General features: G+C 45.8%; 47 protein-coding genes and 1 tRNA gene. 18 read left to right on the plus strand and 30 right to left on the minus strand.

The window, feature by feature from the left end:
• Positions 1-222: 222 nt before the first annotated feature.
• Positions 223-2,424 carry a transglycosylase SLT domain-containing protein gene (locus JGK16_RS08095; RefSeq protein ID WP_293190169.1) on the plus strand — a complete coding sequence of 734 codons (2,202 nt, stop codon included), beginning with the start codon at positions 223-225 and terminating at the stop codon, positions 2,422-2,424.
• A gap of 360 nt (positions 2,425-2,784) precedes the next feature.
• Here JGK16_RS08095 and JGK16_RS08100 read toward each other — a convergent pair whose 3' ends face one another.
• Positions 2,785-3,282, minus strand: coding sequence for a pentapeptide repeat-containing protein (locus tag JGK16_RS08100; RefSeq protein ID WP_293181516.1), 498 nt, complete (start codon positions 3,280-3,282; stop codon positions 2,785-2,787).
• A gap of 107 nt (positions 3,283-3,389) precedes the next feature.
• Between JGK16_RS08100 and JGK16_RS08105 the strand changes: the two genes are divergently transcribed.
• Positions 3,390-3,755: a phage holin family protein gene (locus tag JGK16_RS08105; RefSeq protein WP_293190171.1), complete on the plus strand. Its 366-nt coding sequence runs from the start codon at positions 3,390-3,392 to the stop codon at positions 3,753-3,755.
• 4 nt (positions 3,756-3,759) lie between these two features.
• Here the strand turns inward: JGK16_RS08105 and JGK16_RS08110 are convergent, their stop codons facing one another.
• Positions 3,760-4,593, minus strand: coding sequence for a cobalamin biosynthesis protein (locus JGK16_RS08110; RefSeq protein ID WP_293190173.1), 834 nt, complete (start codon positions 4,591-4,593; stop codon positions 3,760-3,762).
• A gap of 235 nt (positions 4,594-4,828) precedes the next feature.
• Here JGK16_RS08110 and JGK16_RS08115 point away from each other — a divergent pair, with 235 nt between their 5' ends.
• The gene (locus JGK16_RS08115; protein ID WP_293181524.1) at positions 4,829-5,194 is read left to right on the plus strand and encodes a hypothetical protein; all 366 of its coding nucleotides are present in this window, start codon (positions 4,829-4,831) and stop codon (positions 5,192-5,194) included.
• Positions 5,195-5,202: 8 nt separating this feature from the next.
• On the opposite strand, the gene JGK16_RS08120 is transcribed toward JGK16_RS08115, so the two are convergent.
• The gene (locus JGK16_RS08120) at positions 5,203-5,724 is read right to left on the minus strand and encodes a GNAT family N-acetyltransferase (protein WP_293181527.1); all 522 of its coding nucleotides are present in this window, start codon (positions 5,722-5,724) and stop codon (positions 5,203-5,205) included.
• Between the two features lie 296 nt (positions 5,725-6,020).
• Entirely contained in the window at positions 6,021-6,635 is a 615-nt protein-coding gene (locus JGK16_RS08125) for a TetR/AcrR family transcriptional regulator (RefSeq protein WP_293190175.1), read from the minus strand.
• A gap of 487 nt (positions 6,636-7,122) precedes the next feature.
• Between JGK16_RS08125 and JGK16_RS08130 the strand changes: the two genes are divergently transcribed.
• The 3 genes from JGK16_RS08130 to JGK16_RS08140 all read left to right on the plus strand — a co-directional run bounded on the left by JGK16_RS08130 (position 7,123) and on the right by JGK16_RS08140 (position 11,917).
• Entirely contained in the window at positions 7,123-8,718 is a 1,596-nt protein-coding gene (locus JGK16_RS08130; protein WP_293181533.1) for a pitrilysin family protein, read from the plus strand.
• 219 nt (positions 8,719-8,937) lie between these two features.
• Positions 8,938-10,419 (plus strand): pitrilysin family protein, encoded by a 1,482-nt coding sequence (locus tag JGK16_RS08135; protein WP_293190177.1) that lies wholly within the window; start codon positions 8,938-8,940, stop codon positions 10,417-10,419.
• A 247-nt stretch (positions 10,420-10,666) separates the two neighbouring features.
• Positions 10,667-11,917: an SAM-dependent methyltransferase gene (locus JGK16_RS08140; RefSeq protein ID WP_293190179.1), complete on the plus strand. Its 1,251-nt coding sequence runs from the start codon at positions 10,667-10,669 to the stop codon at positions 11,915-11,917.
• 193 nt (positions 11,918-12,110) lie between these two features.
• Here the strand turns inward: JGK16_RS08140 and JGK16_RS08145 are convergent, their stop codons facing one another.
• The 3 genes from JGK16_RS08145 to JGK16_RS08155 form a co-directional block, all read right to left on the minus strand.
• The gene (locus JGK16_RS08145) at positions 12,111-12,854 is read right to left on the minus strand and encodes a Uma2 family endonuclease (protein WP_293190181.1); all 744 of its coding nucleotides are present in this window, start codon (positions 12,852-12,854) and stop codon (positions 12,111-12,113) included.
• A gap of 189 nt (positions 12,855-13,043) precedes the next feature.
• On the minus strand, positions 13,044-14,435 hold the full coding sequence (asnS, locus tag JGK16_RS08150) for an asparagine--tRNA ligase (protein ID WP_293190183.1): 1,392 nt from the start codon (positions 14,433-14,435) through the stop codon (positions 13,044-13,046).
• A gap of 106 nt (positions 14,436-14,541) precedes the next feature.
• Positions 14,542-14,907 carry a DUF2203 domain-containing protein gene (locus tag JGK16_RS08155; protein ID WP_293181554.1) on the minus strand — a complete coding sequence of 122 codons (366 nt, stop codon included), beginning with the start codon at positions 14,905-14,907 and terminating at the stop codon, positions 14,542-14,544.
• A gap of 114 nt (positions 14,908-15,021) precedes the next feature.
• On the opposite strand from JGK16_RS08155, the gene JGK16_RS08160 reads away from it, so the two are divergent.
• Positions 15,022-15,297, plus strand: coding sequence for a DUF6439 family protein (locus JGK16_RS08160; protein ID WP_293181557.1), 276 nt, complete (start codon positions 15,022-15,024; stop codon positions 15,295-15,297).
• A 239-nt stretch (positions 15,298-15,536) separates the two neighbouring features.
• On the opposite strand, the gene JGK16_RS08165 is transcribed toward JGK16_RS08160, so the two are convergent.
• Together JGK16_RS08165 and JGK16_RS08170 are read right to left on the minus strand one after the other, a co-directional pair.
• A complete protein-coding gene (locus JGK16_RS08165; protein WP_293181560.1) occupies positions 15,537-16,028 on the minus strand; it encodes an anti-sigma regulatory factor in 492 nt (163 codons plus the stop codon).
• Between the two features lie 195 nt (positions 16,029-16,223).
• Positions 16,224-16,463: a hypothetical protein gene (locus JGK16_RS08170; RefSeq protein ID WP_293181563.1), complete on the minus strand. Its 240-nt coding sequence runs from the start codon at positions 16,461-16,463 to the stop codon at positions 16,224-16,226.
• A gap of 261 nt (positions 16,464-16,724) precedes the next feature.
• On the opposite strand from JGK16_RS08170, the gene JGK16_RS08175 reads away from it, so the two are divergent.
• Positions 16,725-17,615, plus strand: a complete 891-nt coding sequence (locus tag JGK16_RS08175) for an alpha/beta fold hydrolase (protein WP_293181566.1) — start codon at positions 16,725-16,727, stop codon at positions 17,613-17,615.
• 440 nt (positions 17,616-18,055) lie between these two features.
• Here JGK16_RS08175 and JGK16_RS08180 read toward each other — a convergent pair whose 3' ends face one another.
• The 3 genes from JGK16_RS08180 to JGK16_RS08190 all read right to left on the minus strand — a co-directional run bounded on the left by JGK16_RS08180 (position 18,056) and on the right by JGK16_RS08190 (position 20,512).
• Positions 18,056-18,193: a hypothetical protein gene (locus JGK16_RS08180; protein ID WP_293147539.1), complete on the minus strand. Its 138-nt coding sequence runs from the start codon at positions 18,191-18,193 to the stop codon at positions 18,056-18,058.
• A 436-nt stretch (positions 18,194-18,629) separates the two neighbouring features.
• Positions 18,630-20,315 (minus strand): transglutaminase domain-containing protein, encoded by a 1,686-nt coding sequence (locus tag JGK16_RS08185; RefSeq protein ID WP_293181568.1) that lies wholly within the window; start codon positions 20,313-20,315, stop codon positions 18,630-18,632.
• A 47-nt stretch (positions 20,316-20,362) separates the two neighbouring features.
• Entirely contained in the window at positions 20,363-20,512 is a 150-nt protein-coding gene (locus JGK16_RS08190; protein WP_293181571.1) for a hypothetical protein, read from the minus strand.
• 230 nt (positions 20,513-20,742) lie between these two features.
• Here JGK16_RS08190 and JGK16_RS08195 point away from each other — a divergent pair, with 230 nt between their 5' ends.
• Both JGK16_RS08195 and JGK16_RS08200 read left to right on the plus strand, forming a co-directional pair.
• Positions 20,743-21,606, plus strand: coding sequence for a DUF928 domain-containing protein (locus JGK16_RS08195; RefSeq protein ID WP_293181574.1), 864 nt, complete (start codon positions 20,743-20,745; stop codon positions 21,604-21,606).
• Between the two features lie 471 nt (positions 21,607-22,077).
• Positions 22,078-24,081: a ShlB/FhaC/HecB family hemolysin secretion/activation protein gene (locus JGK16_RS08200; RefSeq protein WP_293190185.1), complete on the plus strand. Its 2,004-nt coding sequence runs from the start codon at positions 22,078-22,080 to the stop codon at positions 24,079-24,081.
• Between the two features lie 162 nt (positions 24,082-24,243).
• Here JGK16_RS08200 and JGK16_RS08205 read toward each other — a convergent pair whose 3' ends face one another.
• The gene (locus JGK16_RS08205; RefSeq protein ID WP_293181580.1) at positions 24,244-24,642 is read right to left on the minus strand and encodes an alr0857 family protein; all 399 of its coding nucleotides are present in this window, start codon (positions 24,640-24,642) and stop codon (positions 24,244-24,246) included.
• Between the two features lies 1 nt (position 24,643).
• On the opposite strand from JGK16_RS08205, the gene JGK16_RS08210 reads away from it, so the two are divergent.
• Entirely contained in the window at positions 24,644-24,790 is a 147-nt protein-coding gene (locus JGK16_RS08210) for a hypothetical protein (RefSeq protein WP_293202945.1), read from the plus strand.
• Positions 24,791-24,880: 90 nt separating this feature from the next.
• On the opposite strand, the gene JGK16_RS08215 is transcribed toward JGK16_RS08210, so the two are convergent.
• Complete coding sequence (locus JGK16_RS08215; protein WP_293190189.1) at positions 24,881-25,396, minus strand: HNH endonuclease; 516 nt, start codon at positions 25,394-25,396, stop codon at positions 24,881-24,883.
• A 571-nt stretch (positions 25,397-25,967) separates the two neighbouring features.
• Between JGK16_RS08215 and JGK16_RS08220 the strand changes: the two genes are divergently transcribed.
• From JGK16_RS08220 to JGK16_RS08230, 3 genes are all read left to right on the plus strand, one after another.
• On the plus strand, positions 25,968-26,312 hold the full coding sequence (locus JGK16_RS08220) for a ribbon-helix-helix domain-containing protein (protein ID WP_293181586.1): 345 nt from the start codon (positions 25,968-25,970) through the stop codon (positions 26,310-26,312).
• A gap of 190 nt (positions 26,313-26,502) precedes the next feature.
• A complete protein-coding gene (locus JGK16_RS08225; RefSeq protein ID WP_366038647.1) occupies positions 26,503-27,858 on the plus strand; it encodes a D-alanyl-D-alanine carboxypeptidase in 1,356 nt (451 codons plus the stop codon).
• A gap of 134 nt (positions 27,859-27,992) precedes the next feature.
• Positions 27,993-28,409, plus strand: a complete 417-nt coding sequence (locus tag JGK16_RS08230; protein ID WP_293181593.1) for a DUF2809 domain-containing protein — start codon at positions 27,993-27,995, stop codon at positions 28,407-28,409.
• Between the two features lie 76 nt (positions 28,410-28,485).
• Here the strand turns inward: JGK16_RS08230 and JGK16_RS08235 are convergent, their stop codons facing one another.
• Both JGK16_RS08235 and JGK16_RS08240 read right to left on the minus strand, forming a co-directional pair.
• Positions 28,486-29,601 carry an N-acetylmuramoyl-L-alanine amidase-like domain-containing protein gene (locus JGK16_RS08235; protein ID WP_293181596.1) on the minus strand — a complete coding sequence of 372 codons (1,116 nt, stop codon included), beginning with the start codon at positions 29,599-29,601 and terminating at the stop codon, positions 28,486-28,488.
• A gap of 218 nt (positions 29,602-29,819) precedes the next feature.
• A complete protein-coding gene (locus JGK16_RS08240) occupies positions 29,820-30,506 on the minus strand; it encodes a hypothetical protein (protein WP_293190191.1) in 687 nt (228 codons plus the stop codon).
• A 1-nt stretch (position 30,507) separates the two neighbouring features.
• Between JGK16_RS08240 and JGK16_RS08245 the strand changes: the two genes are divergently transcribed.
• Positions 30,508-31,515, plus strand: a complete 1,008-nt coding sequence (locus JGK16_RS08245) for a serine hydrolase (protein WP_293190193.1) — start codon at positions 30,508-30,510, stop codon at positions 31,513-31,515.
• Positions 31,516-31,686: 171 nt separating this feature from the next.
• Here JGK16_RS08245 and JGK16_RS08250 read toward each other — a convergent pair.
• Positions 31,687-31,758: transfer RNA gene (locus JGK16_RS08250), tRNA-Gln, on the minus strand.
• Between the two features lie 101 nt (positions 31,759-31,859).
• Entirely contained in the window at positions 31,860-34,643 is a 2,784-nt protein-coding gene (locus JGK16_RS08255; RefSeq protein WP_293190195.1) for a GAF domain-containing protein, read from the minus strand.
• A 66-nt stretch (positions 34,644-34,709) separates the two neighbouring features.
• Between JGK16_RS08255 and JGK16_RS08260 the strand changes: the two genes are divergently transcribed.
• Both JGK16_RS08260 and JGK16_RS08265 read left to right on the plus strand, forming a co-directional pair.
• Positions 34,710-34,892: a hypothetical protein gene (locus JGK16_RS08260; RefSeq protein ID WP_293181608.1), complete on the plus strand. Its 183-nt coding sequence runs from the start codon at positions 34,710-34,712 to the stop codon at positions 34,890-34,892.
• 622 nt (positions 34,893-35,514) lie between these two features.
• Positions 35,515-35,904 carry a response regulator gene (locus JGK16_RS08265; RefSeq protein ID WP_293157809.1) on the plus strand — a complete coding sequence of 130 codons (390 nt, stop codon included), beginning with the start codon at positions 35,515-35,517 and terminating at the stop codon, positions 35,902-35,904.
• A gap of 178 nt (positions 35,905-36,082) precedes the next feature.
• Here JGK16_RS08265 and cheB read toward each other — a convergent pair whose 3' ends face one another.
• The 12 genes from cheB to JGK16_RS08325 form a co-directional block, all read right to left on the minus strand.
• Entirely contained in the window at positions 36,083-37,174 is a 1,092-nt protein-coding gene (gene cheB, locus JGK16_RS08270; protein ID WP_293181668.1) for a chemotaxis-specific protein-glutamate methyltransferase CheB, read from the minus strand.
• A 173-nt stretch (positions 37,175-37,347) separates the two neighbouring features.
• A complete protein-coding gene (locus JGK16_RS08275) occupies positions 37,348-39,840 on the minus strand; it encodes a hybrid sensor histidine kinase/response regulator (protein WP_293181611.1) in 2,493 nt (830 codons plus the stop codon).
• Positions 39,837-40,301, minus strand: coding sequence for a hypothetical protein (locus JGK16_RS08280; RefSeq protein WP_293190197.1), 465 nt, complete (start codon positions 40,299-40,301; stop codon positions 39,837-39,839). The genes JGK16_RS08275 and JGK16_RS08280 overlap by 4 nt, the downstream gene beginning before the upstream one ends.
• A gap of 59 nt (positions 40,302-40,360) precedes the next feature.
• Positions 40,361-42,244, minus strand: coding sequence for a methyl-accepting chemotaxis protein (locus JGK16_RS08285; protein ID WP_293181616.1), 1,884 nt, complete (start codon positions 42,242-42,244; stop codon positions 40,361-40,363).
• Positions 42,245-42,315: 71 nt separating this feature from the next.
• The gene (locus JGK16_RS08290) at positions 42,316-44,106 is read right to left on the minus strand and encodes a methyl-accepting chemotaxis protein (protein ID WP_293202948.1); all 1,791 of its coding nucleotides are present in this window, start codon (positions 44,104-44,106) and stop codon (positions 42,316-42,318) included.
• A 284-nt stretch (positions 44,107-44,390) separates the two neighbouring features.
• A complete protein-coding gene (locus JGK16_RS08295) occupies positions 44,391-45,851 on the minus strand; it encodes a methyl-accepting chemotaxis protein (RefSeq protein ID WP_293181620.1) in 1,461 nt (486 codons plus the stop codon).
• Positions 45,852-46,227: 376 nt separating this feature from the next.
• Complete coding sequence (locus JGK16_RS08300; RefSeq protein ID WP_293181622.1) at positions 46,228-47,346, minus strand: chemotaxis protein CheW; 1,119 nt, start codon at positions 47,344-47,346, stop codon at positions 46,228-46,230.
• Positions 47,347-47,594: 248 nt separating this feature from the next.
• Positions 47,595-49,271 (minus strand): CheR family methyltransferase, encoded by a 1,677-nt coding sequence (locus JGK16_RS08305; RefSeq protein ID WP_293190203.1) that lies wholly within the window; start codon positions 49,269-49,271, stop codon positions 47,595-47,597.
• Between the two features lie 610 nt (positions 49,272-49,881).
• Positions 49,882-51,669: a R3H domain-containing nucleic acid-binding protein gene (locus JGK16_RS08310; protein WP_293181626.1), complete on the minus strand. Its 1,788-nt coding sequence runs from the start codon at positions 51,667-51,669 to the stop codon at positions 49,882-49,884.
• Positions 51,670-52,038: 369 nt separating this feature from the next.
• The gene (gene ldpA, locus JGK16_RS08315) at positions 52,039-53,205 is read right to left on the minus strand and encodes a circadian clock protein LdpA (protein WP_293181628.1); all 1,167 of its coding nucleotides are present in this window, start codon (positions 53,203-53,205) and stop codon (positions 52,039-52,041) included.
• A 510-nt stretch (positions 53,206-53,715) separates the two neighbouring features.
• On the minus strand, positions 53,716-55,047 hold the full coding sequence (locus JGK16_RS08320) for a four-carbon acid sugar kinase family protein (protein ID WP_293181630.1): 1,332 nt from the start codon (positions 55,045-55,047) through the stop codon (positions 53,716-53,718).
• A 607-nt stretch (positions 55,048-55,654) separates the two neighbouring features.
• Positions 55,655-56,302 carry a hypothetical protein gene (locus JGK16_RS08325; protein ID WP_293190205.1) on the minus strand — a complete coding sequence of 216 codons (648 nt, stop codon included), beginning with the start codon at positions 56,300-56,302 and terminating at the stop codon, positions 55,655-55,657.
• Between the two features lie 95 nt (positions 56,303-56,397).
• Between JGK16_RS08325 and JGK16_RS08330 the strand changes: the two genes are divergently transcribed.
• On the plus strand, positions 56,398-57,567 hold the full coding sequence (locus JGK16_RS08330; protein WP_293181636.1) for an IscS subfamily cysteine desulfurase: 1,170 nt from the start codon (positions 56,398-56,400) through the stop codon (positions 57,565-57,567).
• Positions 57,568-57,671: the final 104 nt, after the last annotated feature.

The following is a 57,671-nucleotide window of genomic DNA, read 5'->3' on the forward strand; positions in this document are numbered from 1 at the left end:
GATTTGGTTTTTACCATTGACGGTTAAAGATTTTGAGATCCCGGAGTAGGACGTTCAACCTGTTTCCTCACGTTCTCACGGTCAGCAACCTACGAATACCATAGCAGAAAGCCGTCAAGCGAAGGACGGGGTTTTAAACCCAAATTTCTGATAAATTCTGGTACGATATCAGCCAAGTCCGCTGGCGATCGATTTTCTATTGTTATTTTCTTAAATTTTCCCATGCTAAAGCGACGAAAAACCCGAGTTTCTGTTTTAATTGGCGTTTCAGTTTGCATAATGGCGATCGCCTCTGTGGTTGGTGCGGCGAAATGGATGGGTGTCGGCCCCTTCCAGAAGGCTCAGCGGCCTCGGGATGCAGCGAATTCCGCCTCTGAAGTCAAAATGTTGGTATCGCTGTCACCCAATGAGCGATCGGCAAAATTAGTCGAACTCGCGGGCGATCGATCTGAGAATTCAAACGACAAGCAGCAAATCTCCCCTCAAAGCCGCGCCCGCTACTTACTTGCCAGCGATTTAATCCAGCAAGGAAATGCCACCAAAGCATTAAAATTACTGGAAAATTTAGAGCAAGAATATCCAGTTTTAGCTGCTCAAATTGCCCTCAAACGCGCGCAAGCTTACGAATTGAGCGGCGACAAAGGCAAAGCACAAAAAGCTTGGGAAGAACTGCTTAAAAACTATTCTAGCGATCCAGTATCTGCCGAAGCATTATATGTTATAGGCAAGTCGAAACCAGAATATTGGAAGCAAGCAATTACGGAATTTCCCGCACATCCGCGCAGTGTAGAAATAGCCCGGAAGAAGTTAAAAGAAAATCCCAATCAGCCCGAGTTAATGCTGCTAGTAGCAAAGCACGGTCATTATGTCAAAGATTACGGTACATTATTAGAACAACTGGCGCAGCAAAACAGCGCCACTTTGAAACCCGAAGATTGGGAAGAAATTGCCTTTGGCTATTGGGAAAAACAGGATTACGGCAAAGGAGCGATTGCTTACGGAAAAGCTCCCCGCACCGCCAAAAATGTTTACCGCAAAGCTCGCGGTTTGTGGCTAGACGGTAAAATCCCGGAATCGAGAATTGCCTATCAAGAATTAGTGCGGGATTTCCCCAATGACGAAGATACTGGTATGGGTTTAATCCGGCTGTCACGGCTGAGCGAGCCCAAGGATGCGATCGTGTATCTCGATCGCGCGATCGGCAAATTCCCCGATCGTGCCCCCGAAGCTTTGCTAGATAAATCCAAACTTCTCGACAAAGCAGGTAGCGGTGAATCCGCCTCACAAACCCGCAAGTTGCTATTGACAAAATACAACAATTCTGATACAGCAGCCGAATTGCGTTGGGCGATCGCCCAACAGTATGCCAAAGGCGGAGATTTAAAATCAGCTTGGCAGTGGGCGAGGGAATTAACCACCCACAATCCCGACAGCGAACAAGCACCAGAAGCAGCATTTTGGGTCGGCAAATGGGCAAAGCAACTCGGCCGCGAACAGGATGCCAAGACATCCTTTGAGTACACCATTGTACGCTATCCAGAATCATATTTCGCATGGCGATCGGCAGTATTTCTCGGCTGGCCAGTAGGCGACTTTACCACAGTCCGAGACTTATCTCCCAAGGTAGTGCAACAGCCTCAGCGCCCCGAACCAACCGCCGGATCTCCTGCATTAAAAGAACTGTATCAATTAGGTCAAGATAGAGATGCTTGGACGTTGTGGCAAATAGAATTTACCAACCGCGTCGAACCAACTATAGCCGAACAGTTTACCGACGGTTTAATGCGAATTGGAGTCGGAGACAATTTAGACGGTTTGTGGATGGTGGGGAGTTTGCGCCAGCGGGAAAAACCCGATGATAGAACCCAATACCAAGCACTCAAACAGCAGCCAGCTTATTGGCAAGCCCTTTATCCTTTTCCGTACTTAGAAAACATTACGAAATGGTCGCAAGAACGGAAAATAAATCCTGTTTTAGTGACAGCATTAATCCGGCAAGAATCGCGGTTTATGCCCGGAATTAAATCAGCAGTTGGCGCCACTGGTTTAATGCAGGTAATGCCTGAAACGGCTACTTGGGTAGCAGCAAAAATTAACCTCAAAAAGTATTCACTGGAGAATGTGGACGACAATATTAAACTCGGAACTTGGTATTTGGATCATACTCACGACGAGTACAAGAATAATTCGATGTTAGCTGTGGCGAGTTACAATGCAGGGCCGAATGCGGTAGCAGATTGGTTGAAGAGGTTTAGTTTTAGCGATCCGGATGCTTTTGCGGAAAAGATTCCGTTTCCTGAAACGAAAGGATATGTGAAATCGGTGTTTGAGAATTACTGGAATTATCTGCGGATTTACAATCCAGAAGTTAATCAGTTGATGACTGAACATTATCAGGCTGCTCAGAAAAAAGCCAAGCCTTAATAAATCTGTTTTGAGCTGTCAGGAACAGGCTTTCCTGCCTGTTCCACAATCACATTAATTTTGTCTGTTTATAACTTGTGGGGAGGGCTTCTAGCCCGCCCGGAACAAGCTTTCCCCAGAGTGGTTTTATTATCATAAAAATAGGTACGTAGTTGGGCTTGGGCCCTCTTTAGGCGTATATATTAAACAGGGCTAAAGCCCAACAACGTACCTTCTGTATAAAAATAGGTACGACCTTCTGTATAAAAATAGGTACGTAGTTGGGCTTGGGCCCTCTTTAGGCGTATATATTAAACAGGGCTAAAGCCCAACTACGTACCTTCTGTTCCACAAATTGAAATAATGGGATTATAAAATAAATCAACGACATCCCAAGGAATCGCGAGTGGAAATCCCAGTTTGAGAATTAATTCCGCTGGCTTTACTGCACAATTCTTTAACTTGTGCGCCATCCATAATTGCATCAGTAAAATCAGCACCAGTAATATCAGCTTCATCAAAAGTAGAACGCAACAAAATTGTTTCGACTAAAATGGCATCGCTTAAATCAGCCTTAGTAAATTTAATTTGATCTATCATGGCATTAGTTAAATTTGCGCCGTGTAAATTCGCCTGAGTCATCACCGAAGCGCTCATGATTGCTCCCCGCAAATCGGCATTAGAAAAATTAGTTAAGTCCATATTAGCGTTAGAAAACTCAGCGGCGCGCAGTGTTTGGCCAGAAAAATCGCGTCTGGTCAGTTCGGCATTGCTAAAGGACAGCGGCGGTGGGTAATATTTAGATTGAGCTTGGGCTGCGCGCGGCAGGATGAAGATGGTTAGCGCCAATAGGAATGCTGCTAGTTGCCGGAGTTTCATAAATCTGATGTGGTCGCAAGGTGGGTATTTGGTAGTGTATCCCGAACTTTGGTCGATCGCCTAAACAGCTACAATCTTAATTAATAGTGATGGAGATGAAAAAAGATATGCTAAGTTTTTTCTTAACTTGGATAGTAGCGGCCGTTTCGCTGATCATTACCGCTAACATTGTACCAGGTATTGCGGTGACGAGCTTTCCGGCGGCGATGCTGGCTGCTGTAGTTATCGGATTTGTAAACGCGGTTGTCAGGCCGATTATTACATTGCTGACGCTGCCTTTCAGCATTCTGACTTTAGGTTTGTTTTTGTTTGTGGTGAATGCGATTTCGCTTTCCTTGGCTTCGTGGTTGGCTGGTGCTTTCAGTATCGGTTTTGCGATTAACGGTTTTTGGCCTGCTTTGTTCGGTTCAATTGTGTTGTCGTTGGTTTCTGGGCTGATTGGCCGATTTGTGAATACCGGTGTCGAGCAGTAAGATATTATCCTGGATAGTCGATCGGGCAAACTGCAACGGCTACAGTTACCGCAGAACCCCCCCTAACCCCCCCTTGTAAAGGGAGGGGATTTTTAGTGGAAAATATTTTTTTTGGCACTAAAAGCCTGTTATGGGCGGGCAGGATGCCCACCCCACAAGCAGAATATTCACTCTTTGTGGAACAGGCATCTTGCCTGTTGCTAATAATTGTGGAACAGGCATCTTGCCTGTTGCTGATAATTGTGTAATCTGTTGGTTCGATCGCGCAAAGTGCACTGGCTTCTGCTACGCTGGGCGTTCCCACTGATTTTGCTGCAACATCTGAAGGATTGGGGACTTCAACGGAACTTAAAACATCAGCCGCAAAGGTTTTTAACGGCCAATTTCGCGATCGACAAAGTTCCAGCAAGCCGATTTCGCCTGCTTTAGTGTCTATTGTAGCAATACCTGCGATCGCACTTTCCGCTAAATGATAACTGCGACAGACACTTTGAATCGCAGTTTCGATTAATTCTCGCGAAGTTCGGGCCTTGCAACCTATCCCTACCCACAACACTCTCGGATGCCACTGAACCTTCGGCAAAACAGATTCCGGCGCAAATCTTCTCTGAGTAAAACTAATCCAAATTCGCCCTTTGATAGGTGATATATTTTCCCCATCCCAATACAAACAATGTTTTTCCGGCAGACTGTTTCGCCACAAAGTCGAACCAACTTCTTGAATTACTTCTACAGTTTCCCCTCTCTGCATCGCAGCGGCAACTCCCGTCCAGTCGCCTGTCCCGCGATTCCAACTCCTGGGAATATCTAGCATATCTAACCTAAACTCATCGCTCATTATTCAATTATATATATTCCAATACGGTTCACTTAAGATGGTCATTGCGAGGAACGAAGCAATCGCAATGTATATTTTTCATGAGTTTTCCCTGTTGTCATCTCTTAAGTTAACCGTATTGATATATATTCCGTAGTTTCACTGAGAATCCAATCTTAAAATTTTTTTAACACTCTTTGTTGATTTTTTTTGTATAATCACCTTAGCACAAACTGCAAACAATTAAACATTTAATATGGTAGAACTGAACCAATTACTGTTAGAGTTTGAAAGCAACCTCGCATGGGAAGCAGTGACGCAAGAATGGAAAGAACGTCGCGACAGTTGGGTGAGCGACGTGCAAGCAGCAGTCGATCCGTCACAGTTAGCAAAATTTCTAGTTGAATTGGAATCAGACATCGAGTGGGAAGCGGTGCAAAATCAATGGAAACGGCGCCGGGAAAGTTGGGTAGAAGAATGTCAAGCAGCATCGACTCTTGAAGAAGTATCAAGTTTATTGCTGGAACTAGAAAGCAATACAACTTGGGAAGCATTTATTGATGAATGGCAGGAAAATCGGGATAATTGGGCCAGGCAAATGTACGAGTTTAACGATGAGTAATAATTTACTCAATCAAAATCTATTTTCATAGTCAATGATGTCCCGGCTGTGCGGTTAATTATCTCGCTTCCCTCAATTACTTTAAATCCCGATCGCTCGTACAAATTCAGGGCCCGATTTGAGCTTCTGACACTCAGGGATACCGCTGGATAAGATGCTTTGGCTGCTGGCAACAAATGAGCCAGCAATTGAGTTCCTACACCCTGATTTGTGTATTCTGGAAGAACCGCGATCGCCAATTCCGGGATAGTATCGTCAATCCAGCCAAATCCCTTGTCATCCCCTGGAAATAAACGCAGCCACGCCGCTCCTACTGGCTGGCTGCTGTTCAATTCAATTGCTAGGAAGCCCATATCGCCTGCACGTCCCCAATGCTTGACATATTTCGCAATTAAAGGATGATTCACAACAGCTTCCACCGTTGATTCACCTTCTTCTGCCATGTGCGCCGCTTCGTACAGCATTTGCCACAAAAAAGGCTCGTCTTCCTGCGTTAGCGGCCTAATAGAATAGTCTAAGATTTTTTCCATAAGGTAGAAGAAAGTTAGGCAAAGGATTCGCTCGACGGATTTAACAAATGCGTGGAAGAATAAAGAAGGAAAAAAACCGAACTACTAATGACCAATGATTAATGACGTTCGCGAGCGGGGACGATCGCGCTAATAACGTTCGCGAGCGGGGACGATCGCGCTAATAACGTTCGCGAGCGGGGACGATCGCGCTAATGACAACTGACAACTGACAACTGACAACTGACAACTAACCACTAACCACTAACCACTAACCACTAACCACTAACCACTAACAACTAACCACTGCCAACTGACTAATCCTTAACTAAAACCCCATTCAGAAAAATATCTGCCAATCCTTCCGCCATTTCCTGCATTTCCTGCGGGGAAGCATTCGGCTCCATAATTGTATTCTGACTGAAACCGGCGACGGCAAACATTCCCAAAAATACTTGAGCGACAATTTTTGGATTCATCTTCCGATAAACTCCTTTTTCCATCGCCGTTTCAAAAAAAGCCTCAGCCACAATACTCATTTTTCCGATGACTTCCAACTGAATTTTGTCGCGCAAATCGGGATGAAACTGCGCCTCCAAAAAACATACCCGCATCATATCGCTATTCTCGCGGATATTTAGCATCCGCCTCCGCATCACTTGAGCCACTGCTTTGTAACTACCCATCTCGCTCAATTCCGTCAGCAAATCTGTCAGCAACTCCACCCATCCTTCCGTCGCCACCTCAACCAAAATCGCTTTTTTATTATCAAAATGCCGAAATAGCGTACCCTCCGCCACCCCCGCCGCCGCTGCTAAATCCCGAGTTGTCGTACCGTCGTATCCGCTGCGGGCAAATAACCGCTGAGCTGCTTGTAAAATTCGCTTCTTGGTTTCTGTTTCTGAAGGAGGAGACTGATTAAAAATTCGCATGGCTTTGGAATGGGTAATTGGCGATTTAAGTAGAAGGAAGAAGGAAGAAGGAAGAAGGAAGAAGGAGGAAGACATACACAGCAAGCTTTTAAGCGAGCCGTATTTTACGTTTGATTAGGTTCATGCACTTGGAACTGCGGGTTTGGGGCGGGCGGGCGAAATAATGTTAAGTTTTAAGTAGTGCGCGACTTTAATCTTAAACTGGAAGTGGCGCAACAGATCGCTTATGCCCCCAAAAATCTTTATGCTTAAAAAGCATCTCTTGTTATTCGGCATAAACTTCTTGCCGTTTGACAATCCAAAATCCAAAATCTAAAATCTAAAATCGAATGACCCTTTTTGAGATTTGCTGTATCAGCCTAACATCTGTGGCGCAACAGATCGCTTATGCCTCAAAAAATCTTTATCCTTAAACAAGAATCTCTTGTATTCGGCACAAACCTCAGGTTTGACAATCCAAAATCTAAAATCTAAAATCTAAAATCGAATGATCCCGCAGTTCCAAAAACCACGCGCGGCGAAGCGATCCCTTAGGGAATCGCCCAAACCCAAAACTCGATTCATTGCCTCCCTACTCGCCGCTGTGCTGCTGTGGTGGGGAATTTCCCCCGAAATCGCCCTCGCTCGCGAGAACCCCGCTAGCGGCTCGCAATTAGTGTCTGTGCAACCGTCGCTCGATCGCGTAATCAAGCAAGTCACCGAATTTAAGCTCGACAATGGCATGACATTCGTGGTGCTCGAAAGGCCCAGATCCCCGGTAGCATCGTTTCTGATTCACGCCGACGTGGGAGGCGCCAACGAACCAGAGGGCCAAACCGGAGTCGCTCACTATCTCGAACATTTAGCTTTTAAAGGTACGCCCAAAATCGGCACAACCGACTACAAAGCCGAAAAGCCGCTGCTAGAAAAACAAGATAAACTCTTCGAGCAAATGCAAGCAGCGAAGGCGATCGGCAAAACTGAAGAAATCGCCAAATTCAAAGCAGAATTTGACAAGGTTGAATCCGAAGCTTTGCAATTTGTCAAGCGCAATGAATTCGGTAAAATTGTCGAACAAGCAGGCGGAGTTGGACTAAATGCCGCTACTTCTATCGACTCGACAATGTATTTTTACAGTCTGCCAGCTAACAAGTTAGAACTGTGGATGTCGCTAGAATCCGAGCGTTTTTTAGAGCCTGTTTTTCGGGAATTTTACAAGGAAAAACAGGTAATTTTAGAAGAACGGAGGCTGCGAACTGAGAATTCGGCGATCGGGCAAATGGTCGAAGTTTTTGCTGACAAAGCTTTCTCTGTTCATCCTTACCGTCGCCCGGTGATTGGCTACACTGAAGATATTAAGAACCTCACCCGCAGCCAGGTGCAGAATTTTTTCGATAGTCACTATATCCCCAGCAAGCTGACTGTGGCGGTGGTAGGAGACGTTAAAGCTGCGGAGGTGAAGCGTCTTGCTCAAATTTATTTCGGCCGCTACAAGGCGAAACCAGCACCTCCTGAATTGCAAATTGTGGAGCCTCCGCAAACACAAACGAAGGAAGTGACGCTGAAGTTAAAAACTCAACCTTGGTATTTGGAAGGATACCACAGGCCGGCGATGAATCATCCTGACAATGCGGTTTATGAAATCATTGGTTCTTTACTCAGCAGCGGCCGCACTTCTCGGCTTTATAAGTCTTTGGTTGAACAACAGCAATTGGCGCTAGCTGCTCAAGGTTTTAGCGGTTATCCGGGGGAAAAGTACCCGAATTTGATGCTGTTTTACGCTCAAACTGCTCCGGGTAAGACGGTTGATGAGGTGGCGGTGGCTTTGAGTAAGGAAATCGATCGCCTAAAAACTGATCCGGTGTCTGCTTTGGAGTTGGAACGGGTGAAGACTCAGGCGAGGGCTGGTTTATTGCGATCGCTCAATTCTAATATGGGCATGGCATTTTCGCTGCTGGACTATCAAGTAAAAACTGGTTCGTGGAAAAATCTGTTTAAGCAATTAGATGCGATCGCTGCTGTTGCTCCCGCTGACATTCAGCGAGTAGCTAAGGCAACTTTCCGCCCGGAAAATCGCACGATTGGTAAGCTTTTGTCGCTGTAAGAAGAAGCCTCGATTTGGACTCGGCGGTTGAAACCGCGACTATACAAACTAAGTCTGCCTCCGCAGACTAGGAAATAGACTCGCACTCAGACTCGGCGGTTGAAACCGCGACTATACAAACTAAGTCTGCCTCCGCAGACTAGGAAATAGACTCGCATCTAGGGCAGGTACAGAGCACCGCCCCTACGCTATTTCACGATATCAAACTTAGGAGAAAGCATGAAAAGGAGTAAATTGAGACTGAAAAAAGTAAAGTTATTTCTGCTGTCGCTTTGCTTTTTTACTGTTTCACTTGCCACGTTTAATTTGTTGCCTTCCTTAGCGGCTGGGCCGAAGCACTACGATGAATTAAAATTCCCGCCGGTGCCAGAAATTAAACTGCCTAAATACACTCGCTTCGAGCTAAAAAATGGCATCCGAGTCTATCTGATGGAAGATAGAGAACTCCCGTTAGTTGGGGGAACGGCGCTATTTCGCACGGGCGATCGTTTTGAACCTGCTGATAAAATTGGATTGGGAGGTTTGACGGGAGAAGTGATGCGAACTGGTGGCACGAGTCGCCATACGGCTGATGAATTAAATCAGTTGCTAGAACAGCGGGCAGCTTCTGTAGAAACGGGGATTGATGTTGCTTCTGGGAACGCTAATTTTAGTGCTTTAGCTGAAGATGTGGAACCTGTATTTGACTTGTTTGCTGAAGTGATTCGGGAGCCAATTTTTGCTAAGGAAAAGTTGGATTTAGCTAAGAATCAAGAGCAAGGTGGCATCGCCCGTCGCAACGACGATCCTAACGATATTACGGGCCGCGAGTTTCAAAAGTTGATTTATGGCGATCGCAGTCCCTACGCGCGCACAGCAGAATACAAGACTATTGCCAATATTTCCCGCGACGATTTGGTGGGTTTCTACCAGAAGTATTTCCACCCGAAGAATATGATTTTGGGTATTTCTGGCGATTTTGATACGGCTAAAATGCGATCGCTCGTGGAGCAAAAATTCGGCAACTGGGTACCGACTAAAAGTGCAGAAATGCCTGCGCTACCAGCGGTAACGCCGGCGAATCAAGGCGGCATATTTTTGGTAAATCAACCGCAATTGAGTCAAAGTTACGTGCAGATGGGGCATTTGGGCGGGATGTTGAACAGCCCAGATTACGGTGCTTTGGACGTGATGAATGGGGTTATGAACGGTTTTGGCGGGCGTTTGTTCAATAATGTGCGATCGCGCCAAGGCTTAGCCTACAGTGTTTACGCGGCTTGGAGTCCGAGATTTGACTATCCAGGGACGTTTGTGGCTGGAGGCCAAACGCGATCGGACGCGACAGTACCGTTTATCAAAGCAATCCGCGCTGAGATCGATCGAATCCGCACCGAACCAATTACCGCCGAAGAATTAGCTTTTGCTAAAGATTCCACCCTCAATTCTTTCATCTTCAAATTTGAAAATCCCAGTCAAACATTGTCGCGACTAATGCGCTACGAATACTACGGTTATCCCGAAGATTTCATTTTTCGGTACCGCCGCAGCGTCGAAGCAGCCACAATTGCCGACGTGCAGCGTGTAGCTAAGACTTACTTGAAACCGGAGAATTTGGTAACATTAGTAGTGGGAAATACTGCGGGAATTCAACCGCCGTTATCGAGCTTAGGAACTTCTGTAAAAGTGCAATCTGTTGATATCACCATTCCGTCGGCGACTTAATATACCTCTTGCAAAAGTCAAATTTACCCCCCTTAGTCCCCCCTCCCGCGGGGGGGAAACAAGAATAATCTTGCTCCCTCCCCTTAATAAGGGGAGGGTTGGGGTGGGGTGCGTTGGATTTTTGCAAGAGTTCTAATCGATGATTCGTGTGACGCACCAGACTATTGTGTGGTGCGTCACTGCGAGATTGTGGATCTAATTTGTAAATTTTCGATGGCAACGCACGCTACCGCTACTAAATAATATAATGAATATCAACACGCAAGAGCAATTCGAGTTAATTCTAGGTTCTAGTATAGAAAATCAAGAATTTATCAGATTAACTTTAGGAAAATATCGAGGAAAAGAAGACGGCTTAACTAAAATCATTGTGAGAAGCGTACAATTAAAATCCAGCATAAAACTTTCTTTTACCTATAGCTACAAAACTAAGGAAATAGTAAAAAATTACCTAATTGCAGAGGGAATAAATTTAATCAAAACCCTGACGGGAAGTGAATTTATGAGTATTAGATTATTCTCGCTGACGCAGGATGTCCAACTTGAATATGGCAAAGATAAAAAACCAAAACTTAAATTTATTAAGCCTACTTTCACCAATCCTGTTGATACGGTTCCGCAGGAACACGATCGCAATAAAAAACGGTATATTCAATCAGAAAACAATTTATATCTCACAGCATTAGGTATTACCAACAGTCAAGGTAATATCGTAAAAACAATGGAAGATAAGTTTAGACAGATAAATAAGTTTGTAGAAATTATAAATAGCTTAATTGAATCATCAGGATTGGCAGCGAAAAGTCATATCTCTGTAGTTGACATGGGTTCAGGCAAAGGATACTTAACATTCGCAATCTATGATTTTCTGAACAATATTTTAGACAAAGAAGCATCAGTTATTGGTATAGAAAGCAGAATCCATTTAGTGGATTTTTGTAACTCTGTCGCCCAATCAGTTGAGTTTAAAAATTTACATTTCAAACAAGGCAATATCAGTAACTATAGCGCAGAAAAATCAGACATAACCATCGCACTTCATGCGTGTGATACTGCAACAGATGATGCAATTTATAAAGGGATACAATCTGATTCTTCTTTGATTATCCTAGCACCATGCTGTCACAAGCAAGTTAGGAAACAAATTCATCCGAATATGGTTTTGAAGGATCTGCTGAAGTCTGGCATTTTGCTAGAGAGGCAATCGGAAATAGTGACTGATGGATTAAGAGCGCTTTTACTTGAATTGTCTGGCTACAAAACCAAGGTTTTTGAGTTTATAGCGGCTGAACATACGAGTAAGAATATAATGATTGTGGGAATCAAAAGCAATCAGAGTATCAACAAGGAGCAGATTCTTGGACAAATCCAAGAAATTAAAAAACTTTATGGAATAAAGTTTCACTATTTAGAAACTTTACTATTTCCCGATCTCTTTCTTTCCCCCGATCTAGCTACTATAATTAATACTGAGTCGGTAGGCGATCGGGCTATATAGCAATCCTAAATCATTTGTGAATTTCTTACTCCCTCCCCGCGGGTTCGAGGAGGGTTGGGGAGGGGTAAAAATTTTACGACTCCTGCAAGGATTGCTATAATACCAATTTGAACCCGATCGCATTCAAGCAGTAAGGCTGGGTTTGAAGCGCCGTAGGGTCAATTTGGATTGAGTAGCGGCCCGATCGCCCGATTCATGTCAGCCGATCGGGATCGACACCCAACTCCCGCAACTTTGCCGCCAATACCTCCGCCCGCTGGCGTTCCTGTTGGGCCAGCAGGCGTTCCTGTTGGGCCTGTTCCGAACTCCACAGCAGCAAATTTCCAGCTTCATCCCACCAGCGCAGCCAATTCATAGTTTGTCCCAAACGTTCCCCCCGCCAAATCCCCAGCCATAAATCTAACTCTGGAATCCGCACCCGTCCCTGTGCATCAGCAGCCTGCTTTTCATAGCGCCCATTTTGCAGATAGCGCACTTCCAGCTTGGGCTCGTAGGGGTCGTAGGTAACATAGGTAGGCACTTGCAGAATCTGCTCGTAGAAGTAGAGCTTGCCGTAGGGAGGAGTCGATCGCACAGACAATTCGCCGTAATCTTCATTAGACAAAAACTCCATCACCACCGATATCGGCGCACCCTCCAGATTCGGCGTGTAGCTGCGGCGAATCGTCCCCTCAGCAACTGGATGCACTTGTGGCACGTAAAACCAATCGGGTGCTTTAACTACAGTTTTCTGATTGATAGTCGCTACCAGTCCAAAATTGGAACCAATTAGGGCGAGTCCAATAAGTCCGGCGGCCCCCAGAGCATCGGTGAGAGAGGCAGCAAGGGGCGGTTGTTGAATATTTTCCACAGGATCGTCCGGTAAAATAAAGTCGGCTGGTAGGGCTTCCCAGGTGACAGTTGGTGCTTTGGAACTCGACGGAATTTGAAGAACCATGAGCCTATACCATGTTAGATTTTAGATTTGAGATGGGAAAAGAAGACGCTCGCGGTTGAAACCGCGTCTATACAGACCAAACCCGAGCTCAGAGGGGTTAAATAACGCGCTGTGAAGATTATGTTATTGTCTTCAGTCCGCGGAGGCGGACTTTGTTTTTGTAGGCGCGGTTTCAACCGCCGTCTGCATCTAAAAATCAATAGTCAAAGGTGCTCTCGGAAACGGAATTACATCCCGAATATTCCCCATCCCAGTCATAAACTGCACCAACCGTTCAAACCCCAAACCAAAGCCAGCGTGAGGTACAGTACCGTAGCGGCGCAAATCCAAATACCACCACAACTCCTCCTTATTCATACCCTGCGCGTCCATGCGCCGCTCCAACACATCGAGCCGTTCTTCCCGCTGCGAACCGCCGATAATTTCCCCAATATTCGGAGCCAAAACATCCATCGCTCGCACCGTTTTCTCGTCCTCATTTAAGCGCATATAAAATGCTTTAATCCCGACGGGATAATCGCTGACAATAGTCGGCTTTTTAAACAAGTCCTCAGCCAAATAGCGCTCGTGTTCCGATTGCAAATCTAAGCCCCAGCTTACCGGAAAATCAAACTTTTTGTCAGCTTTTTCCAAAAGTGCGATCGCCTCCGTGTAAGTAATTCGCTCAAACTGATTGTTAATAATATTTTCAGCAGTCGCCAAAACAGTCTTATCAATCCGCTCGTTGAAAAACTCCATATCCTCCGGACAATGCTCCAAAACAAAGTTAAAAATGTACTTTAAAAACGCCTCAGCCAAATCCATATTACCCTGCAAATCGCAGAAAGCCATCTCCGGTTCAATCATCCAAAACTCAGCTAAATGCCGCGAAGTATTGGAATTCTCCGCTCGGAAAGTCGGGCCAAAAGTGTAAACATTACCGAAAGCCATTGCCATAACTTCCGCTTCCAACTGGCCGCTAACTGTTAAATAGGCGCGCTTCCCAAAAAAGTCTTTCGCATAATCAACTTCTTGCGAATCAGTACGCGGCACATTCTTTAAATCGAAGTTAGTAACGGCGAACATTTCCCCCGCACCTTCGCAGTCGCTAGCAGCCAAAATCGGAGTGTGAACCCACAAAAAACCGCGCTCTTGAAAAAATTGGTGTACCGCCGCCGAACAAGCATTGCGGACTCGAAAAACAGCGCCGTGGGTGTTTGTGCGCGGCCGCAAATGGGCGATTGTCCGCAAAAATTCCAAGGAATGGCGCTTTTTCTGGAGCGGATAAGTTTGCGGGTCTGCTTCGCCGTAAACTTGTACTTGTGAAGCTTTCAACTCAATTCGCTGTCCCTTCGCGGGAGATGCCACCAGCACTCCTGAAACTTCTACAGATGCACCTGTATTGATTTGTTTGAGTATATTTTCAAAGTCGGGCAAATCAGCATTAATGACTACTTGCAAGTTAGCCATCGCCGAACCATCGTTGACTTCGACAAAGGCAAATTCTTTTAACTCGCGTTTAGTACGAACCCAGCCTTGAATGGTTACAGTTTCGTCTGGTTCGCCGGCGCGCAAAATTGCTGCAATTCGTTGATTTGTCATATCCAATCCTGTTTATTTAATATTTTGCACCATAATTCTCTCTTTTCTCTTCCTCTGCGCCCTCTGCGCCCTCTGCGGTAAAAAAAATCATAACTCCTAACATAATTCAACCGACATAGGATTTCAAAATCCAACCGAGCAAAATACCGAGTCCCCCAAAGCGAACCGCTTGCCAAAAAGGTTGTTTTATGCTTCCCCAAGAAAACAGGCTGCTTTCTAAATTTAACTCGATCGTTTCCAGTTCTTGTTCAATTTCCCGCAATTCTTTCTTGAGTTGCGGTAATGGGTTTTGGCGCAGAGACTGGCGGACATCTTCTCGCCGGTTGCCGAGTTCGGCTTGGCGCTGGCGATCGCACTGAATCTGAGTGTAACGCTCTTTGACTGCTGCGAGCGATCGCTCCACTGCTGCGATCGCCTGCACAAACTCATTTTCTGAATCTTCCCGATTTAACTCTGACGGCTGTTGAGGCATTTCGATCTGCAAACCCGACAATACTGAAAAAAACAATTCCCAATTAACTTGTTATTATATGCAGTATATTTTTTCAATTCAGAAACCGCAGCCAAATAGCTATAATTGCCATCTATGCTTGAAACTACACAAACAACCCAAACTGTCAACCTCAACGAGCTGAGCACAGTAGAACTGGCTCAAGCCCTCGCAGCCCGCCTCGCCATTTCCGAAAGAGATTGGCACCGCCTCAAAGCCAACCGTTCCGCCCGGGCCGGAGAGCAAGCCGCGGCCGCTTTGGTCTTTTTGCTGAAAAATCAGCCCGAAGAAGCTCTGCCGCGCTTAAACCAAGCAGCAGGATGGCTGGATCGATCGATCTGTGCACCTCCGTGCCCGACTCACGGCAAATAATTTTGACTCTTGAGTTAAATATTTGACTAGAGTCCAAAACTCAAAGAATCGCGCTGCTCGATCGAGCAGCGCGATTGCGAGCTAAAAAAGATTTATACTTTTCTCACTCAAAACTCACATTTTGCATTATCATCTACTATCAATAGCCTGATACTCAAAATTCTCCATCCTCGGTTCAGCGAGGAAACGAAAAAAAATGCAGGTCGAGCTGATCTGAAAAACGTCGCCAAATATCAGTTCTAGCGCAAGCGAGGCAGCCGGTAGCGACTGGGAAGTTCTTTGCACAGCCGTAACTCTGTGCCTTGAGAATTCCACTCAACCCGATCGAATATTTGGTAAAGGATAAACAGCCCCCTACCACATTCTTGTTCAACATGGGGGAATGCAGAATTATCTGCAACATCCTCTGTTATGAGACTGTCGCAAGTATCGGTATAAAGGTCGCAACCGCAAGGTGCTTTAAAGCCACAACCTTCGTCTGATATCACCCACCAATATTCGTTTTGGACGATCGAAAAACGGACTCCAACAGTTTTACTGGGGTCTAACTTATTTCCATGCTTAGCGGCATTTACCAAAGCTTCTTGAAGCCCCAACCGTAATTCCGCTTGCCAGTGAGGCGGAATCTCTGCTAGGAGCAGATCCAAAATAGGACAAAGGTATAGGGTAGAAGCGAAGCTAATCGTAATCCAATTGCGTCCGACGACCGGACGGGCTGAGATAGCAATCACTCAGAAAACTCCCTAACTTTCAGGTGGATAAACTTCACACCCTGCATAGTTGGCTCCCTAGTATTCAAAATACTCATTAATTGAGCGGCGCAGCTCTATTTCTATCTTAGAGTATCAAAGCCGTTAAGAAAAGCAAAGAACATCACAAAATATTCTGCGATTCTCAGAAACTTTTGCCAAGAACTCCCAGTAATTTTACTTATAACTTCTACCCGCATCCTGATTTTTGAGGTCGGCTTTTGCTAGGGCACTGAAGCTGAACCCGCTGCATCCCAAGCCGTCAACAGCTCGCTTACCAAACGATCCCCACCTTGAAAAGATCGGAAATCCGTCCAAAAAAGTCGATCCCTTGACTCCTAGCCAATGGGGATCGACTCCCACCACCACAGCTTGGGCCCGATCGCCTAGATCTCCTACTTGTACCAAAGATCGCAAGGATCTTACCTAGGTGTGTTGCAGTCGAAACCAGATATATTTCCAAAATGCCGATCGAATACTGAAAATCCGACTGCTGCGACCTTTACCAAATCAATATTTGTTACAAAACTTATTGATTATGAGTGCGATCGCCCGCACTAGCCCAACTCGACCAACTTGACGTATCCCTTACTGGCAAAACCCCAGCGCCTTGGCAAAACTTTATAAATCTGAACCTCACGATACAATAGTTAAAGTAAATACTTATTTCTTTACATTATGCAAACAACCCCAGCCATCACTGCAACCCCCATTCCAGGCACATACTGGCAATGGCGGGGCCATTCAGTATACTATGTGCGGTCGAGCGATCGACATCTCGAACGCCCTCCCCTGCTGTTAATTCACGGTTTTGGAGCATCCACAGACCACTGGCGCAAAAATATCAGCGGTCTGAGCAAAGAATTTGAAGTCTGGGCGATCGACCTGATCGGATTCGGGCGATCGGCAAAACCCGAAATCCAGTACAGCGGCGAGCTCTGGCGCGACCAACTCCACGACTTCATCACCAACGTCATCGGCCGGCCCGCCGTACTAGCCGGCAACTCCCTCGGAGGCTACGCCGCCTTGTGCGTAGCAGCCCAGCGTCCCGAATCAGCCACCGGACTCATCTTAATCAACAGCGCCGGCCCCTTCAGCGAACCTCAGCCCGCACCCGAAGCCCCGCCCTTGCAAAAAGCCATATCTACCGTAGCTAAAACCTTATTCCAGCAAGATTGGGCAAGTTTTCTGCTGTTCCAATACGTACGAGGGCGATCGACAATTCGGAAAACCCTACAAAAAGTTTATCTCGACCAAAGCGCCGTCACAGACCAATTAGTAGAAGAAATTTACCAACCCTCGTGCGATCGGGGTGCACCCAAAGTATTCGCCTCCGTCTTCCGAACACCCCAAGGTGAAAAAATCGACGTATTGTTGAGTCAATTAAATTGCCCGCTGCTAATGCTGTGGGGAGAGGGCGATCCGTGGATGAATTCTACCAACAGAAGCGCCAAATTCCGCGAACATTATCCGCAGTTGACAGAACACTTTATCAAAGCCGGTCACTGTCCCCACGATGAAGTACCAGAAGAGGTAAACGAACTGATTCGCGCGTGGATAATTGACTAGGGCATAGGGCATGGGGCATAGGGCATAGGGCATAGGGCATGAGTTACTGGTTATTGGTTATTAGAACGAACAACTAACAAGAAACATAGGACAAATCAGCTCCGAGGCATTTAAATTGCACGTCCGAATAAAGTTAAACTTTTGTGGGGCGGGCATCTTGCCCGCCCTAAAGATACAATTTAAATGCACAACCAATAACCAATAACCAATAACCAACAACCAACAACCAACAACCAATAACCAATGACTTCAAGTGTGTTGATTGTGGCGCGGGTGTCCCGCCCGTGAATCCTACTAAATCAAATAGGTTTGTAGTGAGGACTTCAGTCCGCATCAATTTCTGCGGACTAAAGTCCTCACTACAAACCTCTAAAGGCGACCTATTTGGGTTGCCTTGTTTACTATCATGAAAAATGCAATTTGTCAACAGCAAATAGCGACTATTTTTTACGCTTGGCGTTATCTAAGCGCCTGCGATCGCGCCATTCAACTGCTGTCAAATAAGCGACCCCGCCAGTCACTGTCAGCAACAGCACAAAGGCTACCAAAACCAGCAAATTAGCAATCGAAAATTCCACAACCCCTCCTGCTTGCCTTATACTTGAGATTTAGACTTGAGATTATGTGCGATCGCACAACCCCAATAAAATTAGTTTGTAGCAAGGAATGGAAATCTTCATCAAACTCTGCGGACTAAAGTCCTCACTACAAACCTGATAACGGTTATTGTACCGAACGTGTTTTGAATTGGGTGAGAGGGAGACTTGGAGAGTCCGAGAGGGGGAGATGAGAAAAGTCTTCCCGGAAGCATCTCAGTTTTGATTTTATAGTGCGACCACTTCAAGAACTCGCGATCTACGATCTATCTAACACTCGCGAGCGGGGACGCTCGCACTGTAAAGAAATTGCTTTTTTACAAAAGTGAGATACTCCGAGTCTTCCCTCTGTCAACTATCAACTGCCAACTGCCAACTGTCAACAGTCAACAGTCAACAGTCAACAGTCAACTCTTCCTTAAAACAACTCTTCCAAAATTGTAAACCGGACATGATTAATGGCCAGACTTCCCACGGAAACATCCTCCTTCTTCAAAGGCAGACCCCCGCTGGTGAGACTTTGGAAGCGAATTCCCTTGCCAATTTCCACGTGATACCAAGCTAAACCCATAAAAAACCGCAAAGGATAAGGGCCTCTGTCTTGAATGTCATCAGGATTAGATTCCATCGGCACCCAGCCAAAACCTGGAATGTAAAACTCCAGCCAAACGTGATTGAAATCGGGTTCCAGCGGCAAACCTTTTCTGTCAGCAAAAGCCGGACACTTATAACGCCCAATTGTGCGACAAGCAATTCCGTTCAACCTTGCCAAAGCCAACAACAACCCCACATACTCGCCGCAAGAACCGACGCCGCGACGCAGTACAATATCGGGAGTGTCAATGTGAGGTCTAATCCCGTAAGAAAGTTGGTCGTAAACAAAATTGCGAATGCTCAGTAACTTCCTCAGAATATTAGTTTCTGTGCCAATGGAGGCCACCGCAGCCGATCGCACAATCTCCGTATCCATCGCCAAATTATCATTGTCCACCAAATACTTCGCTGCAAACTCCGGCGATAGTTGCGGTATCTTTTCTACATTCCGAGGTGACAACTGATACTTAATCGATCGCACTTCTAACAACGCCTTCCAGCCAAAAACTCGCCGTTCCCCCTTCTGGAGGCGATCGAACTTAAACACCGCCACCCGTTCCCCTTCCTGAATTTCCTCAGTAAAAGGCATCCCAATCGGCGTAATTTTCCTGACCTTTTGTCGGTGAGTGTCCGAAGGTAAAGCAATCCGCCACTCCAAATTATCGATTTCTACCTCATCCAGGGGAGAAAGTTCCTCCACATAGGACATTTCCATCAAAAAACCATTTGACAGAGCGAAGCGTTCGGCTTCATTGTAGTGAAAAGATAAAGGGTGAACAAAAGTGCGATCGCGCTTCGTCAACTGAAAAGGATCTTCCGAATTCGGATCGTCCCGAATATAAAGTTCATCCCCGGCATAAGCCACATACAGAACCTCTTCGCCCGTCTGGGAATCTTTGTGAAAAGCCAAACCCGAAGGCCACTCAAAGGGAGTCAAAACGCTAAATTTAATCTCCCCAGTTGCCCGTTCCAAACAGTAAACAGTTTGCTCAGTCTTGTCGCAAACCCAGAGTTCCTCATCCCGGACAGTGATATTTTCTATGCCAATACCGGGAGCATAAAACCGAGTAATTTCCCGACCAGTTTTTACATCAAAAACCAGAATATAGCCCAATCTCTGGCAAGTCACATACAGCGTAGATTTCCAAACTGCAATCCCGTCAGCGGGATAAGAAAGGGAAACAAAATGTTCGGGTTTGAGTTCAGCGATTGCCCCATCCCGAATTGCGCCCGGACAGCAACAAATATCCTCATCTCGCGAAAACCAGAGAGTATCTTCCCAAATCGCCAGCCCGGTTGCGCCTGCAAACTTAGCCGTTTGATGAGGATTCAAAACAGTAGTGTTGTCAGTTTCTCGATCGATCTCCAATAGTAGCCCTTCGGTGCGATCGACCGCGAATAACCTATTTCCTAAAAAAGTAATGCCGTGCAGCGCGTAGACCCCGATCGGTCTTACCATCCGCAGCCCCGAAGGCTGTTTGTCCGAGAGAACAGGTGAATCGAGATTCATGCTAAATTTTTTTGCCGCTATTGTATTGTACAGAAAACTTAATTTGCTCACTTGTAGCCGATCGCTTTAGGCTCATCAGCAAAATTGCCGAGGTTCCTGATATCCTGAACTGACGCATCAACCGGTTTTTTTACGAAAAGACGCTTTTTAGCCTGCGATCGCAGTAAAAAAACCGGAATATTAGTCTTTCTGAACATTGGCTTTGACAAGCTCAACCCAACCTGCTGTCGTGCAGGCAAGTAAGTATAACTACCAAGCTACCACTGAAAAACGCGACACAGAATTCCATCTTGCTCAGAAGGGCCAAACTAATCGTATCTGTTGGAAGATATAAATTAAGTACAACAGATTACTAGATCCGTCAAAACCTTGGGTAGAATAAAATCGTGTGTTTAAGTTCCTAGGTTCATTAGAAGGCAGGTTCGTCATGGCTTGGAAGTCTGCTCTAAACATCGGTGCTCTTTCCTTAATTCTGTCTCTAGAGGGAGTTGCCGTTGGTAGTTTAATACCAGCTCTTGCTCTCAACAGCCCCGGTAACAATGTCCGCCGCCCCTCACAACCGCAGCTACCACTCAACTGGCAAACAGTTCAACCCCCGGAACTAACTGGAAGCAGACCGAACAACCAGCAATTGGGAGGCACGTGGAATAACTTTCAACCGCCGGAGCAGGGAGTACCCGGAAGACGGGAAGGGGGAGGAACCCGCGGCTTAGAATGCACTGCCACAAATGCCTTAACTGCCTTGATTCCCCAATCAACTATGGGGCAAACAATATCAGCAAAGCCGACATTTTTCTACTACCTTCCCGTAGCCATCGACAAAACAGTTCAGTTTGAGTTAGCAGACGAAAGCGACAAAACGGTATACAAAAAAAGTTTTCGGATGGTAACGAGCCGTCCTGGTATCGTTAGCATCAACCTCGGCTCCGACGGCAACTCGCCAGCCCTGGAAGTTGGCAAAAACTATCAATGGTACTTTACTATCAAATGCAACCCAAAAAACTATAGAGATGAGGTTCTCGTTTCGGGGTGGATAAACCGCATCGCAGTGGCCCCAACCTTGAAAACAGAGTTGGATCGATCGCCCGAGGGTCGCGCCAAGCTGAGCATCTTCGGCAAACAAGGTCTCTGGTACGAGTACCTGGCAGCTCTAGCTCAATTGCGCGTGGAGTCTCCCAGCGATGCCAGTTTAGCGTTCGAGTGGTCAGAAGTGTTGAGTGCAGTCGAACTCGGCAAAATTGCCCGAGAACCATTAATCCCCAGTCAGTTAACACCCATCGCCAAAAAATAATTCGACTTGTGCAGCAAGTACCAAAAACCCGTGGCGATCGCGCGCGGTATTTGGCAGCGCCACAGATGATTTTTGCCTGTCTCGGGTTTTTTGGTCGATCGTCCTCAATAAATTAAAATTTTTGCGCTGACCAGCATAAGGATTCGCTAGGAGGATCTGGGAGGTTGCAACTGGGCATTTTTATTGAAGCGACTGCACTTCAGATGCTACTAGAGTCCCGATCCTCGCGACTAAATCCCCCAATCCCCCAAATCTAAAATCTAAAATCTAAAATCTAAAAGATCGATCGACTTCGATAGCAAAATTGAGATGCTCCCAGTCCCCTTGTCTCTGGAAAGCCGGACTATTGAAAATTTTATGTTCAAATTGCGCCCAATACTAAATGGTAAACTTGCATAGTCAAGCAGCAAGCAAAATTATTTTACAAAAATATTAATTATGCGCCCGAGAGCAAATATTGCAATATTTCGGTTGGGGATTTCACTTCTAACTGCGCTCCCCATTGCTTGCTTTGATGCCCATCAAGCTATATCCCAAACGGACGATATTTCTCAGTTGCCCGCCGCCGCTGACAACTTAGCAGATCCGGCCAACGGAGTATTAGCACTGCAAAAACTCGAAATCAAGCAGGATGAAACTGCAACTAACTTCAATCAACTGCCGGATTTTGCCGAAAACAACCCTCTTGACAACCAGGCCGATCGCTGTTCCACAATTAATGAAACTGGTTGTGATGCCCACCCGGAACCCGAAGCACAAAATCTAGTTAACAGCGAACCGATATTCCCTAACCAGCTACATAGCAATGTTTTAGCCCAAAACCCACAAAATACCCCTCCAAACCTGCCCCCGCCACCGACTCAGCCAGATCCAAATCGCGATCGATTTTTGCAACCGGCCCCGCAGCCTTCCCCAGAACCTCCTCAAATACCGCAACCAGTTGCACCGGAGCGCCCGTCCCCAGTTCCCCTGCCGCTACCGAATCAGGTAATTCAGGTGCAGAAAATTCAGGTAGTTGGCAGCACAATTTTAAGCCAAGACGAAATTAATGCCTTAGTCAAGCCGTTAGAGGGCCGTTCTACCACGCTAGAACAGCTCAAACAAATCGCCGACAAAATTACCGAAATTTACCTCAATCGTGGCTACATCACTTCGAGAGCCGTCTTGCCGCCCCAAACTATCACCGCAGGGGTAGTCAAAATTCAAGTTATCGAAGGCAAGCTGACTCGAATTGAGGTAGAAGGAGCTAAAAGATTGCATCCAAGTTACATCCGCAGCCGGATTCGACTCGGTGCCCGAATGCCTTTAAGTACAGCTTCATTAGAAAACCAACTCCGGCTGCTGCGAGTCGATCCTTTATTTGACAATGTAGAAGCCAGCCTGCGGGCTGGGGATAATGAAGGAGAGAGCATTCTGATCGTCAGAGTTACGGAAGCTAATCCATTTCAATCTAGTTTCAGCATTGACAATTATTCGCCTCCCAGCGTCGGTTCTGAAAGATTGGGTGTTAGTTTGCGGCACCGCAATCTCACAGGAAATGGCGATGAACTTGCGGGTGCTTATTATCGATCGCTCGGCGATTCAGATGTCTTCGATTTCAGCTATCGCTTGCCGCTAAATGCGATGAACGGCACGTTGCAATTGAGGGCAGCGCCGAACCGCAACAGTATAGTACAAGAACCTTTTGATGCTTTTGACATTTCGGGAAAATCGCATTTATTTGAAGTTAGTTACCGCCAGCCGCTGCGGAGAACGCCGATCGAAGAATTTGCCTTATCTGCCGGTCTTACTTATCAGAAAGGCAGAACTTTTGTCGCCGGTGTACCGACTCCATTTGGCTCGGGCCCTGACTCCAATGGTGTCACGACTACCACTGCGATCAAGCTGGGACAGGACTACATTCGGCGGGATCCCCAGGGTGCTTGGGCTTTGCGATCGCAATTTACGATCGGCACAAGCTTGTTTGATGCTACTCAAAATGAAGGTTCTGTCCCTGACGGACAATTTTTGAGTTGGCTGGGTCAAGTGCAGCGAGTACAGCGATTAAATGATAAACATTTATTAATTTTGCAGTCAGACTTACAACTTTCTGCTAATAGTTTGTTACCTTCGCAGCAATTTGTAATTGGCGGCGGGCAATCTCTGCGCGGCTACCGCCAAAATGTGCGTTCTGGCGATAACGGCTTCCGACTGTCGATCGAGGATCGGATTACTTTGCAGCGGGATGCTTCGGGAAATCCCAAACTTCAATTAGCTCCTTTTTTGGATGCGGGTACGGTGTGGAACGCTCCCAATAATCCTAATAAATTAACCAATCAGACATTTTTAGCAGGTATGGGTTTGGGGGTAATCTGGGAACCGATACGGCGGGTGAACTTGCGTGTAGATTATGCTTTTCCTTTGGTGAGAATTACCGATAAAGGCAACAACCTGCAAGATAATGGCATTTACTTCAACATCATTTACACGCCTTAACGAGAGTGGGGGATGGAGAAAGCATCTGATTGCAAAAAGCATTTTTTTTACAGCAGTGCGAGCGTCCCCGCTCGCGTATTTTATCACTCGCGAGCGGGGACGCTCGCACTGCTATCAAAGCTGGCGCCGAGATGCTCCCTGCCGAACTTTCTCGATCGGATCTTAATCGCCGACTTCCCCGACAACCTCGGCAGCAGCCTGAGTTTCGAGCCAGAGTCCGAGCAACAACCGCTCCGCCCGATCGCTCAAAACCGTCGCAAACACCCCATCAGCGCCTTCAGATGCCCCTCCAATCCACGTACCGCGCAGGGTCACTTCGACAAAATCAGCATCAGCAACACAAAGAGCGATCGAATCGGTATCATCTCGGCGGGCCTCAGATTCCAACAGAGAAAGCGCCGGCAAATTCGCGGGCAGCAAAAATGCCGCAGTGCTCGGTTCGACGCTGATGCTTTGACCAACTCGCATAGCCAGCACAACTCGCAGCGCCACTAACTGTTCGGGAGATTGAGCCAAACGCTCTAGGTTAAAGCCCGTTTCAGTGTAAGTCAACTTCAGCATATTGACAGCCTTAAATTTGGAATTGAAAATTGAAAATTGGGAATTGGGAATTGGGCATTGGGAATCGGGAATTGGGAATCGGGAATTGGGAATTGGGAATTGGGAATTGGGAATTGGGAATTGGTCAAATAGGGAATTGGTCAAATAGGGAATTGGTTATTAGAAAAACCACTAACTATTACCCATGCCCCATGCCCCATGCCCTATTCCCCATGCCCCATTCCCCATGCCCCATTCCCTATTCCCCAATTTGGTATTCGTGCCAAAACATTTCGGCAAAAGCAACAGTGGGGTGAATGGGAGCCTTCGGCTTGGTTCGCAGAGACATTCCAGCTTCTATGGGAGTTCGATCGCCCTTACGAGAGTTGCACCGTTCGCAAGCCGTCACTACGTTGTCCCAAGTATGCGACCCGCCCTTCGATCGAGGCATCACGTGATCCAGCGTCAAATGCCTGTTGTTGCCACAGTATTGGCAAGCATGGGCATCTCGGCGCAACACTTCCCGGCGATTGACCGGTGGTACTTTCCAAACACGCTCCCTGTTGCCAAAAGTTAAGCGGATTTGTTCGGGTACGTGGATGCTGGTGCTGGGCGATCGCACTAGATAGCCATTGCCGATGCTAAAATCCAGAGGTTCAGCCTTGCCTGTTACCAAAAGTACGATCGCCCGTTTGATGTTGACACGGCTCATCGGTAGGTAATTTTGAGAAAATACCACAACAGATTGCCTCAATACATCAGTTACTACGGTCACGGCTTGCTCCTCCTCATTTGGATTTTAGATTTGAGATTTTAGATTTGAGATTTTAGATTTGGAATGCTTCCCAGCATTGGCTACATCTAGTTTTTGCGAGTTCCCCAAGCCTTGCCAAATTGCTCCAATCTCCAATCAAATGCCCCCGCTTCTCTTACGAGTGAAGCGGGGGCTAGAAAAACTGCTTTCATGCAAATTTTCATCTTATGTTGGTACAGTCGTTAGCTGTACCTCCCGCTTCGCCTATCTTTATGGTGTGGCCGTGCCACTCCCAGACCGTCCCGGTCTACCTCGTTGTAATTAATTTCTGAAATTAGTCCTAATCCACTATAACCGGGTTTAATTGGGCTTGTCCCAGCCCACGAGGTCGCTGTAGGGGTTAGCAAACCTGTCATAAAGACTTGCCGTGAGGACTCAGCGCGACCCCTGGGGCGATCGCACTTGAGTTGATAAGTAGAGTAGGTGGGGAAAAATTTCACAGTAGGCAGAAAGTGATCTGAGACCTTTAAATCTAGCTTTAAACATACTACACTGATATTACAGATATGTCCACCCGTCACGGAGAAAAATTATGCATACCCTACCTAGAACCTCAACCACCGAAATGGAAGTCACCAGCATTCGATTGGAAAGAGAGCTCAAGGAGAGACTCAAAGAGCTCGCTGGCAATCAAGGCTATCAAGCTTTGATTCGAGATTTGCTCTGGAATTACGTCCAGCAGAAGTCTGGAGAGTATCGTCAGATGTTTTGTCGATCGGATATTCGAGCCAGCATTAACGCCACAGCACAGCAGGAGGAACGCTGCGCCCTTACAGGAGAGTTGATTCGAGTTAATGAGCCGATGTTATTAGGCCTGACGATGCACGGCGAAATGGTGCCCCTGAGTATGGGGAGTATGGGCAGTATGGCTGGATAAACCAGTTTACCGAGAATTTGCGATTGCGATCGGCCTGGGGTGAGAACCCCAGGCGCTGAAGATCAAATCCCGAAGCATTTCCAAGATATCTATATTTAAAGAAAGCAAGAAGACGCTAAGTTCGCGAAGAAAGATCCCAGAAGGAAGACGCGCGGACTAATGCTAAACTTTCCATCGGGTATGCCGAAAGATGATGGTAAATTTGATGGAAAAGATTAAGGTAATGCTGAAAAACCGCTACTTGAGTGCTGTAAGCTCGATCGCCCTTCTCACAATGATCGCCGGATGCGCCGCTACCGAATCACCCCAACTTGCAACTCCCTCTCCTGTAGCCGAATCTTCCCCGCCGCCAGTTAAACCCAATCAGCCGTTAACAGTTTCTCTCAACAATCCCGAAACCGCCACAAATACCAAAATCCAGCAATATCTCAACGCATTGACGGCCCAAGGTTCTGCCAAAGAAGACCAAGGCATCTGGATGCAATCGGGCAATACATTACTCGCCAATCATCAAGGTACAGTTCCTCTGTCAGCCGCTTCCATTACCAAAGTAGCAACATCTCTGGTAGCGCTGCAACAATTCGGGCCGGAACATCAATTTATCACCGAAATTAGTACCAACGGCACCATCAAAGACGGTGTATTAAAAGGCGATTTAGTGATTGAGGGCAGCGAAGATCCGTTGTTTGTGTGGGAAGAGGCGATCGCCCTCGGTAACATCTTAAATAAAAAAGGCATCAAGCGAGTCACTGGCACTTTAATCATTGTCGGTAAATTTTACATGAACTTTGAATTAAATCCCCTCAAATCAGGAGAATTGCTCAAACAAGCATTGAACAGTGAAATCTGGCCGGGCGAAGCCGCAGCCCAGTATCAAACACTTCCTCCCAATACACCGAAACCCCAAATAGTAATTGATGGTACTGTCAAAGTTTTGCCAGCACGTCCCAGCGCCGTACCCTTAGCCAAACATTATTCTTTACCCCTCGCCGAACTTATCAAAAAAATGAATCAGTACAGCAACAATCTCATGGCAGATATGCTAGCTGATACTGTTGGTGGCGCCAAAACAGTCGCGCAAAAAGCAGCAGCAGCAACTGGAGTTCCTCCCGCAGAAATTCAACTCGTCAACGGTTCCGGATTGAGCGACGACAATCGCATTTCTCCTAGGGCTGCGTGCGGGTTATTTATAGCTTTAGAACGCTACCTGCAACCTTACAGCATGACAGTTGCTGATGTCTTAACTGTAGTTGGCAAAGATAAAGGAATCTTGTCAGAACGGGCGCTGCCAAAGTTAGCAGTAGTCAAATCTGGCACATTGGATAATGTTAGCGCTTTGGGCGGAGCGCTACCCACTCAAAAACAAGAAACCGTGTGGTTTGTGATTATGAATCGAGGGGCAAATGTCGAGGCATTTCGCACTCAGCAAGAGGTTTTGTTGAAAAGCTTTTTGACTGAATGGGGAAGCGTTCAAGTTTCGCCACCGGAATTAACGCCAAATCCTGCTAGAAGTAGTAAGGTATCTCGCAGCGAACTTGTTCAATAACACCAGATTTGATGAATAATATTATGTTTGATTCTTGGCGAATAGCCAATAGTTGCCACGGTGCGTCAGCACAGAGATTTTCAATGGGTATCTAAAATCGTGCCAACTGACGCACCCTACTACTAATACCTAAAATGGCACCACCTTTTAATCGCGCGCATCCCTTTTTTAACTATCGAGTTGCTCTTTTATTGACTATCATCCCTATTTTGATTGTCGGTTTAAGCAGCGAATTCTATTCGGGGCCGGGGCGAGAGTTTTTTAATGATTATTTTGGTGATTTTCTCTACCAAATTTTCTTGATTCTGCTAATTGTTTTCATGTTTCCCCAAGTTTCTCCGACTAAAATTGCCTGGGGAGTTTTCATTTTTAACTGTCTCATTGAATTTAGCCAACTGTGGAAACCTCCTTTTTTGCAAGCTATTCGCGCTACATTATTTGGGCGTTTGTTTCTGGGTAGTGGCTTTTCGTGGGAGGATTTTATTGGCTATATTTTGGGATGTACTTTGGGGTGGGTTTTGGTGGTAGGGCTGAAGCGGAAATTTAGATGATTTGCTTTTTTGTCAAACTTCGATATGGTTTGTAGTGAGGACTTCAGTCCTTCATGAATGCGGACTGAAGTCCTCACTACGAACGAATTGGATTAGGTGTTTTTGCTCTAGCAACTACAATGCCGATCGCACTTTCGACTCTGCTAATATATCTCTGCAAGTCGTAAGCAACTGTCACAGCCCCAGCCGGCGAAGCGTGAATTAAGCCGAGATTCCCGTCTGCATTCCTGTACACAAAACCTGTGTGGGTGACATCCAATCCTTTAACATCCGTGGCTACCGCCACAATATCCCCAGGCTTTAACTGGGAATAAACACTTTTGATCCGATTTGTCGGGATGTAATTAACCGTAGTTTTGGCTAATTCTGCTTCTTGGCTGACTATGCACTGATAAGTTGCTTCATCTTTTACCATTTGCGGGTAACTGCTGCGGTGCTGGCTCATGAAATTTAGTGTTTTATTCATCGGCACTCCGCCCAATTGAGCGGTAATGTTTTCTACGGTTTGCCGTTTTTGATTGTCTTTAATCCATTCTGAAAAATAGTGCAGCCGGCTGCAATAGCCGTTCATTTTACCGTTTAAATACCGTTGTTCTTCTATGCGATTTACAAAATTTTGATATTCGTAATCTTTTACTGCTACGCCTCGGGAAATAGCCAAAACCGTCTCTACAAACAAAACGCAATCAAATTTATTCAACGTTACGATCAACTTTTCTTCGCCGGATTTGTCCAGCAAACCCTCGACGTAGGGCAATCCTTGGAAGTTATCGCCGATCGCCTGGATGATTTGTCCGATCGGGCGATCGGGCAAATTTTCCTGTTTGGCATACTGTACAATCTTTTCAAAACGTGCTATGTCTTCGGGTAGTATAGCGGTTTCTGTCGCAGTATTCTCTGAGTCTGGTCGTCTCGCCAGCACTTCTAGCCATTGGGAATACGGAATTTCAGGTAAGTTGTTCAAGTCCCGAAACAGACTGAGCAAACTAGAAACACTTTGCTTATTTTTGGGTTCCCGATTTTCGCTGTCTGCGATCGACTCAGCCACTACATCCGGGCCGCGTGCTTCTGTTTGTCGATCGACAACAGCGACAGCAGGTTGAGACTGCAATGCCCAAACATCAGGTATCAAATAATTATTCACCCAGGCGATCGCAAATCCCAAAACAGCCAGACTCCAAAAATTTCTCATGTTTTCCCAAGGATTTTGCTTCAACTCAGTGCTATCCTGAAATCTTTACGATTACTCGAACTCTTAATCAGCCTAGCAGGTAGATTAAATTGACGAAAGTGTAGACCCGTTTCAAAAAATAATGCAACTGTTGGCAAGTTCCAAACCCTTATACAATCAGTTATTCCACATCTAAAATTTAAAATCTAAAATCTAAAATTCTATTAGACACCGCCCTATTATAAACTGATCCTGCGAGTTTGATACCACAACACTGTAATGCAAGTAGACCGCCGACGCCGCCCAATCGAACCCCAACGTCCGATCCAACCCAGACGCCACAGCAGCGAGCGTCCAGTCCAATCCCGACGCGCAAGCAGCGATCGCCCAGTCAAACCCCAACGTCCTATCCAATCCCGACGCCCGATCGGCGATCGTCCAATCTGGCTCCAACGCCTCATCTCGCTCCAACGACTCATCTGGCTCCAAATCTCAATCTGGCTCCAACGCCTCATCTTGCTCCAACGCCCAATCTGGCTCCAAATCTCAATCTGGCTCCAACGCCTCATCACCGATCGTACAGTCGCGCCCCGACGCGTCATCACAGATCGTCCAGTCGCGCCCCGACGCCAAATTAGCGATCGTCCAGTCGCGCCACGACGGCAAATCAGCGATCGTCCAGTTGAGCCACGACGGCAAATCAGCGATCGTCCAGTCCAACCTCGACGGCAAATCAGCGGCGATCGTCCAGTTGAACCCCGACGCCTCATCACCGATCGTCCAACGCCATCTCGTCGGCGACTGAGGGCAAAATTGTCTCGGCTCAAATACCGCAACATTTTGTGTTTAATTGCGGGGGCGATCGCGTTTTTTTGGCTCCTGACAATCCCCTTCAGAACTCGCCGCGCCCCAGAACCACCCGTCATATTGTCTCAAGAGGCTATCTCGCCACCGACAATTCCAACATCCCAAAATGTAGTCGATAGTAAAAGCGATCCTACCTTCACCTACAACATCAAAACACCTCCCAATCCAGTTTATTCTCAAGAATTGCAAGGGATTGTTGATGAAGCTGTGAACATTGCCACCAGCCAAGGATTACCAGCAGATAAGCTATCAATTAGCTTGTTTGATGTCAGCAATCCCAAAAATCACACCTTCGCCGGATATCAAAATCAAACTCTCAGATTTCCTGCTAGCGTTGCCAAGTTATTTTGGATGGCAGCCTTTTACTCAGCTATAGAAAAAGGCATGATTACGGAAAGAGAATCTGCATTTAAAAACGACTTAGAACAAATGATTCGCATCTCCAACAACGATGCTGCCAGCAGGATTTTAGACAAAATCACCGATACAAAATCCGGCGGACGGCTCGGAGGAGAAGAGTTGCAAACATGGCTGCAAAAGCGCACGCAAATTAACACGTTTTTCCAGTCAGCAGGCTACAATGATATTCGTATAAGCACCAAAAATTATCCCATATACTATTTAAGGCAAGAAGGCCCAGTCGGTCGCGATTTGCAATTGCGGGGCGATGATTCTGTGCCGATTCGCAATCAAGCAACTACTGACCAAGCCGGCAGATTAATATATGAAATCTATACTAGGCAAGCTGTTTCTAGTCTCGCCAGCCGCAAAATGGCTTACTTGCTGACGAGAGATTTAGACCCTAAAGCCTGGAAAAATGACCCTAGCAACTCAATAAAAGGATTTCTCGGCGAGTCTTTACCAACTAATATTTATTTTGGTTCCAAAGTTGGCTATACTTCCAAATCCCGCAGCGAAGCGGCTTTTGTCAGAACTTTAGACGATCGCGCGATTTACATCTTGGTCGTTTTCGCAGACGATGTGGCTTATACCAAGGACGAAACAGCATTTCCGGCAATTTCTCGATACGTATTCGATCGATTAAATGCTCGCGGGCCCAGCAATTAGCAGAGCGGATGTACGGTTGAAACCGCGTCTATACAAACTATGTCCGCCTCTGTGGACTAAGAGAGCATAAGGTAATTTTAACGACCCACTCTTCAACCCGCGGAGGCGGGTTTTGCCTGTGTAGATGCGGTTTCAACCGCCCTTTCATCGAAAACATTAAAAACTATTTAACTGGGGCGAAAGGATTCGAACCTCTGAATGGCTGGACCAAAACCAGCTGCCTTACCACTTGGCGACGCCCCAACGTCTTAACCTTTATCATATTAACACTCAAACACCAGAATCTGTCAAGCACTTTCACAATAAAGTTTAAAAAATGTTTGCCAAACCGATCGCCCGCCAGTTTATTCTTTGACAGCAGCGGGGCGAGACAGCGGGATCTCAATCCAGAACTCCGCTCCCTGTCCGGGTTCTGAGATACACTTCAAACTGCCGCCGTGTTTTTCCACCACAATCTGGTAGCTAATGGACAAGCCGAGTCCCGTGCCTTTGCCCACTGGTTTAGTGGTAAAGAAAGGGTCAAACAAGCACAATTTAGCTTTTTGGGTCAATCCCGGCCCGCTGTCCCGAATCCGAATCAGCACAAGTTGACCGATCGACTTTCGTGACTCACCTCGATCCGAGTCTTGGGACACCACCGCCGTCGAGATTTCGATCGTCTTGGGTGCGGGCTGATTTTCCAAGGAGTCGATCGCATTTCCCAAAATATTCATAAATACTTGGTTGAGCTGTCCGGGATAGCATTCTACCTTCGGCAAGTCGCCGTAGTCTTTAATTACCTTAATTCCCGGTATTGGCCCGTTTGACTTCAAGCGGCTCTGCAAAATCAGCAGCGTGCTGTCAATCCCTTCGTGAATGTCCACAGGTTTCTTCTCGGCTTCGTCGTGCCGCGCGAAGTTCCGCAGGGAAAGGACAATTTGCCGGATGCGTTCGGCTCCCATCTCCATCGAAGAAAGAATTTTCAGCAAATCTGGCACTACGAAATCCACATCGATTTCTTCGCTTTTGTCGAGAATTTCCTCGCAAGGTTCGGGGTAGTGCTTTTGATACAAGCGCAGCAAATCCAGCAGATCTTTCATGTACTGCTCGCAATAAGTCAAGTTGCCGTAAATAAAATTAACCGGATTGTTAATTTCGTGGGCGACGCCGGCAACCATTTGACCGAGAGAGGACATTTTTTCGTTTTGAATGAGCTGAGCTTCTTTTTGCTGCAAACTCTGCAAAGTTTCAGTCAGTTGTCGGGCTTGAGTTTGAGCTGCTAAGGCTGCCGCCCGAGTTTGGGCGTAAAGTTCGGCTTGGTCGATCGCGATCGCCAGTTGATCCACCACCGCTTGCAGCAATTCTACCTCGCTTGCCGCCCAGGAACGGCTGCTGTAATGATTGCAAACTATCGCCCCCATTTGACCGGAGTGAGTCTTGAGCGGCAGCAGCAGCTTAGAAACGATCCCGACACCCCTTAAAAAAGCTCGCGTGGCGGAATCTATGCAGGCTGCTGTGGCAGTGTCGCCGATGCGGAGCGTTTGGCGATCGCGAATTTTCTCGGCTAGTAGCGTTACTTGTGCGATCGGATATTCTGCGAGCAGATCTGTGAGTTCAGGATTTGCCGCCTCGTGGGTAATCGCAAAACTCGGCTGCCCCTGCCGCGATACTGAATACCACAAAAAGTAGCACTGGTCAACCTGCAACAAGCTGTGAATTTCATTAACAGCCGTATCTAAAATTTTGTCGAGGTCTAGAGAATTCCGCATCTGACTGGCGAGGCCGAACAGCAGACTTTCCCGGCGGCTCAACAATTCTTCTCGGGCCTTGACACGATCGATCGCCACGCCAATGGCATTAGCCATCCACCCCAGAACTTCTAGCGCCCCCTCCGTGGCAGCAGCGCTGCTGCATACAGCCATCACTCCCACCAGTCGTTCCTCCACAATCAGGGGATAGGCAATGGCGCAGAGGGACGGGTTCGACAGCAAGCACAGAGGAGCCGTTTCGAGTTTTCCCGTTTCTTCTCGCAGCCAATCTTCTATTAGCCGTTCCCAATCTTGGCTGCTGACTCCTGAATCGGCCTGCAATTCTAACCGCTCTATCTGCGGGTTGAACGTCCAGATGCTGGCTGCTGTGGCGTCGAGATGGTCTACCATTGCGTCGGTGCAGCGGTTGAGGGTGGCCGGTATTGTCCCGCCTTGTCCGAGAGCTGCACCAACTTTAGCTTGCAGCATTGCCAAGCGCGATCGCTCCTGTAGCAAGTCTGCCATTGATTGCCCCTCTGTCACTATTTCGGGAATTTGTTTGGGATCGCGATCGCGCCTCATGCCCGCTGAAGTTTCCCGCAAATCCTGAGATTTGCCTGTTTCGAGCACCGGCAGCTTTTTTGTTGGGAATATTCTTGTGTCCTTCTCTGAAGTCTGTACTGCCCAGAAAAACTCCTGGTTCGATCGAGCTAACTCCGAGATTTGCTGGCCCTGTGAAGCGATATCTTCTACCTCTGCCACCTCTTTCTTGGCTTTGACTAATTGCCACCGCAGCTCCACCAAACTCGCAACTTGCCGAGTTAAAATCTCAATACCATCAATCGTATTTTTTGTCAAGCCTTTAGGTACGGAATCCATGACACAGATCGCGCCCAGCATCTGCCCATCTGAGGTGACGACTGGGATGCTAGCGTAAAATTTGATGAAGGGGTAAGAAACAATTAGCGGATGCTGGGCAAATCGCACGTCTGTGGAAGCGTCTCGGACAATGATGGCAGGCGGTTTATTGCAGGAATTTGCAAAGGGTGCGATCGCATCTGCCGCCGCAACCGCAGGTTTTTGTAGGGGAATGTCCCGGTCAAATTCCGAGTTAGAGTTGGAACTCGCGCCCAACTGTGCGGGAGTTTGGTCGATATAGCAGCGATCGCAAAAATTCAGGTAACGGTGTGCCAAAGTTCGATCGATACCTAGCTGCGACTTCAACCAGTGGCCGGAGGCATCAATCAAACTCAAAAAAGCAATAGGAGTTCCGCTCATCCTGGCGGCCAAGCCTACCAAATCGTCAAAGCAAGCCTCTGGATCGGAACCCAGAAGTTGATACAAGTCGGTGCGATCGAGATCGAACACTGTTTTACCAAGAGGCAAGGGTGCTTTCATCATGTATAAGTGCCCATCTAGTTGCTGGCAACCGCCCTAATCAATACTGGCCGAGGAGAAAAACGAGCCATGAATTTTGTCCCGGGAGACTGCGATCGCAAGTCGAACACAGGCTGCTGGCACCAAACTCAGACCAACCTCTTGACTGACATGGAAACTTTTGATTTATGGGAGTTAGAGCACCGCAGATCTAATACTCTAGAAATTATACTTCGAGTTGACTATGCTTTTGATGTGCCAGAGGCTGGGTGAATCTAAGAGCCTCCGTGGGGACGAAGCACCCTTCAAAAATCTATGGCGGATAGCTTACAGAGAATTTCTTAATAAGTTTAATAGTATTTTAACAGACAGATCTAATCGTGGGTAGCAGGCTTGCTGGTAGATTAAAATAATTGGTTTGTGCCACAATACCAGTACGGTTTACCGGGCTGTTGCACAGGCAACTCAACAAAAGTTAGGAGAGCGACTACACAAACACCGAAAATGTTAAACTTTGTAACAATAGTTGTTCAAACTCCACCATCAAGGGTTTGACGGTTGAGATGCAGATTTTGCAACTGTTGTCATCGCCGATCGACCCCTCGGGCAATCTGTTTTTTCGAGTTTGAGGTCAAAAAAACAGGGGTGAAGTTTCTGCTAATGCTCCAACGGAGTTGGGCACTATTTATCCGAAGGCACTCTTGAAAAATGACCCACCCAAAAACCGATACTTGCTTGCCGACAATTTTGAGGGTCGAGATCGCAATTTTAGACTCAAGTTCAAGCTCCCAGATTCATCTGGAACAGTCAATCTAAAATCTACAATCTACAATCGACTGACGGCGGGAATTATGTTTTCTATTTTCAAGAACTATAAATAAACCGGGAGAAGAATATGTCTGCAACTAGCAGTCAAGTACCAACTATTTTGGCAGTTGATGATAGCGTCGTCATGCAAGGACTGGTCAAACAAGCCTTAAGCAAAGAGTTTCGAGTTCTCGTGACAGACAATGCAGTTGATGCTTTGTCAACAATTTATCACGAACAAATTTCGGTTTTGTTGCTCGATGTTTCGATGCCTGGGATTGACGGATTGGAGCTCTGCCGCACGGTGCGAAGCTTGCCTCAGTTTCAGAATTTGCCGATCGTGATGCTGACAGCCAGAGATGGAGCATTTGATAAAGTACAGGGGCGTTTGGCAGGAGCAACCGAGTATTTAACTAAGCCCTTTGATGCTGACAAGTTGCGCGAAGTAATTGGTAAGTTTATCAATATCAAATCATAAAAGAAGACGGGCGCGGTTGAAACCGCGTCTATACCAGCAAAACCCGCCTCCGCGGGTTGAAGCTCAGACCGTTTAAATTACGTTTTATGTTATTCTATTCAGTCGGCGTCCGGCGGACATCGTTTATATAGAAGCGGTTTCAACCTTACGTCCGATCTGCTATATTCTCCCGCTTGTCCTAAACTTTTAATTTCGCCAACAGTAAAGGAGCGATCGCACTGACGGGTAAAACGTGCTGGGCCGCACCGAGGGCGATCGCCTCTTTCGGCATTCCAAACACAACACAACTAGCCTCATTTTGAGCAATAGTCAAACCGCCGGCTTGGGCGATCGCCAACATACCCTCAGCACCATCTCGCCCCATTCCTGTTAGCAACACTCCCGCAGCCCCGCGACCATAAAAACTAGCAACTGACTTAAATGTTACCGTTACAGAGGGGCAATGTCCCGCTTCACGAGCAGCTTCAGAATAAATAAAACGCCCTTGAGCATCCAATTCTAAATGACGTTTTTCTGGCGGGAAATAAACAATCCCAGCTTGTGGAAATTCCCCAAAACCCGCTATTTTCACCGGCAGTTTAGATTCAAAACCCAACCAGTCAACCAATCCTTGCAAAAATCCTTCACTGATATGCTGGATGCAAATCACCGGTACTGGCAAATTAGCCGGAAACTTAGAAATAATCGAGTGTAGCGCTTGTGGCCCCCCTGTAGACGCGCCAACAGCCAATAACTTAATAGTTTGAGAATTGAGATTTTTGCTAGATAATTGGTAATTATGAATTGGTAATTGATAATTTTTTTTGCTTGGGCGACCCTCGGCTGTTTCGATTCCTCCAAGCCTTTGATGTCGCGTAAATACTTTAACTCCCGACAACACTTTAACTTTAGCGATTAATTCATTCCCCAGGCGATCGTAATCAGACGCCAACCCGCCAATGGGTTTCGGAAAAACATCTAATGCACCTGCTTTCATTAATTCAAATACATTTTGAGTATCCTTTGCTTGTACAGAAGCACTAATTATTAAAATTGGTCGCGGGTATTTTTTCATCACTTCCCGCGTGAACTCTAACCCGTTCATTTGTGCCATATTCAAATCCGTACAGATGACTTCCGGTTGAAGTTTCGGGATTAATTCTAGGGCTTCTAACCCGTTAGAAGCCGTTCCGACAACCTGGATTTCTGGCGAAGCATCCAAAATGCGCTTGAGAACGATCGTAGCTACTGGGGAATCTTCTACTAACAATACTTTAATGGGCGACAACATCATACCATTTTAGATTTTAGATTTTAGATTTTTTTAGGTAATGGGTAATGGGTAATGGGTAATGGGTAATGGGTAATGGGTAATGGGTAATGGGTAATGGGTAATGGGTAATTCTCCCCCTCTTCCCCTGTCCCCCTCTCCCCCTGTCCCCCTCTTCCCTTCCCCTCTGACAATCAAACTAACCTTTTCAAAGTCTCGATTAATACATCTTGATTGAAAGTACCTTTAGGAATATAAGCATTAGCGCCAGCATCAGCTCCTCTTTTTCTATCTTCATCAGACGCCAAAGATGTGACCAAAATAATCGGTAACTCACTGTATTCTTTTAGCTGACGAATTTTAATAGTCAGTCCCAAGCCGTCCAAATTAGGCATTTGTACGTCAGAAATCAGAGCATCAAAATAGCGAGTTTTTAATTTATTGAAAGCATCCAACCCGTCCACTGCTGTCACCACTTCATAACCTGCACCTTCCAGAATGCGCTTTTCTTGAGTGCGGGTAGCGATCGAATCTTCTGCTAAAAGTATAACTTGTTTTCGGCTGACTGTCTCAATTGGCGATCGGGCACCCCCAACCCCACCCAACAAAACTTGCTTGCGTACAGATTTTATCAAATCGTGGGGATTGAGCACCATACAAACTTCCCCCGTCCCCAGAATCGTTGCACCAGAAACGTTTCGCACCCGTTTCAGCAATTGACTTTGAGGTTTAATCACCACATCCTGTTCGTCAATCAAAGCATCTATAAATAATCCCAATCTTTCCTCCCCAACTTTCAAAACAATACAAGGCATTTTCCGAGAATTATGATTCACCGATTCTACCTCTGTATTTCTCTTGAATTCTCTCCAACTTTCCTGTCTCCACTCCCGATTATTGTGCAACCAATCTGTATCATTTAATTCTAGTAAATCTGCCAAATAAGCAACTGACAAAGGCTGAGAGTCTAAAATCACCGTCGCCTTGCTTTCGAGAGAAAAAACATCCGAAGAGCGGACTAATATTGCAGTTTCAATAAACTCGACTGGCAGCGCATAAGCAATACCATCAACCGCTAATATTAATACATTAGCAGTAGCTAAAGACGTACTTAGTTGCAGGCGAAAAGTGCATCCTTTTCCGAGATCTGATTCAACTTGAATGCGACCTTTTAATGCTTCAACATTAGTCCTAACTACATCCAAACCTACCCCTCTTCCAGAGATTTCAGTAACAAATGTTCTGGTTGAAAAACCCGCAGCAAAAATCAGCGATTGAATTTGGCTTTCTGTCATCACCGCCAGTTCTTCCGGCGTGCAGATGTTGCGTTTGACAGCAGTTTGTTTAATGCGATCGAGATTCAGCCCCCGACCATCATCAGCAACTTCAATAATAATATTGCTAGCAGTATGGTAGCCTTTAATTCGGAGAGTAGCTGCGGGATGCTTGCCGAGCTTTTCGCGATCGGCTGGCGTCTCAATTCCGTGATCTATCGCATTCCGAATCAGGTGCATTAAAGGGTCTTTCATTTCTTCTAGAATGCGTTTGTCAGCTCGAGTTTCCCCACCTTCAATGACTAATTTAACCTCTTTCCCTTCCCGCTTAGCCAAGTCTCTAACTGCTCGTGGAAATAGATTAAAAATAGTAGACAAAGGCAGCAGTCTGAGAGTGCGAATTCCTGATTCCAACTCTTCCGCAATTAATTCGAGTCTTGCAGTATCTTCATCAACTCGATTTTTCAATCTATTTACTAGAGTTCCCAGACGTTCTAAACGTTCTTCTGTACGCTGGTAATAATTCTGTAACTGTATGATGAGGGCATTTTGTTGAAAAGCATTTTTGTCCGATTCTATCTGATGAAAAGCCAAGCGATTTATAAAAGCTTCTCTGCTCCAACTTTCCCACAAATTTGTCAGTTTTTCGATATCAGCAAGTCGGTGTACTAACCTAGTTTTTGTAACAGTAAGTTCACCAGCTTGAGTCATTAAATCGTCTAAATTTTTGGTAGCAACGCGAATTGTTTCGATGCGGTAAGACGAACTTGAAGAACTGCTAACAGCGGGTTGGGAAGCCGATGCAGTAGCGGGGGCAGAAGCCCCACGCAAGTTGTGAGATTGGAGCAACAATTCTTGCTCGGATTGTAGAGTCGAAAAAGAATAATTTTTATCTAAATTAGTGGCGGAATAAGTTTCACTATTTGTTTCGGGTTCCGCAGTAGACGAATCAATAAGTTGCGTTTGTATAAATTCTTCTTCTGGTACCTTTGAAGATTCTGGATCTGCTATGGGGACGGCGGGCAGGGGCTTGTTAGAAGCACCCATCATGCTAGCGAGCACGTAAAAGGTATTGACACCGGAATCTTGACCAGTCACGGCTTCGTCAACGAGTTTGCGGATGGCGTCTAAACCTTGCGAAAGTCGATCGCTAATTTCTGAAGTTAGTTGAGTCTCTCCCCGCTTGACACCTCCCAAAATATGCTCTATTTGATGAGCTAAAGATGCTACATTTTTTACCGCCAACATCCCAGCATCGCCTTTAAGAGAATGAGTTTCCCGCAGCAATTCTTCTAACTTAGCTGAGTCCCCGGGGTGTTGTTCCAAGTACAGCAATCCATCGTCTAGTTTCTGCAAGTGTTCTTCACTAGCAATTTTAAATACATCTCGAAGTTCTTCATCTTCAATTATCATAGGTGTTTGTGGTAATGGGTAATGGGTAATTGGTAATTGGTAATGGGTAATTGGTAATTGGTAATGGGTAATTGGTAATTGGGAATTGGTAATTGGTAATTGGGAATTGGGAATTGGTAATTGGGAATTGGTAATTGGTAATTGGTAATTGGGAATTGGGAATTGGGAATTGGTAATTGGTAATTGGGAATTGGGAATTGGGAATTGGTAATTGGTAATTGGTAATTGGGAATTGGTAATTGGTAATTGGTAATTGGTAATTGGTAATTGGTAATTGGTAATTGGTAATTGGTAATTGGTAATTGGGAATTGGTAATTGGTAATTGGTAATTGGTAATTGGGAATTGGTAATTGGTAATTGGTAATTGGTAATTGGGAATTGGTAATTGGTAATTGGGAATTGGTAATTGGTAATTAGGAATTAGGAATTGGTAATTGGTCATCCATCGGTAATTAGTCATCGGTAATCGGTAATTTTATCCTTGACATCCGTTACACAATCCGTTGCCTAACTTCCTTCTTACACTATAGACTTAAGAGTTAAAGCAGCTTCATTAAGTTTTTGAGTGCCTACTTTGACTTGAGTAATGCCGCTGATAGTTTGAGATGCAGTGCGGTTGAGAGAGTTCATTTCATCACCTACTTGCCCGATCGCGATCGCCTGCTGTTTAATATTCAAAGAAATTTGTTGATTGCTAGCAAACACCAGATTGCAAGCTTCCCGAACCCCCGTAAAAGCTTCTGCTGTATCCTGCGCTGTTTTCACCCCTGCCGCGACTGTTTTGCGGCTTTCTTCCGTTGCTTTCACCGTCGAGTCGATCGCGCCCTTAATTTCTGGAATAATACCATTAATCTTTTGCGCGGCTTGTTGGCTTTCATCTGCTAATTTACGGATCTCGCTGGCTACCACCGCAAAACCTTTGCCATACTCACCAGCCCTGACAGCTTCCACAGCCGCGTTAAGAGCCAGCATATTTGTCTGAGTGGCTAAATCGCTAACTAAATTTGCCAAAGTCGAGATATTGCCAATCTGACTTGTGCTATCCCCCAGGCGCTGATTTTGCTGAGAAATTGCTGCCACAGCTTGTCTAAGACTCAGCATTTGATTGAGAGTTTCTTCAACTTTTTGAGTTCCTTCTTGCGCGAGGGTTAAAGCTTGGCGAGCGGCGACGGCAACAGCCTCAGCTTGCTCGGCTGTCTCCCGAGAAGATATGCCCAATTGTTCTAAGGTTGCAGTTGTTTCATTGACTGAGAGAAATTGCTGGCCGACGACTTGCTCTTGCTCATTCATATTAGATAATATTTGCATAGAGAATGACGATATTTGATAGATCAATCCTCGAATCAGCTTAATTAGTTGTCGCAGCACCAAAAATCCTAATCCCAGAACAGTACCCAGGGACAATACAGCAATAATAGTAGCTATTTTTTTAAGAACAAAAATAGAAGCAAACAGCGAATATTTAGGTGCTTGATTCACAATCACAATGAATTTGTTGTTGTTTTCTTTACTCAGAAAAACTGTATCATAGCTAATCACTCGATCGCCGAGGTCAATATTGCCTTTGCCACCAGAAAGTATTTGTGTCACTACCTCTGCCACATAATCTTTTTGGACATTTTCATTCGTTTTTGTTTCATAACCCCATTCTTTTTTAGAAGTGGGATGGTAGATGTAGCTACCATCTTGATTTAACATAAAACCTTTCTCTGAATTATCATGATTCATGTTTTTAACTATATCAATCAGATTCTTTCCCAAAGAATTGGCAATCAAAATGCCTTTTCTTTCTCCTTTGGTATTAAAAACAGGAGTGGCGTGACGAATGGTTGGCTTGTAAGGAATTTCTATTTTACCGCGCTCCTGATTGAGATTGAATTGAGACACATAAATTTCGCCCGGTTTTAGCTTCATAGTTAAGTAAAAGTAATCCCTATGAGCCTGATTTTGTAGTTCTGAAGTTGGAACTATTTTGAGCGTTTGGCCGTCAGAATTTACGCGCACGAGTTCGTTGCCATTCTCATCTATATAACGCAATTGCATATAAGATTGCTTAATTGCCATCATTGATGCAAATGTGATTTGCATTCGATCGACCCAATTTTGATAAGTTGAATTAGTTTCTTTGTCTGCTCCATTTCCATCTCTAGCTTTAATTATTCCTTGAAGAGCAGGAGATTTGCTGAAGAATAAAACATCGTAACTGATATTTTCTAGTTTGTTGACTATTTGCTCTCCGCTGGATGTGACACTTTCAGTAAGATTAGTTAAGGCTAAGGTTTGGAGTGCTGCTTCGGAAGAGGAAATTCCATACCAGCCAACAAGAGATACTGGAATCAAGGTACTTAAAATTAAAAGCAGTAGCAGTCGGTTTTGAATTTTTCTGAAAAATTTATTAATCATGGGGAGTGGCTAATTGCTAATTGGTAATCGATAATCGCTAATCAGTAATAAATAAATCTTACTTCCTTCAACTACACTGCTGATTTGAGATTTTGGGCTGCTTGGTTTAGTTGAACAATGCCGAGTTTGACTTGAGAAATACTGGCGGCAGTTTCTTGAGTGGCGAGGTGAAGAGAGTTGACGGATTCAACTACATCCTGAATGGCGATTGCCTGGTTTTTCGATGTGACGGAAATTTGTTTGCTGTTTGCAGCAATGCGATCGATCGCCCTGGCAACCCCAGCAAATGCGTCTGCGGTTTTTCGGGCAATTTTTACTCCATTTTCTACAGTTTTTGTGCCGTCATCCGTCACTGTTGCTGTCAAAGTAATAGCTTTCTGGATTTCTGCAACTAAAGCATTGATGTTGCTAGCAGATTCCTTGCTGCGATCGGCTAATTTGCGAATCTCGCTAGCAACAACAGCAAATCCTTTACCGCTTTCACCGGCTCTAACTGCTTCGACAGCAGCGTTAAGGGCGAGCATATTTGTTTGGTTGGCTAAATCGCTGACTAAACTGGATATATTGCCAATGCGATCGGTTTGCTCGCTCAAACGTAAAATTTGTTTTTGAATTGCTCCGACATTTTCTGTCAAAGTTGCCATTTCTTTCAAGGTATTGTCTACTGCTTGACTGCCTCCTGCTGCAAGTTTAAGAGCTTGGACTGCCCCAAAAGCGGCAGCTTCGGCTTCGGAGGCACAAGCTTTGCTTGATTCGCTCAATTCGTTCATTGTAGTCGCAGTGCGATCGACAGCATATAGCTGTTGGCTGGCGATGCGCTTCTGCTGTTCGATGGTGACAGCAATTTGCGACGAAGAAGAGGCGATCGCCCGTACAATGTGATTAACCGAGCGAGTAGTTCGACTAGCTAAAAAAATTGCGATCGCGCTAACAACAGCAGCAGTGCACCCAACTCCTGATATCAAAGTATACAGTAACTCTTGTTGGGGAGCAAATACATCTTTTGTATCGTTAGCAATAATCACGCTCCAGCCCAATTCTGGCATATTTTCTAAGGCTTCAATAGGAGCATAAGTAAGCAATTGCTTAGCTCCATCAATGCGATCGATATCTATGGCACTGTCAATTTTTTTGTTAGCTTGCATTTTGGCAAAAACACTAAAATCTGAGGCTGCATCTCTGCCGATCTGCTCAGCTTCTGTTGCCGAAAAAAACTTGCCATTGCCATCAATTAAATGGAATTCCTCTTTTTTTAATCCTTCAGAACTTCTGGTTAGCTTGTTTTGTGTTTCCTTAAAAGTCTGCTCTAAATAAGTTATGGGCGTGCGAGTCCTGATGACGGCGATAGTTTCGTTAGTATTGACATCCACAACCGGAGCCGCCGTAAAAATGGCATATTTGCCGTCTGTTGACTTTATAGGCTGCATAATTACAGCCTGATTAGTTTTTGTTACTTCCTGAAAATAGTCCCGCTTTCCCAAATCTACAATTTTTTCTCCACGGGATTGCAAAATAGTATTTCCCTTGAGATCGGCGACTGCAATGCTGTCGTAGCCTTCGTCTTCTTCTATATATTTATCTAACATGGCTTCCTTTTGAATGGTTGAAGTCGTTTGACTGACTCTGGGGTCGTTAAGTATGCTTAATCTTGCTAGTTGCTTGATATCTTGGTAGCGTTCTAACATAAAATTGCTGACTTCATTGGCAGTAGCGAGCGCCCGCGTTTCTTGATAATTAATTACATAGCTAGTGATACTTTGATTGGCTAAGAAAAAAGTTATTGCCCCAGTTAAAATTACGGGAATTGTTCCGAGGGCGATCGCAAAAACAATCGCTTTAATTCTTAAAGACATTTTTTTCATTGGTTTTTCATAATTATTAATGACTCATACCATTTGAGACTTGAGATTTTAGATGGGTGCATCTGGTTTTTGAAGAGGGCGAAGCATGACCGCATATAAGTTATTAGTTGTAATCCCATATTTTCTGCGGTCATGCTTCACCCCTACGGATATATTCGCCTTGCGTGAGATGCACCCTTTTAGATTTTAGATTGAATAATTGGGATTGACTAATGAGTATCGGGGCTGAGAATACAGACTTACTGTTTAATTTTGTTTTCAAACTATCAGAACTTATAACTATGCTAAACAACTGCTTTTAAATCTAAAGCAGCTTCATTCAATTTTTGAGTGCCAATTTTAGTTTGAGTGATACCGCAAGCTGTTTGTGCTGCTGCTTGGTTGAGAGAGTTCATCGCTTCCACCACTTGTTCGATCGCGATTGCTTGCTGTTTGGCATTCAGCGAAATTTGCTGAGAACTCAAAACTACGTTGTTAATTGCATCAGCTACTCCAGCAAATGCTGCGGCAGTTTCCTCCGCAATATTTACGCCAGATTCTACCGTTTTAGTTCCTTCGTCTGTCACCATGACTGTTGAGTTGATCGCGCGCTGAATATCGGCGACTAAGAGATTTATTTGTGCGGCAGATTTTTTACTGCGATCGGCAAGTTTGCGAATTTCTGACGCGACAACTCCGAACCCTTTGCCGTGTTCGCCGGCTCGCACTGCTTCGACAGCCGCATTTAGTGCTAACATATTAGTCTGATTTGCTAAGTCGCTAACTACGGTTGAGATATTGCCAATGCGATCGGTTTGCTCGCTCAACTGCATAATTTGTCCTTGCATATCCTGCACTTTTGTTTTCAGTATTGCCATTGCTTCTAAGGTTTGTTCCACAGCTTTTGTACCGCCACCAGCTAAAGTTAAAGCTTGCATTGCTTGACTTGCGGCAGTTTCTATCTGCTGTGAAGTCGCCCTAGAAGATGCACCCAATTCGTCCATTGTTGTAGTAGTTTCATTGACTGAAACTGCTTGCTGGCTTGCCATTCGTTCCTGTTCTTCAACTGTGGCGGCAATCTGGGCGGAGGAACTGGCGATCGAACTAATTGTGCGATCGATAGTTCGAGCAATTCCTGACGAAATCAGCCAAGCAACAGTGGCGCCAAGCAGCAGTAGCAGTATCGAACCAAACACCAGCGTCGATACCAAAAAGCTTAAAGATGCCTTCGTGATTTTAGTTTCTTGCTTAATAATCTTTAATTCTGTTTCCCGAAATTCCCGGTTCAATTCCACGAATTCATTCACAAATTTGGTATACTTGCCTGTATTAAATATAGCGAGGGCTTCGGCTGTCTGATTTTGCTGAAATAAGCGAACTATTTCGTTAGAACCATCATAATATTCTTTGACCAGATCCAACATTCTCCGCAAACGGGCTTTTTGTTCGGAATTTTCAACAATCGGCCCTAGATTGATCCCTGACTGGCGAGCCAAGTCTGCACCTGTTTTAAAATCGTTTAAGAACTGCTGATTTTTATTAATTAAATAGCCGCGCATTCCCCGTACCATTTGCTCCGTACCTACGGACATATTACTTGTTTCTCCGATCACATTTTCTACTCTTTCCACTTTTTTGAAAGTCTCAAAAACCTGACTCGTAGTAACGAGAACTAAGACTGGCAACCCTAAATAAATAGCTGCTGGCGCTAGATATCCGACGAGCATCTTGTTTCTAATATTTAGTTTTTTAATGGATAAAAACATATTTTTGCGTTAATTTAAGATAGCATTTGCGTTACTAAGGTTGCGATCCTGCGATAGTGGTTGGGAGTCCGGCGTTGGCAACGGAAATGGGTCAGCCACTTCTGGGACTGATGCCGTCCAGTGACAGTAGAAAATAGTATCATAGCAAATTCTGTTCTCTTACTCTCTTTTCTTTAGTTTCGGGTGGCGCTGACATCGTTTTTGCAGGTGCGATTCCGATTTGGCCTTCAACAGTTGACAGTTGACAGTTGACAGTTGACAGTTTGAGAGCGACCTCTACCTAGAAGGAAGAGGATTGGAGTAATGAATAGTCGGATTTTAGTTTCTCCCGATCGGGGAGAGGCTTTCAAACAATTCTTTATGGTAAAATCTTTCTTCAAACCTCCTCATCAACAGCAACTCCTCCTTTTGTTAATAGTTTCTGCAAGTTCAGAACAGCGATAAGTTTTTCCTCGTAAAAAGCGGTGCCTCGAAGATATTCGCGGTTGGCTGAATTTAGTGCAGCAGGAATAGTCGCAATTTCTGCCACATTTAAATGTATAATATCTAAGATTTCGTCAACGACTATACCGGCGACCAAATCTTCAATTTCAACAACGATCGCCTTTGAGAGAGATTTTGTGTCGCCTGACATATTTAAAACATTCCGAATGTCCACTAGGGTGAGAATCTCGCCCCGCAAATTCATGTTGCCAATAATGCGATCGGGAGTGCAAGGAATTGGAGTTACTTGGCGAATGTCAGTGAATTCGCGCACTACAGCTAGGTTAATACCAAAGTATTCGCTGTTTAAAACAACTACGGCGAGGGACATATCAATTGCTGCGGAATTTTCGCGATCGCCCTGCTGCCTCAAATTCTGGGCCCTATCTCGAAAAATCGCCTTTTCTTGGGCTGTAGCATTCGGACAAAAAACGTGAATTTTGGCCAAAACTTTAGTATCTTCCACTAACAATTTTGGCTCTATTTCTAACTGCAAATTGGCGGTTTCTAGGTTGCCGGATGCCGCTGACAGTCCTGCATCGCTTGCAGACACTGGGATTTGGGCTTCTGTTTTGTCGGGAGAATATCGAATTAGCCGATCGAGATCCAGCAGCATAATCATATCGGCCCCGCAGCGGGCAAATCCAGCTAAAAAATGATGGGGGGCTTCTGGGTTGTCTCGCCCGTAAGATAGCTGGGGAGTTATGGCATCTGCGGGGATCTGCTTAACTTCGTTAACTCGATCGACAATGATGACAAGTCGAATTTCTTGCCATTCTATGACGATCGCACTATCTGTGACAGAATAGTCCTGCCAAACGTACCCAAAACGGAGATTTAGATCCATCACGGGCAGAATGGATCCTCTAAGATCGATCGCCCCAACAATATCTTGAGGCGCTTCGGCGATCGGTGTCAACTCCGGGAGAAAGAAAATTTCTCTAACGCAGCCGACTTCTACGCCGCACAGCAAACCGTTATGTTCAAATATAAGATACGGCTTAGTTTCCATATTAATTCTGACAATTTATCTAGTAAGACTTGCAAAAAACACATGGTTTATGCGATCGGATTCGGTTGGGTGCATCTGGGTTTGTCAAATATGTTTGTAGGGGCGAAGCATGACCGTAGTCAATATAGGATTATAACTAATAACTTATATGCGGTCATGCTTCTTCAGGCTTCAAAATTGAGATGCACCCATTCGGTTTGGCAGCGACACACCCACAAAAAACCAGGTTTTTAGATTTTCCCAGTGCGTCAGTTTTTTTGGCTGTACAATTTTACCAATTTTTTTTGAACATCAATCAATACTTGACTCGCTGTCATTTTTCCCTGTTGCTCGATCGGAGTATTGGGCGGCAGTTGTTTGAGAATATCGCAAGATGACTTGTACATTTTAATAGCTATATTTAGCTTACCTTCTTTATGGTATATATTCCCGAATTCGAGATAAGCTGAAACAAAAGATGGGCAAAGATAAATAACTTTTCTTAAATATATTTTAGCGGTTTCCAAGTCGTCCTGTTCTTCAGCAATCTGAGCTTGCAAATAATAAGGAAATACTGACATAGTATCTAGCTTACTAGCTCGCTTGCAGTATTCTACCGCCTGAGAATACTGGCCTAAATTTGCATAAATTTGAGCGAGCAAATAATCAGCTTCAAAATTTTGAGATTGCAGGTGGAGCGCCTGTTTTGCTTTATCAATTGCCTCAAAATAAGCTTTATTTTTTAAACAAGCTTTTGCCTCTAATATAAGCATCTGAGGCGTTTTGCTATCAGCTTTTTCGGCTGCGATTTTTGGGGATAAACTAGATATCTTCTTGTTCGCCAGATCGCCCTCTAAATAGCGACTTCGCAGCATCTTTCCCAGCCCGGTACCTGCTGTTAACAGCGACAGCGACCCGACATCCCCAAAATTGCCGTTAGCAAAACTAGCTGGCACCGTTTCCCCTTTCCTCGGTAGCAACTGACCGCTATGGTCGCCCAATTCCAATTTATTTCCCGATTCCCCAAACGCCGATTTTGTTTTAGATTCTGGTACAATCAAAGACTTTTTTTTACCTGGTTCCTCCTCTAGGACATTCTTGGCTTGATAAACAACCGACTCCGGGAAACTCTTTGGTTGAAAATCGTTCATCACGTGACTGTGAATTTCAGCGTGACCAGTCATTAAATATCCTCCAGGTCTTAGCGTTTTGGCAAACTTTTTCAATACCTGTGAAATATACTGAGCTTCAAAATAAACAAAAACATTTCGGCATAATATCAAATCCATGTTATGAAGATCTGTGTAAATATTAGGAAAATTATCTGTCACTAAATTTACAGATCTAAAGCTGACAAATTGGCGCAAGTTCTTGTCTATTTCCCAATCGGTTTTCCGCTGAGAGAAATATCGATTTTGCAGTTCTGGGTCAACTAAGCGAAAAGACCAAGGGCTATAAATTCCTCGCTGGGCTTTTTCTATTGCTGCTTGATTGATATCAGTACCTAAAATTAAAATTTTCCATTTGTCCCAATCAGGAATTAGTTGTTTTAAAATAATAAGTAAAGAATAAGGTTCTTCACCAGTCGAGCAGCCAGCACTCCAGATTCGCAGTCTTGGCTTAATTCCCAATGTCTCGTGCAATTTTATTTTGCGTGCGATTAATTCCGGCAAAATCACTTTTTCTAGGAGCGAAAACTGTCCTTTGTCCCGCATGAAATAACTTTCGTTGGTTGTCAGCAGCAAGGTTAGTTCCTGCCATTCATTTTGACTTTCCGGACTCGAAGCGGCTAAGATTTGATAATATTTGTCGGGAAATGCTATTTTTAAAGCTTTCATTCGAGTCAAAATTTTTCGAGACAAACCCGATCGATCTTGCGGGCGAATTTGTAAACCCGTGTGAGCGGCAATTAATTCAATAAATAGCTGAATTTCTGCATCATTCATGTCAACTCTGGTAAATATAGCCTTTCTCAGAAAGATGAGGTACTATCGGGCATCGGGCATCGGGCATCGGGCATAGGGCATCGGGCATAGGGCATCGGGCATAGGGCATCGGGCATCGGGCATAGGGCATAGGGCATCGGGCATCGGGCATACCTCATTTTTTTGATAACCGCTTTATGTTTATTTATAATCTGTTATTATAGGGGGTTGGGAATTAGTCAGTAGTCATTAGTCATCAGTCATTAGTCATCATTGGGAATTGGAAATTGGGGGTTGGAAATTGGGAATTAGTCAGTAGTCATTAGTCATCATTGAGGGTTGGGAATTGGGGGTTGGAAATTGGGAATTAGCCCGATCGCACTTACACACAAAAATCACAGCAACGGAAATAATATCACGTGCGGTCGATATACCAGAAGATTCTGGTCTACGCAGTGTACCACGCTACCAGAATCATGGTTAATTGAGCCCGCTTGAGATCGAAGGCAGCAGGTAGAAAACAGACAGCAACATGAAAAAAATTCGGCCGTTTGCCTTCTACCTGCTGCCTTCAAGGGGTAAGGTGCGCCCCGCGCACCCTACATGATGCCGATTCTAGATATAGGGCTGTTCACGCTGGAAAAATCCGCAGGCGGCGGTTGGGTTCTTCCCCAAAACTGTGGGATTTCAGGTGATAGTGTTCCACAAGTTCGTGCTGCATTTTGCGGACATTGGGAGAACGGGGTAAGAGTTCCACCGGCTGTCCCTTGGGAATGACAATTTGCTCGACAGCCAAGCGGGTTTCTTCGAGAGCTTCGAGTTCGTCAGAAGTACCGCTGCGGGCGAATAAGGCGAGGTCTGCCACTTCCGGGGTGCCCGGGTCGTCCATGTCCAACAGGCGCCGCAAAGCTCTCGCTACGTGGGGAATAGTCCCAGCTTTGATTGTGTGCAGGGGAACTTGGCGAGTTTTGGCCAAGTGCCTCAATTTTGACTGGTTCCGCACGTTCGATCGCAAAGCCAACACCACGTCAGCACTTTCAATATCCTTAGTCAACTGCACCGGCAGGTTCAGGGTGGAAATCACCTGTTCGAGCTGGTGGCGAGCTATGCCGTAAGGATAAACGTGGAGGGGCAAATCTTCGCCGTTAGGGCCGACATTCTGGGAATAACGACCCCGTTGCTGCGGTACAGGTTCCACGGACAGGGATTCTTCGAGGAGTTGCTCGAAATACCGAGTCTCAGGAAGTACCGGCGCGCTGTTAGCAGCGGTAGCAGCAGCGAATTTCTCGTTTTGAGGGGGCATCGGCACCATTTTCCCGGCACTCCGCCACCCAGAAATCGGCGTGACGGGCCGCATTGCTGATACCGCAGCGGGGCCTGAGGCGGAAGCTGGCATCCCTGGAAACCGGACGGGGGGAGATGCTGACTCGCGCTCGATCGTGACTTCTCCGCTGTCGCTGACGCTTCTGATTTGCTGGTTCGGTTCGCGTCCCCGCAGCAGGCTGTCGATCGAATCTGAGACTCGTTCGTGGATTACCCAGCGCTGGCGTTCGAGCATTTCGATCGCAATTTCAAAAGTTGGCGGTGATTTGCGTTCCAAAACTGTCTTTTGAGAACCGCGGCGCCGGGCCTCGTCATCTCCCAGCGTCACCGCTTGGATGCCCCCGATTAAGTCGGCCAGAGTCGGATTTTTCATCAAGTTTTCGATCCGGTTCCCGTGGGCGGTACCGACCAATTGCACGCCCCTTTCCGCGATCGTCCGAGCGGCCAAAGCTTCTAATTCCGTGCCGATTTCGTCAATCACGATCACTTCCGGCATATGGTTTTCCACTGCTTCGATCATGACTTGGTGCTGGAGTTCGGGACGCGAAACTTGCATTCTGCGAGCTCTGCCGATCGCCGGATGCGGGATATCTCCATCTCCAGCAATTTCGTTGGAGGTGTCGATGATTACCACCCGTTTTTCCAAGTCATCGGCGAGGACGCGGGCGATTTCCCGCAAAGCCGTGGTTTTGCCAACTCCGGGGCGGCCGAGCATCAAAATTGATTGACCGGTTTCCACTAAATCGCGGATAATGCCGATCGTCCCGAACACAGCGCGGCCCACCCTCAAAGTCAAGCCGATAATCTCGCCGCTGCGGTTGCGAAGGGCGCTAATTCGGTGCAGGGTTTGCTCGATACCGGCTCGATTGTCGCCGCCGAAGCTGCCGACTCGATCGATACAATAGCTGAGGTCTGCTTTGGAAACTGGTGTTTGGGAAAGAGGTTCGGCCAAGGATGGAAAACGAGCTTCTGGTAGACGGCCCAAATCCATCACAACCTCAATGAGATTGTTGCGCTGCGGGTGCTGCTCTAAGGGCTGCCGGATCTCATCTGGCACGATGTCTAATAGTCTGCTGAGGTCGTCTGTAATCTGCATTCGCCTCGGTGTGTTCGGTTCAGTGGACAGTGGACAGTGGACAGTTGACAGTTGACAGTTGACAGTGGACAGTGGACAGTTGACAGTTGACAGTTGACAGTTGACAGTTCGTGGATTACGCGTGGGGTTATAAACCCGGTTTCTACGAGTTTTGCGAACAGGAACGAGAAATATAGTAAGAAACCGGGTTTCACCTGGGTGCAAGTGCGATCGCGAAATCGCAAACTACAGTTGTTAGCTATCAGTTTTCAGTTTTTTTGATTAACAACTAACAACTGACAACTAACAACTAAAAACTAACAACTAACAACTGACAACTGTCAACTAACAACTAACAACTAACAACTAACAACTGACAACTGTCAACTGTCAACTGTCAACTGTCAACTGACTTTTGATCTGGGAAACTAGAGAACGAGCTAAACTCACCGCCTCCGAGAGAAGTTCTGGGACGGCTTCGAGCTGAGTCAACCGAGGTGTTTGAACTTCGGCTGCGCCGCAAGGGACTGCTACCGGAACGGCAGAAGCTCGATCGGTCTGCATTGTTTCTAATTGTTCTAAAATTGGCGATAGCAAAACCCTGGCATAGCTGCCGTAAGCTACACCTGCAATGTATTGGACAGGAGGAACTGACAAATTTTTCCCGCCATCCAAAAGCAGTCCAGAGGCTCTCAGTTTGCTGACAGTGCGATCGTTAGTGCCGCCTGCAAGTTGCACGTATCCCGGCAACTGGGCAGCCAAAACTTTTTGACCGAGTTTGACCGCTGCTCTAGTAGTTCCTATTCCAATATCTCCACTCATCGGCCTACCATCGGTTTGCCAAATTAGGGGACAAGGCAGGGGGGAAATTATTTGATAGAGTGTCCGCAAATAATCAATCAAACCGTCTCCATCGGGGCAACTAATTGCTATTACTTTAAGTTGATCTACCCAGGGATCTATGCTCGACCAAAGTCTCGCAAAATCTGCCTCTCTGCCTACTTGCGTGTGGATTTCTAGGGCATCCGCACCGGATTGCAAGATTAAAGGTGCGATCGCGGCCGGAGCAGACACGTAAGAACGAGTGTAAATTAATTGGCTCGGGCAAACAGGCAGACAGCGACCGCAGCCATAGCACTGCTGGTCTATCACCCCGGAAAAACCACTACCAGCACTCTGAAAAACTATTGCGGAGGCTGGACATATTTTTTCGCAGGGCCGCCAGCAGTCCGCCGGACAATCGGCTGGGTTGAATTCGGCCTTGCGAAAATGCGGGTCTTCCCCATCGTTCAAACTCACCATCAGCCAGGGCAAACCTTTGCCGCCAAACCTGCGGTTTTGAGTTTTTGCCTGTAATTCGCTGGCAACTTGTAGGGCTTCTTTCGCTGCTGCGACGGCGGCGGGATCTGCCGCGACATCAATACAGTCAGCACCTGCCAAGGTGTAAGCCAATGTGAGATTCCGAACCGCCGGCAGGTGTTGAAAGCTCGCCCCACAGATCAGCTTGAACCAATGACCATCTTTTAATGAGTTTAGTGGATGATAATGTTCTGGCACCCTTATATGCTAATCCTTTCAGCTAAAAATTACTATGCGAACATTTTTATAAAATTTTTACATTTAGGTCGATACAAGCTGGAAACGCTACTGATAGCAGTAGCTATGGCGCTGTTGGCTCTATATGTAGAGGGCTACCTGATTTTTTTTTTCTATATTTGATTTTTTTGATAGTGGCTGTCCAGGGGCAATTTGTCGAGCTGGCGATTGCTTTTATTTAATAGTAGACCTTTTACCATAGCATATTAGAGCGGATTTAGCAACGAGACAATCAGCCAAAGATTTTTTGGAGATGATTTAACTGGTTCCCAGGCTGTGCCTGGGAACCTATCTCACTCTTGCTCTGCCTCGGCACAGGATTAAGGAGGCTCTTCCTCCGGAACTGTGTTACCAGGCACAGCCTAGAAACGAGTAGACAACGAAATATTTCAACTGTTTTAGGGTTAGGTTGATATCAATGTGTGTTCCCTGAATAGAACTCAATTCATCTTCGTTAAGCCAGCGATTCAACTAGCTAGAATGCTTGCTGAGTCGCTTGTAAGCCGTAGCCAAAGCATTACTGTCACCGACATTTCCAGGAAACAAAACGACTGGTAAATCGGGAAATAGAGGATGATCTGGCTCGGTTTTTACAACAGAACAACCTGGAATAATTTGACCGATTTGCCTGATACTTTTCAGCGACAAACCTGTACTCAACACATCATTAGAAGTAATCCCGCCCTTGCTAATTAAAAAACCGATGTCAGCAGGCAGTCCCCGCACGACATCCATCAACAAAGCAGAAACAGCAGCACCAAATTTTAACCGGACTTCAGCATTTTCAAATTCTAGTTCCTGGCGGCTGGTATAAATTACAGGCGTTTTGCTATCTGCATGAGCAGTGCGAACTTTTTCGAGGATTTCATTGAGGATTTGAGCGCGAGACTCTGGCGAATCTTCTACTAAATGAGATACATCTACTTCAATGCTAGCTGTATTGGGTTCTTCTAACAAGCGTTCCAATTGATCGGTCGTTTTCTTGACGTGGGAACCAACTATTACTGCACCAGGTTTGCCGTCTTTCACGTATTCTGCCATTTCGTCGGCTGCTATTGGCTGCGGGCCGAGGTCAGCTAAGGATGTTAAGATACTCGCTCCACTGCGGAATAAAAACTTTTTGCCTTGACTAACTACATCAAGAATGTGTTTGGCAAATGTGTTTAAATCGCCTTGGCTTTCGCCGTCAACAACTGCACATTGGTTGTCTGTCATCTCCATCAATCTATCTAAACTTCCGTAGCGGATGTCTGCGAGTAAAATGCGATCGACTGTATCAGCGTGGATGCGACCTTGGGTTTTTTCTTCTACGTAGTCGGGCAGGTAACTGTGATGGTAGCCGAAGACTGAATCTTTAGCAAATTCGGTTTCGTGCACGGGGGTTTCGACACCGTTAACCATCAGGTAATGCACGCTGTTGCGGGTAATTCTGCCTCCTTCAAAAAAGGCGGGAATTAGAAAATGAGCGTCGAAGGGGCCGAGTTCTTCGGCGATTACATCGGTTTCGATCGGATAGTGACCGCGCAGGGTAGAATCGGAACGGCTAACGATTAGGAAGTCTTCGATTTCTTCGATCGCGATCGCCCTTTTGAGATTTTGGCACACTTCGCGGGTAACGGAGGCTGCTGTTTCGGGAGTTAGCGATCGAGTATTTGTCAGTATAAAAAAAATCGGGGACTTGTCCCGCAGTCCCAAACGCAGGGTTTCTTCGTCCCAACGTGTCAGCAGCAAGCAACTGTGCACGGTTTGAGAACCTGTGGGATCGTCATCGAGAACTATAATCTTTGGTTTGGTAGAAGACATACTGACCTGGTTGTTAACGTCACCTTTCCAAGATATCCTTACCTGTTACCTAACAGGTAAAAATTTACAATTATGATTTTTCTTAACAATTCTCATAAATCATAAATTTAAAAACGTGTTTGAGTTCGATCGCTTCACGGTTGGTGCGCGTTGCTACCAAGAAGACCGGGCGGTTGAAACCGCGTCTATACAGACATTCACGTGAGGAGTGCAGGTTGAAGAACGGGCAGTTAAAATTCAATATGGTTGGGTTAACGCTAATGTCCGAAGAGATATCTTAGGGTTAGCGCAGCGATCCGCGACGATCGCATCGCCGAGACTATGATAGTTATCAATTAACTGATGTGTGCGGGGATAAATTAGCTTTTTAACTGAACCGTATTTGGCTAAAATTACGTTATTCTCTTCATTCGGCGTCCGGCTCAATTCGTTTGTGTAGTTTGACCTGTTACTCGGATGACGGGCGCTTCGCCACATTCGAGTAACAGGTCAAAAGCGGTTTCAACCGCCGTCTGCTTTTAAAATTACGTTATTGTCTTCATTCGGCGTCCGGCTCAATTCGTTTGTGTAGACGCGGTTTCAACCGCCGTCTTAATTTTCCATTTTTTTAATTAGCAGCGTTTCGATCTTGTAGCTTTTTCATTTCTGCTTGAACTCCCACAGCTAGCTGCAAAGCTTCGTTGAGCAATCGCCCCGGCTGGCTCGATCGATCGCTAATTTGCAGGGCATTCAAAGTTCTTAAATTATTGGCAAACAGTTCTGAGTTAGTATCGACAAATTTTTTGTTTTCCCTGAGAATCCTCTCGGTTTTCAAAGCTCGAACTAAATCCTCTCTGATGAGCTGCAAGGCTTTAATAACTTTTGCGCGATCGCCTATTTTGACGTTCGGATTGCCAGCATCTTCGATCCGGTCATTAATTTCGATCGCTTTGATTATACCATTATAGCGATCGACATCATCAAAAAGATGGATTAAATCTTGGTTCCGGCTGCACCAAATTTTCCAGACATCTTCCAAGATCAAACCTGCGATCGCACCCAAGTGCAGGGCCAACCACAACAAATAAGCCCTAGGAAATATCAATACCAGCAGCCAACAGCTAATTAGAACCAAAACAATTAAACTGACTGTTTTTAAAGCTTCGCGGGCAAATTTAGTAGCAGTCGCAGGCCGGTATACGCGATCGGGCCCCGCGCCGCTGAGGTGCTTGAGCTCACCGACAGTAATTTCTAATCCCTGAATGTCAGGTCGCATAAATCTTCACAAATATTTGTTAAATATAAAGTTTTGTGGTAGAACAAAGGGCTCGTCTACAATAAACCTAACACCTTTTTAACCAAAACCAAACTATGTCCGCACGTCCTATCTACCTCGACAACCACGCCACAACCCCTGTAGACAAACGAGTAGTTGATGCGATGCTGCCGTATTTTACCGAACAATTCGGCAACGCAGCCAGCATCAACCACGTCTACGGCTGGGAAGCAGAAGCAGCGGTAAAACAGTCACGACAAATCATAGCAGAAGCGATCAATGCCTCTCCCGAAGAAATTGTTTTTACCAGCGGTGCAACGGAAGCAAATAATTTAGCGATTAAAGGCGTCGCTGAAGCCTATTTCAGTAAAGGAAAGCACATTATCACAGTACAAACTGAACATAATGCCATTCTTGATCCCTGTAAATATTTGGAAAAATTGGGGTTTAGCATTACGGTTTTACCTGTGAAAAGCGACGGACTAATTGATATTGGAGATTTGATTAAAGCGATTAAGGCCGAGACAATTTTAGTTTCTGTGATGACGGCTAATAACGAAATTGGTGTGATTCAGCCGATCGCCGAAATAGCAGCAATTTGTCGCGGAAATGACATTTTGTTTCACACGGATGCGGCGCAGGCGATCGGCAAAATCCCCCTCGACGTAGAGGAAATGAACATCGATCTGATGTCTTTGACGGCGCACAAAATCTACGGGCCAAAAGGCATCGGCGCCCTCTACGTGCGACGCAACAAGCCGAGAGTCCAACTAGCCCTACAAATGCACGGAGGAGGCCACGAACGGGGAATGCGATCGGGTACTCTCTACCCACCGCAAATAGTCGGATTTGCTAAAGCAGTAGAGTTAGCAATTTCGGAAATGGAGGTGGAAACAGCACGAGTTGTAAATTTGCGGCAGCATTTGTGGGAAAATTTGAGTGGATTGGGTGATGTTGTGATGAACGGTCACGCGACGAAGAGATTGCCGGGGAATCTTAATATTAGTGTAGGCGGTGTTGACGGTCAAGCACTGCTGTTGGGTTTGCAACCGGCGGCGGCGGTGTCTTCTGGTTCTGCTTGTACTTCGGCGAAAATATCTCCTTCTCATGTTTTAGCAGCGATCGGGCGATCGGACAAATTAGCCTACGCCTCAATTCGGTTTGGGATTGGTCGGTTCAATACCGCAGCAGAAATAGATGCAGTGTCTCAACACGCGATCGCAACTATTCAATCTCTCCGACAAGCTCAAAAAGTCATGAGTTAAATATAATACCTTGTCCGGGCGATCGACTACAATAAAATTGGTTTGTAGTGAGGACTTCAGTCCTTTGATTTTTGCGGACTAAAGTCCTCACTACAAACCTGTTG

It is taken from the genome of Microcoleus sp. PH2017_09_SFU_O_A (genome assembly GCF_020738625.1).
Lineage (GTDB): Bacteria > Cyanobacteriota > Cyanobacteriia > Cyanobacteriales > Microcoleaceae > Microcoleus.

Bases quoted from the DNA above. Each gene is read 5' to 3' on its own strand.
- JGK16_RS08255 (WP_293190195.1), bottom strand. From the start codon at position 34,643: ATGATGAAAGCACCCTTGCCTCTTGGTAAAACAGTGTTCGATCTCGAT.
- JGK16_RS08125 (WP_293190175.1), bottom strand. From the start codon at position 6,635: ATGCGAATTTTTAATCAGTCTCCTCCTTCAGAAACAGAAACCAAGAAG.
- JGK16_RS08235 (WP_293181596.1), bottom strand. From the start codon at position 29,601: ATGAGAAATTTTTGGAGTCTGGCTGTTTTGGGATTTGCGATCGCCTGG.
- JGK16_RS08095 (WP_293190169.1), top strand. From the start codon at position 223: ATGCTAAAGCGACGAAAAACCCGAGTTTCTGTTTTAATTGGCGTTTCA.
- JGK16_RS08160 (WP_293181557.1), top strand. From the start codon at position 15,022: ATGCTTGAAACTACACAAACAACCCAAACTGTCAACCTCAACGAGCTG.
- JGK16_RS08140 (WP_293190179.1), top strand. From the start codon at position 10,667: ATGAATATCAACACGCAAGAGCAATTCGAGTTAATTCTAGGTTCTAGT.
- JGK16_RS08310 (WP_293181626.1), bottom strand. From the start codon at position 51,669: ATGCAGATTACAGACGACCTCAGCAGACTATTAGACATCGTGCCAGAT.
- JGK16_RS08320 (WP_293181630.1), bottom strand. From the start codon at position 55,047: ATGTCTTCTACCAAACCAAAGATTATAGTTCTCGATGACGATCCCACA.
- JGK16_RS08185 (WP_293181568.1), bottom strand. From the start codon at position 20,315: ATGAATCTCGATTCACCTGTTCTCTCGGACAAACAGCCTTCGGGGCTG.
- JGK16_RS08115 (WP_293181524.1), top strand. From the start codon at position 4,829: ATGGTAGAACTGAACCAATTACTGTTAGAGTTTGAAAGCAACCTCGCA.
- JGK16_RS08325 (WP_293190205.1), bottom strand. From the start codon at position 56,302: ATGCGACCTGACATTCAGGGATTAGAAATTACTGTCGGTGAGCTCAAG.
- JGK16_RS08205 (WP_293181580.1), bottom strand. From the start codon at position 24,642: ATGCTGAAGTTGACTTACACTGAAACGGGCTTTAACCTAGAGCGTTTG.
- JGK16_RS08105 (WP_293190171.1), top strand. From the start codon at position 3,390: ATGCTAAGTTTTTTCTTAACTTGGATAGTAGCGGCCGTTTCGCTGATC.
- JGK16_RS08265 (WP_293157809.1), top strand. From the start codon at position 35,515: ATGTCTGCAACTAGCAGTCAAGTACCAACTATTTTGGCAGTTGATGAT.
- JGK16_RS08285 (WP_293181616.1), bottom strand. From the start codon at position 42,244: ATGATTAATAAATTTTTCAGAAAAATTCAAAACCGACTGCTACTGCTT.
- JGK16_RS08175 (WP_293181566.1), top strand. From the start codon at position 16,725: ATGCAAACAACCCCAGCCATCACTGCAACCCCCATTCCAGGCACATAC.
- JGK16_RS08240 (WP_293190191.1), bottom strand. From the start codon at position 30,506: ATGACGGGTGGTTCTGGGGCGCGGCGAGTTCTGAAGGGGATTGTCAGG.
- JGK16_RS08100 (WP_293181516.1), bottom strand. From the start codon at position 3,282: ATGAAACTCCGGCAACTAGCAGCATTCCTATTGGCGCTAACCATCTTC.
- JGK16_RS08230 (WP_293181593.1), top strand. From the start codon at position 27,993: ATGGCACCACCTTTTAATCGCGCGCATCCCTTTTTTAACTATCGAGTT.
- JGK16_RS08145 (WP_293190181.1), bottom strand. From the start codon at position 12,854: ATGGTTCTTCAAATTCCGTCGAGTTCCAAAGCACCAACTGTCACCTGG.
- JGK16_RS08110 (WP_293190173.1), bottom strand. From the start codon at position 4,593: ATGAGCGATGAGTTTAGGTTAGATATGCTAGATATTCCCAGGAGTTGG.
- JGK16_RS08220 (WP_293181586.1), top strand. From the start codon at position 25,968: ATGCATACCCTACCTAGAACCTCAACCACCGAAATGGAAGTCACCAGC.
- JGK16_RS08120 (WP_293181527.1), bottom strand. From the start codon at position 5,724: ATGGAAAAAATCTTAGACTATTCTATTAGGCCGCTAACGCAGGAAGAC.
- cheB (WP_293181668.1), bottom strand. From the start codon at position 37,174: ATGTTGTCGCCCATTAAAGTATTGTTAGTAGAAGATTCCCCAGTAGCT.
- JGK16_RS08330 (WP_293181636.1), top strand. From the start codon at position 56,398: ATGTCCGCACGTCCTATCTACCTCGACAACCACGCCACAACCCCTGTA.
- JGK16_RS08195 (WP_293181574.1), top strand. From the start codon at position 20,743: ATGGCTTGGAAGTCTGCTCTAAACATCGGTGCTCTTTCCTTAATTCTG.
- JGK16_RS08135 (WP_293190177.1), top strand. From the start codon at position 8,938: ATGAAAAGGAGTAAATTGAGACTGAAAAAAGTAAAGTTATTTCTGCTG.
- JGK16_RS08290 (WP_293202948.1), bottom strand. From the start codon at position 44,106: ATGAAAAAAATGTCTTTAAGAATTAAAGCGATTGTTTTTGCGATCGCC.
- JGK16_RS08280 (WP_293190197.1), bottom strand. From the start codon at position 40,301: ATGACTAATTACCGATGGATGACCAATTACCAATTCCTAATTCCTAAT.
- JGK16_RS08275 (WP_293181611.1), bottom strand. From the start codon at position 39,840: ATGATAATTGAAGATGAAGAACTTCGAGATGTATTTAAAATTGCTAGT.
- JGK16_RS08155 (WP_293181554.1), bottom strand. From the start codon at position 14,907: ATGCCTCAACAGCCGTCAGAGTTAAATCGGGAAGATTCAGAAAATGAG.
- JGK16_RS08295 (WP_293181620.1), bottom strand. From the start codon at position 45,851: ATGTTTTTATCCATTAAAAAACTAAATATTAGAAACAAGATGCTCGTC.
- JGK16_RS08225 (WP_366038647.1), top strand. From the start codon at position 26,503: ATGATGGTAAATTTGATGGAAAAGATTAAGGTAATGCTGAAAAACCGC.
- JGK16_RS08305 (WP_293190203.1), bottom strand. From the start codon at position 49,271: ATGAATGATGCAGAAATTCAGCTATTTATTGAATTAATTGCCGCTCAC.
- JGK16_RS08300 (WP_293181622.1), bottom strand. From the start codon at position 47,346: ATGGAAACTAAGCCGTATCTTATATTTGAACATAACGGTTTGCTGTGC.
- asnS (WP_293190183.1), bottom strand. From the start codon at position 14,435: ATGACAAATCAACGAATTGCAGCAATTTTGCGCGCCGGCGAACCAGAC.
- JGK16_RS08260 (WP_293181608.1), top strand. From the start codon at position 34,710: ATGAATTTTGTCCCGGGAGACTGCGATCGCAAGTCGAACACAGGCTGC.
- JGK16_RS08190 (WP_293181571.1), bottom strand. From the start codon at position 20,512: ATGTTCAGAAAGACTAATATTCCGGTTTTTTTACTGCGATCGCAGGCT.
- JGK16_RS08130 (WP_293181533.1), top strand. From the start codon at position 7,123: ATGATCCCGCAGTTCCAAAAACCACGCGCGGCGAAGCGATCCCTTAGG.